Origin of the sequence: Pseudomonas sp. p1(2021b), from assembly GCF_020151015.1 — a bacterium.
Lineage (GTDB): Bacteria > Pseudomonadota > Gammaproteobacteria > Pseudomonadales > Pseudomonadaceae > Aquipseudomonas > Aquipseudomonas putida_K.
The window spans coordinates 1,373,230-1,430,017 of sequence record NZ_CP083746.1; the positions used below are offsets into that span (position 1 = coordinate 1,373,230).

Consider the following 56,788-nt stretch of genomic DNA (forward strand, 5'->3'; position numbering starts at 1 on the left):
GCAAACCTTGGGCGTATGTCACGCCTCCCTGTAGGAGCGGGCTTGCCCCGCGATCAAGGGCGAAGCCCTTTCCGTCAGCCCGCACCTGCAAGCCTGAGCGTCAGCCCAGGTGCTGCAGGTCCTGCGCGATGGCCTCGTCCAGGGCATCGAGCAGGCCCTTGCGTACCTTGAGCTTGGTGTTCTTGTGCGCCAGCATGTTCAGCTTCTTCAGTTCGCGCGCCGCTGCCAGCGCCGCTTCCTGCAGTTGCTCAGCCGGCACCACCTTGTCGAGAAAGCCCGCGTCCACCGCGGCATGGGGGTCGAACACCTCGGCATTGATCACCGAGCGGTGGAAGGCCGAACGCCGCAGGCGGTCGCGCGCCAGCTCGATCCCGGCATGGTGCATGGTCATGCCGATCTGCACTTCGTTCAGGCAGATCTTGTAGGGGCCCTCGACGCCGATGCGGTAGTCGGCCGACAGCAGCAGGAAGGCACCCTTGGCCACGGCGTTGCCTGGGCAGGCGACGATCACCGGGAAGGGGTGGCTGAGCAGGCGACGGGCCAGGGTGGAGCCGGCGGTGACCAGGCTGACCGCCTCCTTGGGGCCTGAGGTCATGACCTTGAGGTCGTAGCCGCCGGAGAGGATGCCCGGCTGGCCGGTGATGATCACCACGGCGCGCTCGTCCACGGCGCGATCCAGGGCGGCGTTGAAGGCGGCGATGACATCCGGCGAGATGGCGTTGACCTTGCCGTTGTTCAGGGTCAGGGTGGCGATGCCGTCTTCGGCGTGGTAGGTAATCAGCTCGCTCATGGCAGGGTCCTTTGGATAACGTGGCGACGACGTTACCCAGCAGGGCGGCCCAGGTAAAGCAGCAAGGCTGACTGGCCGGTCAGCGTCTGCGCCGCGCGCCTTGCCCCGTCGGGGCACAGCTGCAAGAGCATGCAAAAGCACAGGGCAGATTGGCAGCATCGCCCTGACAGGCCCTGCTTTTTGGCCGGCAGGCTTAAGCACATGAAAATTCTGAAAAAAATGCTTGCCAAAGGAAAAGGCTTCTACTAAATTAGCGCGCCTCGACAGGCTGAACTGCTTGAAGAGATCCGGTGAAGTGTCCGAGTGGTCGAAGGAGCACGCCTGGAAAGTGTGTATACGAGAAATCGTATCAAGGGTTCAAATCCCTTCTTCACCGCCACATTCCGCAAGAAGCCCCCGCGCTGAAAAGCTCGGGGGCTTTTTGTTTTTCTTGGGTTTTTGGGGCCGCTGCGCGGCCCATCGCGGGGCGAGCCAAGCGCAAGCCCCAAGCCGTGCAATCCCGTGTAGGAGCGGGCTTGCCCCGCGATTGGGCTGCGCAGCAGCCCCAAAACCCTCAGAAACTCACCGAAGCCGACAACCGCGCCGTCCGGGGCGCGCCTTGGAACAGGTAGTTGTCCCCCAGGTAGTCACCGACGTCCCGCCAGTAGCGCTTGTCGAAGACGTTATCCACCGTCAGCCGCCACACCGTGTCATACCCACCGATACGCGTGCGGTATCGGCTGCCGACATCGAACACGGTATAGCCGCCAACCTCCACATTACCCGCCGAGCTCGCGTACTTGCTGGCGCTGTAGCGCACCCCGCCAAGCAGCGCCAGGCCGGGCACCGGCAGGCTGTAGTCGGCCTGCAGGGCGGCGCGCAGGCGCGGTACGTTGATGGCCTGGTGGCCCTCGTAGGCGTCGGTATCGCTGTTCTGCACCCGCGCGCGAATGGCCGCGGCGCTGGCCTGCAGTTGCAGGCGCGAGGTCACCCAGCCGCTGGCGCCCAACTCCAGGCCGGTGTTCTTCTGCTGGCCCTGTTGTACGTAGGTGAAATCGCCGCCGTCCGGGCGTGCGTACTGGTAGGCCTGGCGGATCTGGAACAGCGCGGCGCTGAAGCTCATGCCTTGCCAGTCGTGCTTGATGCCCAGTTCCAGTTGATGCGACAGGGTCGGGGCGAGGATCTCGAAACGGTTTTCGGCGAACCAGGGGGCAGTGCCGCCGGCTGACAGACCTTTCGAATAACTGGCGTACAGCGTGGTGTCCGGCTGTGGTTTGTAGATCAGCGCGGCGTTGGGCAGCAGTTGGTACTGCTGGGTATGGCGCCCGGAAACCCCGTTTTCGCCCCAGGTCTTTTCGTCCAAGCGTACTTCACGGGCGCCGAGGACGGTCTGCCACTGTTCGTTGAAGGTGATCTTGTCGCTGATGAACAGGCCGTACTGGCGGCTGTCGAGGCGACGTTCGCTGGAGCCGACAGGCGCGGTGGCCTGTGGCACGGCAGGAACATCCTCATTGATGTTGCCGTTGCCGACGTCAATGTTGTAGTAGGGGCGCTGGTCGAGGGTGCGACGCTGCGCACTGGTACCGACAGTCAATTCATGTCCCACGCCCATAGCGTCGAAGCGGCCATTGAGCATGGCCTGTGCTTCGTCGATGCGTCGGGTGTCGTCCGGGCTGCGGAAGTCGTAGATGTCGTAGTCGCCTTCGGGGCTGAAATGCGGAACCCAGCCATCCTCGCTGCCCCATGCAAATGAGCTGTAGTCATCGATCACCACCTTGCTGCGCGACGCGCTCAAGGTCCCGCTCCAGGCCTCGTTGAAGCGGTACTCGAACTTCCCGCCCAGGTTCAGCGAATCGTTCTGCACCGGCTTGGCCCAGCGCTGGTAGGCCAGGTGGTCATCCGGGTCGACGCCATGGGGCACTTCGCTGCCGCCAAGCAACTGGTACCCGGGCACCGAATACTGCTCGCGGTGCTGGTATTCAGCGTCCAGCTGCAGCGTAGCGTCAGGGTTGATCTGCCAGTCGAAGGCCAGGGAGGCGAAGTCGCGCTTGCCGTCGGCGTGGTCGACGTAGGAGCGGATATCTTCATGGGCCAGGTTGGCGCGCAGGCCGAACTGGCGCTCGCTGCCGAACCAGCCGCCCAGGTCGGTGGCCAGGTAGCGCTCGCCTTGTTCGTTGCTCGACACGCTGATGCTGCGCACATCCTCGGGCCGCTTGGTCACGTAGTTGATCAGCCCGCCAGGCTCCGACACGCCGCTTTGCAGGCCCGACAACCCCTTGAGCAGCTCGACCTGCTGCTTGTTCTCCAGGGCCACGTTCTGTTCGCCGGCAATGGTCTGGCCGTTGATCCGGTAGCTGCTGGCGGCATTGAGTTCGAAGCCGCGCACATTGAAGTTCTCGTAGTAGCCGACCGGGGCGTAGCTTTCGCCGACCGAAGCGTCGCTTTGCAGCACCTCGCTGAGCAGGCGTACCTGGCGGTCTTCGAGCAGCTGGCGGCTGAACACGTTCACCGAGGCGGGGGTATCGAGCAGCGGTGTGGCCTGGAACCCGCCGACCTGGGCTTCCCTTGCCTGGTAACCCTCGTCTTCCTTCACCTGCGTCACGTGCAGCGGGGCCAGGATGACGCTGTCGTCGGCCAGGCCCTGGGCACTGTGCAGGGCAAGGCCCAGGCCAAGCAGGCCGAGGGGCAGGCGGGGGCGAAGCGGGGTCATGCGGGCTCCTTGAAAGCGGGCGTGCCGAGGGGGGCGGACAAAAGGGCGCCATGGTAGCAGGCAGGAAGACGCCAGGCGCCTGCATTTCACAGGCGCCTGGCGACTGAAACGATTGGGTGGGTGGAAGATTCAGCTGGCCGTTTGCTCGTTCAAGCGGCTTGTATCGCCCCTTTGCGCCGACGTTCGGCCATCATCCATACCACCAGCGCCACGGCCCCGATGACCAGGCCCGCTGTCACGATCCCCATCCAGCCCTGGCGCTGGAACAACTGGGTCCCCAGCAGCGACCCCAGCGCTCCGCCGATGAAGTAGCAGGTGATATACCCTGCGTTGAGTCGCGTGCGCGCTTCCGGGCGCAGCACGATCACCGCGTTCTGGTTGCTCACATGGATCAGCTGCACCGCCAGGTCCAGCAACAGCACGCCGGCCAGCAGCGCCATCAGCGAGCTTTGGGCGAAGCCCAGCGGCACCCAGGACAGCAGCAGTGCCACCAGCCCGACCGTGGTGCCCAACGAGCCCTGGCCTCGGTCGGCCAGGCGCCCGGCCCAGTTGGCCGACAATGCACCAGCGGCGCCGGCCAGGCCGAACAGGCCGATCACGGCATCGGAGTAGTGATAGGGCTCATTGGCCAGGAGGAACGCCAGCGGGGTCCAGAACAGGGCGAACAGGCTGAAGGCCAGCAACCCCAGCAGCGAGCGCAGGCGCAGCACCGGCTCCTCGGCGAACAGGCGGAACACCGAGCCGATCAGCGCTGGGTATTTCAGCCCGGCATGGGTGTGGTGTTGCGGCAGGCTGCGGTACAGGGCGAGGGCGGTCAATGCCATCAGGACAGCGGCCAGTACGTAGATGCTGCGCCAGCCACCGAGTTCGGCCATGAAGCCGGCGGCGGTACGCGCCAGGAGAATGCCCAGCAGCAGCCCGCTCATCAAGGTCCCGACCGCACGGCCGCGTTGGTCGGGGGCACTGAGGGTAGCTGCCATGGGCACCAGCACCTGCGCGACCACGGAAAACAGCCCGGTCAGCGCCGTGCCCAGCAGCAGCCAGGGCAGGCTGGGCGCACAGGCGCTGATCACCAGGCCAAGGGTGGCGATGGCCACCATGCAGATGATCAGCCGGCGCTGCTCGAACATATCGCCCAGCGGTGCCAGCAGGAGTAGGCCGGCACCGTAGCTCAACTGCGCGGCGATGACGATGGTCCCGGCGCTGGCGGTGTCCAGGCCGAATTGCTCGGCGATGCTGTGCAGCAGCGGTTGGGCGTAATAGTTGCTGGCCACGGCCAGGCCGGTGGCAGTGGCCATCAGCAGGATCAGGGCGCGGCTCAGGGCAGGGGAGGTCATCGTGGTTCTCATGGCAGACGAAAGTGAAGCAGTATCAAGAAATGTCCGGTGAGGCGCTATCCCATGTAGGAGCGGCCTTGTGCCGCGATCGGGCGCGAAGCGGCCGTGAACTCAGCCAATGCGATCCCTCGATCGACCGCGGTTGCTGATTTACGGCCGCTGCGCGCCCGATCGCGGCACAAGGCCGCTCCTACAAGGAGGCCAGGCAAGCGATGGCCTCAGGCCGCGAACCCGCCATCGGCCGTGAGGCTTGCCCCGGTGATGTAGCCCGCTTCAGGCCCGGCCAGGTAGGCCACGAAACTGGCGATCTCCTCGGCCTGGCCATAGCGCCCGATGGCCATGAGCGGGATGAGGCTGTCGGCGAAGTCGCCGGAAGCCGGGTTCATGTCGGTGTCCACCGGGCCGGGTTGCACGTTGTTGACGGTGATGCCCCGTGGGCCCAGGTCGCGAGCCATGCCGCGGGTCAGGCCGACCAGCGCCGACTTGCTCATGGCATAAGGCGCGCCACCGGCGAAAGGCATGCGCTCGGCGTTGGTGCTGCCGATGGTGATGATCCGCCCGCCCTGGCCCATGTGACGGGCGGCGGCCTGGCTGGCGACGAAGACGCTGCGCACGTTCACCGCCAGCAGGCGGTCGAAGTCGGCCAGGTCGAATTCGGTCACCGGGGCCACGGCGAGCACGCCGGCATTGTTGACCAGGATATCGAGGCGGCCGAAGGCCTCCACGGTGGTTTCTACCGCCTGCTGCACGGCGGCGGCATCGGCGCTGTCGGCGCGCAAGGCCAGGGCATGGCCGCCGTTGCTGTTGATTTCGCTCGCCAGGGCGTCGGCGGAGCCGGCGGAGGCGACATAAGTGAAGGCGACCTTGGCGCCTTCCTTGGCCAGGCGTCGCACGATGGCCGCGCCGATGCCACGGGAACCGCCCTGGACCAGGGCGACCTTACCGTCGAGGTTGAATGCGGTGGACATGCTGATCTCCTGCGTGAAGCAAGGCCGAATGCCTTGGATGAGCGCAGTATCGACCCTGGATTACCCGCTGATAAGATGGCAATCGCGATCAGCAGAGTAAACCTTGGGTTGATAATCATGGCCATGGAATCCTTCAGCACCCTCGAGTGCTTCATTCGCAGCGCCGAGGTCGGCAGCTTCGCCGAAGCGGCCCGACGCCTGCACCTGACCCCGGCCGCAGTGGGCAAGAACGTCGCCCAGTTGGAGGCGCGCCTGGGGGTGCGCCTGTTCCAGCGCAGCACCCGCAAGCTGACCCTCACCGAAGCGGGCCAGCGTTTCCTGGAAGAGGTGAGCGACAGTTTCCGCACCATCCAGTACGCCATGGCCAACCTCGCCAGCGCCGAAGGCCAGCCGGCCGGCGCCTTGCGGGTGAGCATGGGCACGGTGTTCGGGCGGCTGTACGTGTTGCCGTTGCTGGGTGAGTTCTTGCAGCGCTACCCGGCGATTGTTCCCGACTGGCACTTCGACAACCGCCAGGTGGACCTGATCGGCCAGGGCTTCGATGCCGCCATCGGCGGTGGTTTCGAGTTGCCGCCGGGTGTGGTGGCGCGCAAGTTGACCCCGGCGCACCGGGTGCTGGTGGCCGCGCCCGGCTATGTGCAGCGCCATGGGCCGATCGACCAGCCGGAGGCTTTGCCGCGACACGCCGGGATCCTGATCCGCTCCCCGCAGACCGGCCGCGTGCGCGCCTGGCCACTGACCAGCCGCTGGCAGGAACAACGGCCGCTGCAGTTGCAGCAGGCGATGACCATGAGTGACTCCGACGCCGCCTGTGCGGTGGCCGAACAGGGGTTGGGGATCGCCCTGGTCAGCCTGCCGTTCGCGGTGCCGTACCTGGTGGCCGGGCGGTTGCAGCGCGTGCTGCCGGACTGGTACGTGGACGATGGGCATATCAGCCTGTACTACGCCGAGCACAAGCTGTTGCCGGGCAAGACCCGGGCGTTCATCGATTTCGTGGTGCAGCGGTTTGCCGAGCAAGGGTTGGCGATGCGGTTCAATGCGCTGGAAGTGTTGGAGAGCGCTGCTGGGCCCATCGCGGGGCAGCCCTCCTAGAACAACACATAAGCCATTGATTTAGCGGGGCTGTGGGAGCGGGCTTGCCCCGCGATAGGGCCGCTTCAGGCGACGTGAGTCACCACCGATACCTGTTCGGCGCCGGCCACCGTCAGGCTCACTTCGTCATCGACCTTCTTGCCCAGCAACTGCTGCCCCAATGGTGAACGCGCTGTGATGACGGTCACCATTTGCTCACCTTCCCCGATCTTCAACCCCGCTGCCTCGGGCCCGAGGAACAGCACGCGCGGGTGCCCTTGGTCATCTTCCAGGGTCACCAGGTTGCTGACCTGGATGCCGCGAGCCGGGTCGTAATCGCGCAGCAGCAACTGCTGGTACGCCAGCAGCGCCTGGCGGATCTCGGCCGTGCGCCGGGCCTGTCCGGTGGCCAGGTACGAGGCCTCGAGGCTCAGGGTGTCATACTTGTTCTCGGCGATGTTCTCTTCGGCGGTGGCGGCCTCGTAGGCGGCCTGGGCCGCACGGCGCAGCACCTCGACATCATGCTCGAGGGTCTGGACGATGCGCGAGAGCAGGGTGGTCTTGTCCATGGTCAATAGCAGAATTCCAGTACGTTGGCCTGGCTCTTGTCGGTCGGTGCGGTGCGGTTCTGTTGCAGCCAGAACTGGCACTTGGGGTTGTTCAGGTTGCGCGGGCTGCCCTGGGCGGCTTCGACGGCCTGGCGAGCCTCCTGCTGCTGGAGGATCACCTTGTAGCGCTCGAACATCTCGGCCTGGGCGTCGGCCGCTGCAGCCGGCTGGCTGGCGCTCGGTGCCATGGCCTTGGCCACCGGCTGCACCTGCCCCGGCCACCAGCGCCAGGCCAGCCACAGGCTCAGGGCGATGGCCACGGCGCCGAGCCACAGGCCGAGCGCCACGCAGAGGATCAACTGCACGGGCTTGAGGGTAACCTTCAGTTCGCGACGACGTGGCATGGCGGCCTCCTGGCTGGGCGGTTCATGCCGGGCATTGTCGCACGGCGGCAAGGGCTTTTTCGCATCAATGCTTTCGCCACGAGGTATTTATCCGCAAAATCCGCGGTTTTGCGCAAGGCAAGGGAGTGGGTATGAAATCCACCTGGGACATCTTCTGCACGGTCGTCGACAACTACGGCGACATCGGCGTGACCTGGCGCCTGGCCCGCCAATTGGTGGCCGAGCAGGGGCTGGCGGTACGCCTGTGGGTGGACGACCTGGAGGCCTTCGTGCGCCTATGCCCTGGAGCCGATGCCGGCGCCGCGCAGCAGTGGCAGGCTGGCGTCGACGTGCGGCACTGGCCGGGCCAATGGCAACCGGTGGCGCCTGGCGATGTGGTGATCGGTGCCTTTGGTTGCCGGTTGCCGGCCGATTACATCGAAGCCCTGCGCCTGCGGGACACGCCTGCATTGTGGCTGAACCTCGAGTACCTGAGCGCCGAGGATTGGGTCGAGGGCTGCCATGGCCTGGCCTCACCCCAGGCCAATGGGCTGCGCACCCTGTTCTTCTTCCCGGGCTTCACCGACAAGACCGGTGGCCTGCTGCGCGAGGGTACGTTGCTGGCCCGGCGCGAGGCCTTCGAGGCGGACCCGGCCGCACGCACAGCGTTCCTCGGCAACCTGGGCGTGCAGGTGGAGGCGGGCGCGCGGCTGCTCTCGCTGTTCGCCTACGAAAACGCGCAACTGGGCAACTGGCTCGATGCCTTGGCCGAAGATGGCCAGCCCAGCCATTTGCTGGTGCCCGAGGGGCGCATCCTGGCCGACGTGCGCCAATGGCTGGGCGAGCCCGGCCTGGGGGTGGGCGATGTGCGGCGCAAAGGCGCGCTGACCGTGCAGATCCTGCCATTCGTCAGTCAGGACGATTACGATCGCCTGCTCTGGGCCTGCGACTTCAATGCCGTGCGCGGCGAAGATTCGTTCGTCCGCGCCCAGTGGGCCGGCAAGCCGCTGTTGTGGCATATCTACGTGCAGGACGAGAATGCCCACTGGGAAAAACTCGAGGCGTTCCTCAAGCTTTATCGCCAAGGGCTGTCAGAAAAAGCGGGAGATGCGTTGGTCGAGCTCTGGCGGGCCTGGAACATGGATCGTGACATGGGCGCGGCCTGGCGCGGGGTGCTTCGGCACTGGCCGCAGCTGCAGGCCCATGCCCGCCAATGGAGCGCCGCGCAGGCCGCTCGGCCGGACCTTGCCACGACGCTGGTACAGTTTTACCGAAATTGGCTATGATACGCGGCCTCGATTTTTATAAATCCATCCAGATTCGGATACTTCGTAATGAAAACTGGTAAAGAACTGAAACCCGGTACCGTACTGCGGATCGACAACGACCCGTGGCTGGTACAGAAAGCCGAATTCACCAAGTCCGGTCGCAACAGCGCGATCATGAAGACCAAGCTGAAGAACCTGCTGACCGGCTACAAGACCGAAACCGTCTACTTCGCCGACGACAAGCTGGACGACGTGATCCTCGATCGCAAGGAAGTCACCCTGTCCTTCATCAGCGGTGATGCCTACACCTTCATGGACACCACCGACTACACCATGTACGAACTGAACGCCGAGGACATCGACGCCGTTCTGCCGTACATCGAAGAAGGCATGCAGGACGTCTGCGCCCTGACCATGTACGAAGAGAAAGTGGTTTCGGTCGAACTGCCGACCACCATCAGCCGTCAGGTCACCTACACCGAGAACGCTGCTCGCGGCGACACCTCGGGCAAGGTCATGAAGCCGGCCAAGCTGGCCAACGGCACTGAAATCCAGGTTGCCGACTTCATCGAGATCGACGAGTGGATCGACATCGACACTCGCGACGGCAGCTTCAAGGGCCGTTCCAAGAAGTAATCTTCTTGCGATCGCAAAAAAACCCGGCTTCGGCCGGGTTTTTTTATGACGCGCTATTCGATGCTGCCAATCGCCAGCTTGCCGGCGGTTGGGACGCAACGCGTCCCCATACGGTCAAACCGTCACATGCAAGCGCACATCCACATTGTTGCGGGTGGCATTGGAGTAAGGGCAGACATGGTGCGCCTTCTCCACCAGTGCTTCGGCGTCGGCCTGGACCAACCCCGGCAGGTTGATGTGCAGGTCGATATCCAGGCCGAACCCGCCCGGGATCTGCCCGATGCCCACCTTGGCGGTGATCGAGCTGTCGGCAGGCAGCTGCTGCTTCGCCTGACCCGCCACGAACTTCAAGGCACCGATGAAGCAGGCTGAATAACCGGCTGCGAACATCTGCTCGGGGTTGGTGCCGTCGCCGCCAGCGCCGCCCAGCTCCTTGGGTGTGCTCAGCTTGACTTCGAGCTTGCCGTCGCTGGAGCGGGATTTACCATCGCGACCGCCTGTAGAGGTTGCTTCGGCGATGTACAGGGGAGTGACCTTTTGCATCTTGAGCCTCGCTTGTGTGCTGTGCGCCGTGGCGCTGAATGGGTACGGGAATTAAATTAGCGCTCAATTATTTAGTGCGCAAGATAAATTTCATGCCGTTCATCGTTCGGCGTTCCACAGCATAGCGTTCAGAGGCTTTTTTGCAGGCTGGCGCGCAGTTCCAGCAAGTCCGCCTGCAGTTGCTGCAGGCGTTCGACACTGCGCCCGCTGGCTTGCAGGATGCACGGCGGCACGCGCCTGGCCTCGTCCTGCAGGGCGTGCCCCTTGTCGGTCAATTCCACCAGCACCACCCGCTCATCCTCGCGGCTGCGGGTGCGCTTGAGCAGCCCTTCGCTTTCCAGGCGCTTGAGCAACGGCGTCAGCGAGCCGGGGTCGGTGAGCAGGCGCTGGCTGATCTCGCCCACGGTCAGGCCGTCCTGTTCCCAGAGCACGAGCATGGCCAGGTATTGTGGATAAGTCAGGCCCAGGGCCTGCAACAGAGGTTTGTAGACCTTGGTCATCAGCAACGAGGTGGAGTGCAGGGCGAAGCAGACCTGGTTGTCCAGCAGCAGCTCGTCGCAAGGGGCGTTGATGTCGGCGTTCATGCAGGTCCTTGAATGAAGTCAGGGTAGAAATCTAGCACGCTGATGGTTGGCGCGCTCACTACCTGCGCAGCCCACTGCGCAGGGCCAGGTCCCAGGGTGGTACCGGACTGAAACGGCTCTTGAGGAATTCGAGCAGCAAGCGACTGCGAGAGTTCGTTTCATGTTCCAGGCGTAGTGCATAGATGCCACTGCTTTCTGGTGGTGGCAGGCCGTTTTCGCAGAACAGCGGCAGCAGTTCGCCGCGCAGCAGGTGGTCGCTGACCAACCAGGTGGGCAGGTGGGCGACGCCCAGGCCGGCGAGGGCGCCGAACAGTAGGGTTTCGGCATTGTTGGCGGCCATGCGCATGCGTGCCGGGCGATACAGGTGGGGCTGGCCATCGACCGTGAAGCGCCAGGCGAAGGGCGGCGCCAGGCCGTCCCAGTCCAGGCCATGGTGCTCCGGCAGCTCGCTCGGGCAGGCCGGCACGCCGTGGCTGGCCAGGTAGGCGGGGCTGGCGCAGGCGATGCGCACCATGTAGGCCAGCGGCGTGGCCACCAGACGGGTGTCGGCCAGGGGGCCGGCGCGCAGTACCAGGTCGACCTCGCCCAGGTGGCTGCCATGCAAGTCGACGAAGCTGTCGATCAGGCGCAGCTGTACATCCACGCCTGGGTACGCCCCCAAGAAGTCGGCAATGGCAGGAGCCAGGTGGCGGCGACCGAAGGCGGCAGGCGCATCGATACGGATCAGCCCCTCCGGCGCGCTGCTCAACGACACCGCCTCTGCCCGTGCCAGGCGCAGTTCTTCGATGATGCGCCGGGCCCGTTCGGCGAAGGCTTTGCCAGCTGGTGTAGCACGGACTGCGTGGGTGGTGCGGGCGAACAGGCGGCTGCCCACGGCCTGTTCCAGGTTGTCGATGCGCCGGGCTACCGCCGAGGGTGTCAGCGGGTGGCGGCGCGCCGCGGCGGAGAAACTGCCGGTTTCCAGCACATCGAGAAACAGACTCAGTTGTTCGGTCAAGGTATCGGGGCTCATGGCACACATCACTGTTGATCTAGCGCGGACCGGTGTAGGAGCGGGCTTGCCCCGCGATCGGGCGCGCAGCGGCCGCGATCCGGTAAAGCACGGTCAGCCTGATGTATCGAATGGGCTGGTTTTACGGCCGCTGCGCGCCCGATCGCGGGTCAAGCCCGCTCCTACAGGGAAAGCGTATGCTTGTGCGAATTTCGCAAAGCCATTGTGCGCTGCTGTGCGTTTCCCCGCCAGCGGCGAGCGACTAGCATGCCCGTATTGTCAAACCGGCGGGATGAGGCGCGGATGATCGAGTGGGTGATGTATGTCGTGTTGGGTGCGGCCCTGGGCACGATGGGCGGTTTGTTCGGCATCGGTGGCGGGTTGATCGCCATCCCAGCGCTGGGTGTGTTGTTCGGCCTCGACCAGCAACTGGCCCAGGGCACGGCGTTGGTGATGGTGGTACCCAACGTGCTGCTGGCGCTGTGGCGCTACAACCAGCGCAACCGCATCGAATTACGTCATGCGTTGCCGCTGGCGGTGTGCAGCTTCCTGTTCGCCTGGCTCGGTTCGATCTGGGCGGTGGGCATCGATGCGCAGGCCATGCGCCTGGGCTTCGTCGGCTTCCTGGTGGCCCTGGCGGTGTGGAACGTGGCGCGAATGTTCCTGCGCGTAGCGCCGCCAAGCGCCGAACTGCGCTACCCCTGGCCTTGGCTGGGTGTGCTCGGCAGTTTCGCCGGCGCCATGGGCGGGTTGTTCGGTGTCGGCGGGGCGGTGGTGGCGACTCCTATCCTGACCAGTGTATTCGGCACCACCCAGGTGGTTGCCCAAGGGCTGTCACTGGCCCTGGCCGCGCCCAGCACGTTGGTCACCCTGGTGACCTACGGCGTGCACGGCAGTGTCGACTGGCACGTGGGTATCCCGCTGGCCATCGGTGGCCTGCTCAGCATCAGCTGGGGTGTGAGGCTGGCCCATGCTTTGCCGGAGAAGGTGTTGCGCACGCTGTTCTGTGTCTTCCTAGTGGTCTGCGCTGTGATGCTGGGCCTGGAGGTCTAGCCAAGACGCATCGCCGGCAAGCCGGCCCACAGGGCCGCGACAGGCATCACTTGAACCCTTCGACGATATAGTCCGCCATGCAATCGGTGATTGGCGATTGGTGCTGCGTGTTGCGCAACAGCATCACATTGGCCAGCGGCAGCTGCGGCAGGCCTTCGTGTTCGCCGAGCACCCGCAGGTTGCCCCCGACCAGGCTCTGCAGCTGGGCCGTGACGGCCAGGCCGGCGGTGACGATGGCGAAGATCGCCGCCAGGCTGGGGCTGGTGTAGGCGATGCGATAGTCGATGCCCTGGGCCTCCAGGGCGTTGCAGGTCCAGGCGCGGCAGAAACAGTCGGTGTTGAACAGCGCCAGGGGCATGGGGCGCTGTTCCTGCGGGCAGAAGCCCTGGGCTGCGGCCCACACCAGGCGCTCCTGGCGCAGCAACTGGCCGACCTCGTTGCCCGGTTCGCGCGTGACGATGGTCAGGTCCAGGTCCTGGCGCAGCATCAATTGCTTGGATGACTCGCAATGCACTTCCACCTGAATCAGCGGGTAGGCCTGGGCGAAGCTCGAAAGAATGGTGGGCAAGAAGCGCATGGCGTAGTCGTCGGGCGTGCCGATGCGCACCACGCCGACCATGTGCGGCATGCGCAGGGTATTGAACACCTCGCCCTGCAGCTTGAGGATGCGCCGGGCGTAGCCGAGCAGTACCTGGCCCTCGGCGGTCAGCCGCACCTGGCGGCCGTCGCGTTCGAACAGTTGGCGCTGGAGAATGTCCTCTTCCAACCGCTTCATCTGCATGCTCACCGCCGACTGGGTACGGTTCACCACTTCGCCGGCACGGGTGAAGCCGCCCTGTTCGGCGATCGCGACGAAGGTGCGCAGCACGTCCGAATCGAGGTTCTGGTACTGGGACATTGCATCAATCTCCGAGATGCATGGCATCAGAAACATTCGTTGGATTGATCTTAGGCCCGGCGCGAGACTGAAGCCATCTTCACGGAGGGCTTCAAGATGAAAGGTCAGATCATAACCCTGTACGTCAAACCTTCCTCTACCTTCACCCACCTGGGGGAGGCACTGCTGGCACGGCTGCTTCGCTGGTACGAGCTGTACCGCCAGCGCCGCGAGTTGCGCAGCTTGAGCGATGCGACCTTGCACGACCTGGGCTTGAGCAGGGCGGATATCGAGCAGGAAGCCGAGCGGCATTTCTGGGATGATCCGCTGCGCAAATGAGCAAGACCGTGCCGATGTCATCGCGGGACAAGCCCGCTCCCACAGGGTTAGCGGTGATCCTTGTGGGAGCGGGCTTGTCCCGCGATTGGGGTCGACGCCTTATTGGCGAACTTGCTTGAGCGTCTCGGCAATCAGGAATGCCAGCTCCAGTGACTGGTCGGCATTGAGCCGCGGGTCGCAATGGGTGTGATAGCGATCCGACAACCCATCCTCGGTGATCGGGCGTGCCCCGCCGATGCATTCGGTGACGTTCTGCCCGGTCATCTCGATGTGGATACCGCCGGCGTACGAACCTTCGGCCTGGTGCACCTGGAAGAACTGGCGCACCTCGTCGAGGATCTGCGCAAAATCCCGGGTCTTGTAGCCGCTGCTGGCCTTGATGGTATTGCCGTGCATCGGGTCGGAGCTCCACAGCACCTTGCGCCCTTCGCGTTCGACGGTGCGGATCAGCCCCGGTAGATGCTCGGCCACCTTGCCGGCGCCCATGCGCACGATCAGGTTGAGCCGCCCCGGGTCGTTGTCCGGGTTGAGGGTGTCGATCAGGCGGATCAACGCCTCGGGGTTCATGCTCGGGCCGACCTTGACCCCGATCGGGTTGTGCACCCCGCGCAGGAATTCCACATGGGCACCGTCCAGCTGGCGGGTGCGGTCGCCGATCCACAGCATGTGCGCCGAGCAGTCGTAGTAGTCGCCGGTCAGGCTGTCACGCCGGACGAAGGCTTCCTCGTAGTTGAGCAGCAGCGCTTCGTGGGCGGTGAAGAAGCTCGTCTCGCGTAGCTGCGGTGCGCTGTCCAGGCCGCAGGCACGCATGAACGCCAGGGTCTCGTCGATACGCCCGGCCAGTTGGTGGTACTTCTCCGACAAGGCCGAGTTGGCGATGAAGTCCAGGTTCCACTTGTGCACCTGGTGCAGGTCGGCAAAGCCGCCCTGGGCGAAGGCGCGCAGCAGGTTGAGGCTGGCGGTGGCCTGGTGGTAGGCCTGCAGCAGGCGCTCCGGGTCCGGCACGCGGCTTTGCTCGTCGAAACCGATGCCGTTGACGATGTCGCCGCGGTAGGCCGGCAAGGTCACTTGGCCGATGGTTTCGTCATCCGCCGAGCGGGGCTTGGCGAACTGCCCGGCCATGCGCCCGACCTTGACCACCGGGCAGCCGGCGGCGAAGGTCATGACAATGGCCATCTGCAGCAGCACCTTGAAGGTGTCGCGGATCTTCGCCGCCGAGAACTCGGCGAAGCTCTCGGCGCAGTCGCCGCCCTGCAGCAGGAAGGCCCGGCCCTCGGTGACCTCGGCGAACTGCCGGCGCAGCTCCCGGGCTTCGCCGGCGAACACCAGTGGTGGGTAGCTGGCCAGGGTCTGCTCGACCTTGAGCAGGTGCGCGGCGTCGGGGTAGGTCGGTTGCTGCTGGATCGGCAGGGTACGCCAGCTCTCGGGGCTCCAGGGTCGGTTCATCACGGGCTCGGTAGTCGGTTATTGGCTGCCTGCCATGGTATCAGCTGGCGGCGTGCTTGTTGCACCGGGGGCATTGGCGGACAATGGCCGTTTTGCGCGGGCAGGTGGCGGTGATGGAGACGGAGCGGGAAGAGCGGCTGTTGGCCCGGGTCGAGGATGCCTTCGGGGTCATCAGCGTCTATGAGGTGGACGACTACCGCTTCCTCGAGTTCGGCGACGCCATCGAACAGAGCTGCACCTTCACGGCCGACCCCAGCTGGCTGGAATACGACTACACCCGCGCCATGCTGGTCGGTGCACTGTGCCATGCGCAGCCCGAGAGCGCGCTGTTTCTGGGGCTTGGGGCCGGGACCCTGACCCAGGCCTGCCTGAAGTTCCTGCCCCTGGAAGATGTCGAGGCCATCGAGCTGCGCCCGGATGTGCCGCGCCTGGCCATGGAATACATGGGCCTGGACGACGACCCGAGGCTGTACGTACGGGTGGGCGATGCCCTGGAACTGCTGCCCAGCGCCGAAAAGGCCGACCTGCTGTTCGTCGACCTCTATACCGACCACGGGCCGGGCGTCGGGCACCTGGCCTGGGGGTTCCTGGAAAACTGCCAGAAGCAGCTCAACCCGGGCGGCTGGCTGGTGATCAACCAGTGGGCCGGGGATGATGGCCGGCCTCTGGGCGCGGCGTTGCTGCGTGGCTTGTACCACCGGCATTACTGGGAGCTGCCGGTGAAGGAGGGGAATGTGATCCTGCTGGTGCCGGCCGACCTGGAGCAGGCGCTGGACCTTGACGGGCTGCGGGCGCGGGCCGAGGCGTTGGCGCCGCGGTTGGGGTATTCGCTGGACTATCTGATCAAGGCGGTTCGGCCGGCCAGTTGAGGAAATGGGGCCGCTTTGCGTCCCATCGCGGGGCAAGCCCGCTCCTACAGGGGATGGCATGCACGAGCGGGCTTGTCCCGCGATGAGGATCAGGCGAAATCGATTCAGCTTGGGCCTTACCGTTGAAAAAAATCTCACGGTCCGGCACTAATTCGGGTATAGTACGCGCCGGTCTTTTAGCGGACCTCAAAATCAGGTGGTGCAAATCCTCCGAGTCCAGCTTCGGCTGCGCGTCCGCTAGGCGGACCTTCCCAAGACGTTCCTTTTTCAATCGTTTTCGCAAATCCCCGCCGCCAAAGCTGCCTGGGTGACCGTTTGGTCTTTCAAGGCATGTGCAGCTTTGGAGCATGGGTCTTTGCGGATGCACCTAGAGGCAGACCCATGACCCAGGAAACCGGCGGATTCGCCGCTCTCGATCTCAATCCGAATATCGTTGCCGCAGTACTGGCGACCGGCTATGAAGAGCCGTCGGCCATCCAGCAACAGTCGATCCCGATCATCCTCGCCGGTCACGACATGATCGGCCAGGCGCAGACTGGCACCGGCAAGACCGCTGCCTTCGCCCTGCCGATCCTCAATCGCATCGACGTGAGCAAGCGCGAACCGCAAGCCCTGATCCTGGCGCCAACCCGTGAGTTGGCGCTGCAAGTAGCCACCGCATTCGAAACCTACGCCAAGCAGATGCCTGGCGTGAACGTCGTGGCCGTGTACGGTGGTGCCCCGATGGGCCCACAGCTGCGCGCCATCCGTAACGGCGCGCAGATCGTCGTCGCCACCCCAGGCCGCCTGTGCGACCACCTGCGCCGCGACGAGAAAGTCCTGTCCACCGTCCAGTACCTGGTGCTCGACGAAGCGGACGAAATGCTCAAGCTCGGCTTCATGGACGACCTGGAAGTCATCTTCAAGGCCATCCCCGAGTCGCGCCAGACCGTGCTGTTCTCCGCCACCCTGCCGTCGTCGATCCGTTCGATCGCCGAGCGTCACCTGCGTGAGCCCAAGCACGTCAAGATCCAGAGCAAGACCCAGACCGTCACCGCGATCGAGCAGGCCCACCTGATGGTCCACGCCGACCAGAAGATCCCGGCCGTGCTGCGCCTGCTGGAAGTGGAAGAGTTCGACGCCCTGATCGCCTTCGTGCGTACCAAGCAAGCCACCCTGGACCTGGCCGCCGCCCTGGAAGCCAAGGGCTACAAGGCTGCCGCGCTGAACGGCGACATCGCCCAGAACCAGCGTGAGCGCGTCATCGACTCGCTCAAGGATGGCCGCCTGGACATCGTCGTCGCCACCGACGTCGCTGCCCGTGGCCTGGACGTGCCGCGCATCACCCACGTGTTCAACGTCGACATGCCGTACGACCCGGAGTCCTACGTGCACCGTATCGGCCGTACCGGCCGTGCCGGTCGCGATGGCCGTGCGCTGCTGCTGGTCACCCCGCGTGAGCGCCGCATGCTGCAGGTCATCGAGCGTGTCACCGGGCAGAAGGTTGCCGAAGCCCGCCTGCCGAACCCGCAGGCCGTGCTCGATGCGCGCATCAAGAAGCTGACCGCGAGCCTGGCGCCGCTGGTGGCCGAATCGGAAGCCAGCCATGGCGAGCTGTTCGACCGCCTGACCGCCGACCTGGGCTGCACCCCGCGTGCCTTGGCCTCGGCCCTGCTGCGCAAGGCCACCAACGGCCAGGCCCTGGACCTGGCCGCGGTCGAGCGCGAGCAGCCGCTGGTGCCGACCTACACCCCGCGCGAGCGTGGTGAGCGCGGTGAGCGTGGCGAACGTGGTGACCGTGAGCGTCGCGCGCCGATGCCGCTGCCGGAAGGCCGCGTGCGTTGCCGTACCGCCCTCGGTGCCCGTGACGGTATCGCCGCCAAGAACCTGTTGGGCGCGATCCTCAACGAAGGCGGCCTGGCCCGTGACGCCATCGGCCGTATCCAGGTGCGTGACAGCTTCAGCCTGGTCGAGCTGCCGGAAGAAGGCCTGGAGCGTCTGCTGTCCAAGCTCAAGGACACCCGTGTGGCGGGCAAGCAGCTGAAGCTGCGCCGCTACCGCGAGGACTGATCCTGGCGCAATGAAAAAATCCCCGGCCTTGGCTGGGGATTTTTTTTGCTCGGGAGTCATTGGGGCTGCTGTGCAGCCCTTTCGCGGCACAAGGCCGCTCCTACAGGCCTTGTGTCGCGAAAGGGGCACAGCGCGCCACCGGAGCGCGTCAGTCGAAACGATAGATATCCATTCCCAGCGCCCCCAGGGTAAACCCCTGGTGCACCACCGAGAATCGCTCGCCAGCTCCCAGGGCAAAGAACAACGGCAGCAGATGCTCGTCACTGGGGTGATTGCGCCCGGCAAACGGTGCCTGTTGCCGGTAGTCGAGCAGCGCGTCGCGGTCACCTTCGGCCAGCCTGTCCACCACCCAATCGCGAAACGCCAGCGCCCAGGGCTCGACCACCTCTGGCCCGGCATGCCAGTCCAGTTCGCCCAGGTTGTGGGTGATGCTGCCCGAACCCACCAGCAGGATACCCTCGGCGCGCAAGGCCGAAAGCGCCTCGCCGACCTTCACCTGCAAGGCCGGGCCAAGCGGGCTGGGCAGCGACACCTGGATGACCGGGATGCTGGCGCCTGGATACATCAGCGACATGGGTACCCAGGCACCGTGGTCGAAGGGGCGTCGGGCGTCCAGGTGTGCCGGTAGGCCGGCCTTCGCCAGGCGCTCGACGACCTGTTCGGCCAGGGCCGGTTCACCCGGAGCGGGATACTGCACCGCATACAGCGCGGCAGGGAAGCCATGGAAATCGTGCCAGGTCTCGGGTTGGGCGTTGCCCATTACCAGCAGCTCGCGGCTCTCCCAATGCGCCGACACCACCACGATCGCCTTCGGTCGCGCCAGGGCATTGGCCAGGGCTTTGAGGGCCGGGCCACTGGCACCGGGTTGCAAGGCGAGCATTGGGGAGCCGTGGGAAATGAACAGGCTGGGCAGCATGATGGCGTCCTGGCGGTTAAGATGGCTTCATCTTCGATCAGCCATCGATCGATATCCAATATAAGTTTTCAAGGCGTTTCATCGAAAAACCGGGAGGAAGCATGGAGCCAGCGTTCTGGCACAAGCGGTGGGCGGACAACCAGATCGGTTTCCACCAGGCGCAGGTCAATCCTTACCTGCAGGCCCACTGGCCGAGTTTGGGCCTGGCACCGGGCAGTCGGGTGCTGGTGCCCTTGTGTGGCAAGAGCCTGGACCTGGCCTGGCTGGCTGGGCAAGGGCATCGGGTGCTGGGCGTGGAGCTGTCGCGGCGGGCGGTGGAGGACTTCTTCCGCGAGCATGGCCTGGTGCCGGAGGTCGTGCAGCAGGGTGCGTTCGAGGTCTGGCGCAGTGGGGCGGTAGAGCTGTGGTGTGGGGATTTCTTCGCGTTACAGGCGAAGGACCTTGCCGATTGCGCGGGCCTGTATGACCGCGCCGCCTTGATCGCGTTGCCGCCGGCCATGCGCGAGCGCTACATGGCATTGCTGTCGTCGTTGTTGCCGGCGCCGTGCGGCGGGCTTCTGGTGACGCTCGATTATGACCAGGCATTGCTCGACGGGCCGCCGTTTTCGGTGGCGGATGACGAGGTCCGGGCCGGGTTTGTCGGATGGCGGGTGGAGCGGCTCGAGGCGCGGGAGATCATCGAGGAAAGCCCGAAATTCGAGCTGGCGGGGGTGGGGAGCCTGATGGAGCGGGTATACCTGTTGGGGCGGTGAACGGGGAGGGCTTTGCCCTCCGATCGCGGGGCACGCCCGCTCCTACAGGGCGGCGCCTCGCCCAAATGCAAAGGGCGACTGAAGTCGCCCTTTTGTTTACCCGTTGATCAACCGCGGTGGCGCAGGGCCTCGATGCGGTCTTCCAGTGGCGGGTGGCTCATCAGCAGGCCGGCCAGGCCATGCTTGAGGCCGCCATTGATACCGAACGCCTTGAGGGTGTCGGGCATGTGCACCGGCATGCCTTGTTCCACGCGCAGGCGCTGCAGGGCGCCGATCATCGCACCGGTGCCGGCCAGTTGCGCACCGGCTTCGTCGGCGCGGTATTCGCGGCGGCGCGAGAACCACATGACGATCATGCTGGCCAGGATGCCCAGGATCAGCTCGGCGACGATGGTCGCCACGTAGTAGGCGATGCCCTGGCCTTCTTCGTTCTTGAAGATCACCTTGTCGACGAAGTTGCCGATGATGCGGGCGAAGAACATCACGAAGGTGTTCACCACGCCTTGCACCAGCGCCAGGGTGACCATGTCACCGTTGGCCACGTGGCCGATCTCGTGGGCCAGCACCGCACGCACCTCGTCGGGCGAAAAGCGCTCCAGCAGGCCCTGGGAAACGGCCACCAGGGCGTCGTTGCGGTTCCAGCCGGTGGCGAAGGCGTTGGCCTCGTAGGCCGGGAAGATACCCACTTCGGGCATCTTGATGCCGGCTTCGCGGGACAGCTCCTCGACCGTTTGCAGCAGCCACTGCTCGTGGCGGGTGCGCGGCTGGGTGATGATCTGGGTGCCGGTGGTCATCTTCGCCATCCACTTGGAGATGAACAGCGAAACCAGGGAGCCTGCAAAACCGAACACGGCGCAGAAGACCAGCAGCTGGCTGAGGTTGAGGTCAACCCCGTTGGCCGCCATGAACCCATTGAAGCCGAACAGGCTCAGGGTAATGCTTGCAACCAGCACCACCGCGAGGTTGGTGGCTACAAACAACAGAATGCGCATCATGGTTGTTACGTTCTCCTGACGGACGAAAATGTTGCGTACTGCGGGCTATATAAGGGGCGGGTCCTACTGATTCAACCGGGCGACTATTTCAAACTGTGTACGGCCGAGTATGGCAGACGTTGGAGCGGGGGCTGTGGACAGAGCGTTGCAGAATGTAAGAGGTTTCTTAACAGCCCGCCGAAAGCCCAATCGCGGGACAAGCCCGCTCCCACAGGTACAGCAATGCTCTAGCGAGCAGCGCAAGCCTGGTGGGAGCCGGCTTGCCGGCGATTGGGCGCTGCGCTGTTACTGCTGGTAGGTGCGCAGGAAATTGCCAATGCGGCCAATCGCCTGCTCCAAGTCATCCACCCGTGGCAGGGTCACCACACGGAAGTGGTCCGGCCACGGCCAGTTGAACGCTGTGCCCTGGACGATCAGCAGTTTCTCGGACAGCAGCAGGTCGAGCACGAACTTCTCGTCGTTATGGATCGGGCAGACCTTCGGGTCGATCTTCGGGAAGGCATACAGCGCGCCCATGGGTTTGACGCAGCTCACGCCGGGGATGGCATTGAGCAGTTCGTAGGTGCGGTTGCGCTGCTCCAGCAGGCGGCCTGGCGGCAGCACCAGGTCGTTGATGCTCTGGTAGCCGCCCAGGGCCGTTTGGATCGCGTGCTGGGCCGGCACGTTGGCGCACAGGCGCATGTTGGCCAGCATGTCGATGCCTTCGATGTAGCTCTGGGCATGGTGCTTGGGCCCGGAGATGATCAGCCAGCCGGAGCGGAAGCCTGCCACCCGGTACGACTTGGACAGGCCGTTGAAGGTCAGGCACAGCAGGTCTGGGGCCAGCGAGGCGGTGCTGATGTGCACGGCTTCGTCATAAAGGATCTTGTCGTAGATCTCGTCGGAGAACACCACCAGGTTGTGCTGGCGTGCCAGCTCCAGCATGCCCAGCAGCAACTCCTTGGAATACACGGCGCCCGTCGGGTTGTTCGGGTTGATGATTACCAGGGCCTTGGTGTTGGGGGTGATCTTGGCCTTGATGTCCTCGAGGTCGGGGAACCAGTCGGCCTGCTCGTCGCACAGGTAGTGTACCGGCTTGCCGCCGGCCAGGCTCACTGCGGCGGTCCACAGCGGGTAGTCCGGTGCCGGGATCAGCACCTCGTCACCGTTGTTGAGCAGCGCCTGCATGGACATCACGATCAGCTCGGACACACCGTTGCCCAGGTAGATGTCCTCGATTCCGACGCCTTCGATCTGCTTCTGCTGGCAGTACTGCATGACCGCCTTGCGCGCGCTGAACAGGCCCTTGGAGTCGCTGTAGCCCTGGGCGGTGGGCAGGTTGCGGATCACATCCTGGAGGATCTCGTCCGGCGCTTCGAAGCCAAACGGGGCCGGGTTGCCGATGTTCAGCTTGAGGATGCGATGGCCTTCCTCTTCCAGGCGTTTGGCGTGCTTGAGCACCGGGCCGCGAATGTCGTAGCAGACATTGGCGAGCTTGTTCGATTTGCTGAACTGCATGATGTGATCCCGATTGAGAAGTCGCGGCGCACCGCCGTCAAAAGGTTTGAAAAGGGCGGGGCGCATGCCAGACTGGCTGGCAAGAGAAGCCCACTAATATACGTGTCACCCCCGCCATAAAGAAAGACGGCGCGAGTGAAATTCAGCCTGCCGAGGTCAACCATGCAAAAGATCGACAAAACCCTGGAAGAGTGGCGCCAGATGCTCGACCCCGCCCAGTACCAGGTATGCCGCCTGAAGGGCACCGAGCGCCCCTTCAGCGGCAAGTACAACAGTGAGCGGCGTGACGGTATCTACCATTGCATCTGCTGCGACCTGCCCCTGTTCGACGCCAAGGCCAAGTTCGATTCCGGCTGCGGCTGGCCTAGCTTCTACGAGCCGATCGAGCAGAGCGCCATGATCGAGGTCCGCGACACCTCCCACGGCATGATCCGTACCGAGGTCACCTGCGCCCGCTGCGACGCCCATCTGGGCCACGTATTCCCCGATGGCCCGCCACCGACCGGCCTGCGCTACTGCATCAACTCGGTGTGCTTGGACCTCAAGCCGCGTGACTGACCGGAGACCTGCGATGGCCGACTCGCTGAGCGATATCCGTTGCGTCACCCTCGGTGGCGAGCACAAGGTGCTGGGCGATTTCCCCGGCAAGGCGCTGCTGGTGGTCAACACCGCCAGCCAGTGCGGTTTCACGCCCCAGTACAAGGGCCTGGAGCAGCTCTGGCAGGACTACCGGGCCCAGGGGCTGGTGGTGCTGGGCTTTCCCTGCAACCAGTTCGGCAAGCAGGAGCCGGGCGAGGCGCGCGAGATCGCGCAGTTCTGCCAGCGCAACTTCGGCGTGAGCTTCCCGTTGTTCCGCAAGGTGGAGGTCAACGGCCCGGGCGCCCACCCGCTGTTCGTCGAACTGAAGAAGCGCGCGCCAGGCATCTTCGGCACGCAACGGATCAAGTGGAATTTCACCAAGTTCCTGGTCGACCCGGCCAGCGGCAAGGTCACCCGCTTTTCCCCCCGTACCAAGCCCGACGCGCTCAAGGCGCCGATCGAGGCGCTGCTTGATCGCTGAACGGCGCCCAGTGCTCGACCAACGCCAGCAACTCTTCGCGGCGAAACGGCTTGGCCAGGTAGTCGTTCATGCCGGCGGCGCGGCAGCGTTCGCGCTCCTCGGGCATGGCGTTGGCGGTCAGGGCGACGATCGGCAAGGCTGACCAGCGCCCGTCCTGGCGGATGCGCCGGGTGGCCTCGTAGCCGTCCATCACGGGCATGTTGCAGTCCATCAGCACCAGGTCCACCGCTTCGTGCTCCAGCTGCTCCAGGGCCTCGACGCCCTGGGTGGCCAGCAGCACCTCGCAGCCGAGCTTGAGCAGCATGCCCTTGGCCACCAGTTGGTTGACCGGGTTGTCCTCCACCAGCAGCACGCGTGCCCGCCGCTGCCCTGGCTGGGGCTGCTCGTGGGGTTGTGGCGCGTCGGGCTCGTCACCGTGCAGCGCGCGGCGCAGGATCTGGTACAGAGCATTGCGCGCCAGCGGGCGGGCCAGTTGCAGCAAGGGCGCCAGTTGCGTGACCTCTTCACCGGTCAGGAAATTGCCATAGGCCGTCACCAGCAGGATCGGTGCCTTCAGCCCTGGGCGCAGGGCGAACAGGTGTTCGAGGTCATCGGTGATCAGCAGGTCGGGCGCGGCATCGACGGCCTGGGCCACCTCGTCCATCCGCTGGTAGGCCAGGCCCCAACCGGGTAGCAGACCTTGCAGCAGCTCAGCCAGGCCGCTGCCGGCATTACTCAAGGCCACCACGCGCCCGGCCAGCGGCGCGGGCGGGATGGCTTCGGTGTGCACCAGCAGTGGCAGCTCGGCACTGAAACGGCTGCCGAAGCCGGCTTCGGACTGGATGTGCAGGTGGCCTTGCATGGCCTTGCACAGGTTGCGGGTCAAGGCCAGGCCCAGGCCGGTACCGCCGTACTGGCGAGTGATGCCGGCGCCGGCCTGGGTGAAGGGCTGGAAGATCCGTGCCTGGGCTTGTTCCGGAATGCCGATGCCGGTGTCGCAGACCTCCAGGCGCACGCCGCCGACGATAGCGGCCAGACGCACATCGACACGACCGAAGCGGGTGAACTTGAGGGCGTTGGACAACAGGTTGCTGACGATCTGCCGCACCCGGGTCGGGTCGCCCACGACGGAGCTCGGGAAGCCCGGGCTGACCAGGCAGGTCAGCTCGACGTTGGCTGCGGCGTTCTGCGACAGCAGGTTGGCGGTGTCCTCGACCATCGCGCCCATGTCGAACGGGATGCGTTCGAGCTCCAGCTGGCCGGCATCGAACTTCGACAGGTCGAGGATATCGTTGAGCAGTTCCACCAGGACCTTGCCCGAGTCGTGGGCGATCGACAGCTGCTGGTGTTGTTCGGCAGCCAAGGGGCTGTCCAGGGCCAGGGCGATCATGCCCAGCATGCCGTTCAGGGGGGTACGGATCTCATGGCTCATGTTGGCCAGGAAGGCGGCCCGTGTCTGGGCCATGTCCAGCGCCCGCTGGCGCGCCTGTTCCAGCTCCTGGTTGGACTGGCTCAGCCGGTCGTTGCTGGCCTTCAGTTCGTTGGTGCGGGCCGAGACGATGTCCTCCAGCTCGTTGAGGTATTGCGTGAGGCGGTTCTCGGCATTGCGCCGCTGCTGGATTTCCGCGGCCATGCTGACGAGTTGCTGGTTGGTCACCTTCACCAGCACGCCGATCTCGTCCTGCTCATGACCGGGCGGGCATTCCAGGCGGCCTGGCTGCGGGTGGCGCGGGTCGCTGCTGCTCAGGGCGGCGATGACCCTGACCAGGGGCTTGGTCAGCATCAGGTAGAACAGTGCAAGGAGGATACCGGTCAGTACCAGGCTGCGGGCGAACCCATTGACCAAGGTGACCCCGGCACGGTCGAGGAAGCGGCTGCCGAAGGCGTAGGTATCGACTTCCAGGTACAGGGTGCCCTGGTAGTCGTTGGGCATGTGCGGCAGGAACAAGCGCTCCTGGAACTGGCGTTGCTCGCCGAACAGAAAATCGCTCAAAGGGCGGTAGCGGTCCTCCAGGCGTGGACGCTGGGAGTCGGCCAGCACCGAGTCGTTGTTATCGACCAGCCGTGCGCGGGTCACTGCCGGCGATTGCAGCAAGCCGCCGGTCAACTCCTTGGCCAGTTCCGCGTCGATGTTGTAGGAAATGCGCGAGACCGGGTCATGGGTGATCTGCAGCAAGGCCTGAATTTCGCGGTTGATGGACGCGTCTTCGCTGGCATAATCGATACCGATCTGGATGAGACTGAGCAAGGTACCCAGTACGCAGCCGACCAGGACTGTCAACCGGGCTTGCTTGTAAGACAGGCGATTGGTGAACGTGATATCCATGAGTTCCGAGCCGGTTTCGCGCCCCTGCGCTGCGCAAGCATAGCCCGAGACACCCTGGGCTGCTGGCAGGTCTGTCGTTCGTTTCAGGTTGGCCGCTATTTTTTGGGGCCGCGCAGCGGCCCCGACTGACTCCCAGGAGCCCCCATGGACGCCCGCTTGACCGCTTTTCTCGACCGCGCCGAATCCGTGCTCGCGCGCCTCGAACCTCTGCTGCCCGCACCGCGCCCGGACATCAACTGGTCGACCACGCTGGCCGCGCGCTGGCAGCGCGATGGCCGCAACGGCTACCTGCTGCCGCTGCAGGTCAGCCTCGATATTCGCCTGAGCGACCTGATCGGCGTCGACCAGCAACGTGAGCAGTTGGGCCGCAACACCCACCAGTTCATCCACGGCATGCCCGCCAACCACGCTTTGCTGTGGGGTTCGCGCGGCACCGGCAAGTCGTCGCTGGTGCGTGCGCTGCTGGCCGAACATGCCGGCCAGGGCCTGCGCCTGATCGAGATCGAACGCGACCACCTGGCCGACCTGCCGCGGGTGGTCGAGCAACTGCAAAAATGCGAGCAGCGCTTCATCTTGTTCTGCGACGACTTGTCGTTCGAGGCGGGGGAGGGCGACTACCGGGTGCTCAAGAGCGTGCTCGACGGCTCGCTGGAGCAGGCACCGGACAACGTGCTGCTGTATGCCACGTCCAACCGCCGCCACCTGGTGCCGGAGAAGGAGAGCGATAACGAAAACTGGCAGCGTGTCGATGGCGAACTGCACCCCAGCGAGGCGGTGGAAGACAAGATCGCCCTCTCGGACCGCTTCGGCCTGTGGCTGTCGTTCTATCCCTTCACCCAGGACCACTTCCTCGATGTGGTCGAACACTGGATCGGCCAGCTGGCCGCTGCGGCCGGCCTGCGCTGGCAGCGTGACGAACAGCTGGACATCCTCGCCGTGCGCTGGGCCACCGGCCGCGGCAACCGTAATGGCCGTTGTGCCTATCAGTTCGCCCGCTACTGGGTCGGGCTGCAATTGCTGGAGCAAAAACCATGATCGACCTCAATGCCAGTGGCAACGGCCTCGACGGCTATGACCTGCTGGCCGCGCAAGTGCAGGCGTTGTTCGCCGACGAGCGCGACTTCATCGCCAATGCCGCGCAGTTTTCCGCCTTCCTCTATCACCAGGTGGAGGACTTGAACTGGGCAGGCTTTTATCTGAACCGCAACGAGCAATTGGTGCTGGGCCCGTTCCAGGGCCAGGTGGCTTGCGTGCGTATCCCCTTCGGCAAGGGCGTGTGCGGCGCGGCGGCGACCACCCGGCAGACCCGGCGGGTCGAGGATGTACATGCCTTCCCCGGGCATATCGCCTGTGACAGCGCTTCCAACAGCGAGCTGGTGATTCCGCTGGTGAAGGGCGGGCGGTTGATAGGTGTGCTGGACCTGGACAGCCCCAGGCTTGCGCGTTTCACCGAGGCGGACCAAGTGGGGCTGGAGCGCCTGGCGGCGATCTTCCTGGAATTGACCGATTGCTGAAGGGGGCGCAAAGGGCCTGAGCCTGGGTTGTCTGGCCGGGCCCATCGCAGGCTGTTGCCTGCTCCCACCGAGATTGCGCCGTTCTCAAGACTTGCAAAATCCCTGTAGGAACCGGCTTGCCAGCGATTGGGTCATGGAAATGGAAGGCTGTCAGTCGTAAACGGCCTTCTTCTTCCAGGTCTCGTCGTCGTCGGTCTTGAGCCCCTGGGTCAGCTCGTTCTCGTCATTCTCGGCCGGCTCCATCTGGTCCTGCACCAGGGCATTGGCCCGGGCCAGCAGTTTTTCCAGGTATACGCGCTGCTCTTCGTACTGCTTGGGATCCTGCTGCTTGCGCAGGTACTGCACGCCGCGCTCGAATGCCAGCCGTGCCTGCGCCGGCTGGCTCTGCTGCAGGGCCTGCTGGCCCAGGTTGTTGAAGAACTCGATATGCAACAGCACCAGCAGGTGGCGGATCTCCTTGACCCAGTACTTGCCTTCGTTGGTCTGCAGGAAGCCTTCCTGGGTGGCGCGCACGATCTGGTTGTGCAGCGACTCGAGCAGGTAGCGCACTTCCTTGGCCTTGGCCTCGGTCTGGATCGGGCTGGGTGGGTTGTCGATCGGCAGGGCCTCGCCTTGGGCAATGAGCCCTTCCAGGGCCGTGATGCGCGCCTTGATCTCTGTGTTGTGTTTGTCCAGCGCCAGTTGGCGCTGGTTGAGGTTGAGCTCCAGGCGCGTGAGCAGCAGCTTGAGCGGCGGGGTCATCAGCTGCCGGGGAAAGGTCTCGGTTATTTCGCCACAGCGGCGCAGGCGTTCGGCCAGCTCTATCTTCAGTCGTGCGCGTTCCAGCTTGGCGTTTTCCACGACATTGTTCAGATAACCGATCACGATCAGTAATGCGATGCCTGCGACGATGAGCAGGGTGATCAGAAGTGGTGTCACCGTTAACGCCTCGTTGGTAAAGAGTAGTTTTCTGTATTGAGTGTAGGAGAGTTCGACTTATGCCGGAAAGCCCGTCCGGCAGTCTTAGGATTTTTCCTAATGGCGCTTTGCCATGAGCTTGCCGACTGACTGTCAGAAAATCAACGTCAGTTTTCGGGCATGCCTCCGGCGGTCTCTATATAGACGGAAGTCATTGATTTAAATAAATTTCCACAAAGGGGTTGACGGCTCCCAAAGGCATCCATAGAATGCGCGCCACTTGCAGCGTAAAGCACACAGCGAAGCGCGGCAGGGAGTGAAAAGTTGTAGTGTGTGTCCCCTTCGTCTAGTGGCCTAGGACACCGCCCTTTCACGGCGGTAACAGGGGTTCGAGTCCCCTAGGGGACGCCAATGCGGGAATAGCTCAGTTGGTAGAGCACGACCTTGCCAAGGTCGGGGTCGCGAGTTCGAGTCTCGTTTCCCGCTCCAGTTTCTCCAGCGCTGCCTTTTGGCAGGGCAGGAAATAAATCCAGGCTGAATCGCAAGGTTCATGATCTGGTGCGCTGAAAAGCGTTGGGTATGTCCCCTTCGTCTAGTGGCCTAGGACACCGCCCTTTCACGGCGGTAACAGGGGTTCGAGTCCCCTAGGGGACGCCATTTGCGGGAATAGCTCAGTTGGTAGAGCACGACCTTGCCAAGGTCGGGGTCGCGAGTTCGAGTCTCGTTTCCCGCTCCAATTTCAAACGCTGCAGTGCTCATGCATTGTGGTGGCAGTGAAGGCCAATAGGCATTTCACGCAAAATAGCGGTTCGCTTCAAATATGCGGGAATAGCTCAGTTGGTAGAGCACGACCTTGCCAAGGTCGGGGTCGCGAGTTCGAGTCTCGTTTCCCGCTCCAAATCGAAAACGCCCTCTCATTCGAGAGGGCGTTTTTTTTTATGCTTTGAAAATTTAGGCTGACGCCTCTGGGGCGCACCTTCTCCTGCCTTTACCCCTCAATTCAACCAGTTACTGCGGTTTCCGCGCTGTGTCGAAATAACAAAATCGAATAGGGCTGCGCTCAGAAGCCACCTTCGATGGGAATTTATTACGGTCTGGCACATTTCAGAAGAGGGACGCATGGCTGGTTATTCAGAAGATGAACTCGTCAGTTGGATGAAAGAAAAAAGCAGGATGTTCGATTGGGGCATGATTGCGGTCATGGACCGTGCCAAGACCAATCGCCTGCTGGTACAGGAATATATCAGGCACTTCGAGGAAGATGCCTATCTGCCGCCACAATCCGGTGAGATCAACACGGATGGTAGGTGGCTGAACAGGATCGAAAACGCCATCCTGGATATACCGAGGTTGTCATTCGAAAACGCCAACCTGCAGAACTCCAAAGCGCGTCTGCGCATGGCAATGGTCGGTGGTAACCGGGTTCGCCTGGAAAAAAGAGGCAGCGCCATAGAGGTACGACGCATCGATCAGTATGGCCCTCAACAGCGGCCAGAACTGGAGATGGACCTGTACCTGCCTGACGTACCTGGCAGCGTGGACGAGGGGGGCAGTATTTTCCTGGATCTGAAAGACTGCAAGGACTTCCTGTTCACGTTTGCCGGCTCGTCTGATGAGCAGCGCGACATGGGCGAATTCTTCAAGCAGAAGTTCCATGAGTTGGAAGCGGCCAAGCGTATTTATCACCTGGGGCGCATCGAGCGTGGGCTTGCTGATCTGATGCGCCCGGACAGGTTCTTTTTGCGTACACAACCGCGCGATGAGCTGGTCAGGGATGGTGACGGCGCGGTGGTCACTTTCATTCGTTTGGAAGGGGACGATTCCGGCTCGATCCCAACATCGAACGATACGTTCAAATACATGATTCCCAACGACGCGGGTAAAGATTATTCCGCGGCGGTGGCGATCGGGAGCGAGCGGTTGGCCATTTCGCAGATGGTGCTGGCGCTGCAGGCGATCATTCCGGAAGCGGCATTCAAGACAGAATACAAACAAGAAAACGGTCGACGTGTATTCACTGGCGCCACCCTGACCAACGGGACGCTGGCTGTCCAAGAGCAGGAATTCACAATCGATGGGTTCGAGCAATTCGAAGACCTGGTCGCGTCCTACCGTCTAGATGAATGCATCTGTGATATTTCGGATCGACTGCAGGTCAAGATGGATGCCAGTGGAAAGAAAATAGAGCTGAAATGCACGCTCCAAGGCGTGGCCGAAGGCCAGTTGTTGAGCTTGGCCAGTGAGTCTGGCCAGTTCGAAGAGCTTGTAAGGGCATTCAAGATTGACTTGAGTCATCTTTTTGAGGTGCGGCGCGACCCTTATCAGTATGAAGTGACGGCCTCCTATGATTTTAGTTCGGAAGAGGGTGGGCAGTTAAAGAACACGTCGTTCGACTTCAAAGTGATTCAGGAGGCGGACTTGCGTGGCGACACAAGCCGTACGATGTCGAATGCAGGGCAGCGCACCCGTAGTCTTTGGGATCAGCTCATGGAAGCCATCGCTCGATTGATCATCAAGATTACAGAAGGCATTCGTCTGTCGCTCTCCGGTACGGTCGAACAGATCGGTGGAAAGCAGAGCTTTCGTGGCGTGCTGGAGGAGAGCTTCAAGAAAAGCTTCTCGCTGAGTAGCCCCCTCAAAGCGCTCATCAAGGAAACGGTGAAGCTCAATTTCGGCAATGCGATTATCAATGACCAGCATCATTTGCCTCTGGACGCGGTCACTTTCGGTAAGGTCAACCCTGAGCTGACCCATTTTGTCATCGATGATCTCGAGCCCGTCATGGCGGCCGGTGCGACCCGGCAGTTCAAGACCATCCCCGCCATGGACGGTCTGCAATGGCAGGTTGAACCGAAGGAGGGCGTTGGATCGATCGATCCGGTAACAGGCCTCTACACGGCGCCGGAGGTCGGGAGTTTCGACGATGTATTCGTTCGCGGGCGTGTCATCGCCAAGGGCAAGGATTTCGAGAGCTCCGCCCTGCTGACCGTAGTGCGTTCGAACCTGATGCTGAACCCCTTGGTGGTGACGACTTGGCTAGATAGCGAGGTCGAGTTGCAAGCCGGTGCGCTGGGGGCGGTGGGTAATTTGGAATGGTGTATCGAAAATGCCGACCCCCACGGATCATTCAAAACCCCTGGCGCATCCACGGCGAACATGACGTATGTCACAAATGCCCAGGGCGAGAAACCATCGAAAGCTTTTTATATCGATGAAGTGTCAGTGCGTGACACAGACACCGGGGAAAAGCGCACGATGCTCATTATCATCAAGGACGACTACGGCCCACCTTTGACAGTGAGCACCACGCTCGATGCCGACTCGCATTCGCTCACGCTCAAAGCAATAGAATTTGATGAGGATGTAACGGAAGAGACTGACTGGGTCATCCGGCAGGGGCCGGGGAAACTCGAAGACAACCGCTATATCGCTGATGAGACATCCCGTGAGCCGTTCGCGGTCATCACGGCGGCCTACATAGGCGGCAGGAGAACCTATGAAGGGTTCGTTATCGTACCGCTGCCATTGTCGCGCCAAGGCCTGTAGGACACTCCGCGACTTCCAATCGCCGCCCCTCGAAGAGGGGCGGCCTCGCTTGATCGACTGATCGAGGCTCGATGGCATGCTCTGTTCCGGTGCTGCCTGACGAGCCTGCCGAACACGCTTCAGGCCACCGTTCATGATGTGCTTGGACACGTTCCCTACCCGCCATGCGTTCGCTGACGCTGCTCATGGGGGACTACGCTTTTCGTACAGCCCCTATTAGTTCAGCCAGTTTTCCATTTCTTCATCTTGAGCAAGAGTAAATAGGCTCGATAACGCGGCGTTTGAGGCTCGTTATTGGGAGTCGATTTTTTACGTCTATCAAGGGGGGAACATGTCGGCCTATTCCGAAGAAGAATTGGTGCAGTGGCTAAAAGAAGAAAGCAAGATGTTCGATTGGGGCATGATCGCGGTCATGGATCGCGCCAAGGCCAATCGCCTGCTGATTCAGGAATATATCAGGCATTTCCAGGACGGCTCTTATCTTGCGCCGCAGTCAGGTGAAGTCACGACTGGCGGCTCATGGCGGAACACGATCGAGAATGCGCTGCTGGATGTGCCGCGGCTGTCCTTTGAAAACGCCAACCTGCAGAACGCCAAGGCGCGCCTGCACATGGCAATGGTCAGCGGTAACCGCGTACGTCTGGAGAAACAAACAAACTGGGAAGTGCGCCGTATAGATCAGTATGGCCCCCAACAACGCCCGGAATTGGACATGGACCTTGAACTGTCCAATGTGCCAGGCAATGTCGGAGAAGATGGAAGCATTTACCTCGACCTCAAGGACTGTTCGGCTTTTTCGTTCGGCTTTGCAGGGTCGTCCGATGAACAGACTGACATGGGGGCGTTCTTCAAGAACAAGTTCGAAGCGCTGGATGACGAAAAGCGTATCTATCGTCTGGGCCGCATCGAGCAAGGGGATAACGAATTATTGCGCCCAGATCGTTTCCTTCTGCGCACCCAAGCGCGTGACCCGCAGGCCAAGGACGGTGATGGCGCGGTGATCAGTTTCATCCGCATGGAAGGCGACCAGGATGGCTCGCTTCCCACGTCGAGCGACACGTTCAGGTATTTGATTCCCAAGGATGCCGATAAAGACTATTCCGCTGCAGTGGCGGTGGTGGGCGAGCGTATCGCGTTGGTGCAATTGACTCAGTCGTTGCAAAAGAGCATTGAAGGCGCGCGCTTCGAAAATAGATATGAGGACATCGGCACCAGGCGGGTGGTCGTGGGGGCGGATCTTACACAGGGTCAACTGAGCATTCCGGGTGTAGGGGAGCGCGTCATAGAGTTCGAAGATGCGCTCGAAGGCATGAGTGCGACGTATAAAACTGGCGACATCGTTTGCGACCTCAGCGATAACTTGGAAATACGCCTTCTTCCAGGCGGGAAAGGGATAGTCGTCAAGGGCGGGCTGAACGGGAGCGTACCGTTTAGATTCAAAGGTATCGATATCGGGGACTGGGATGACCAGCAGAAGCCGATCGCCACGCTTCTCATCAACGCGATGGTCGGTCACTTGTTCGCGATCGAAAAACTGCCTTATGAATACGCGTTCGAAGCGACCTATATCCTGGACGATGTGCGGGGTGAGCTGCAGAATGTGGCGTTCGATATCACTGCTCTTCGCGAGCCGACACTCCCTCCTGTGAGGAGGCCGCCTGGAGAGTGGGATGACCCTGAGTTCCCCGGGTTTGAAGACATCCAAAAGCTCATTGCCTATTTGCTTCTGGGCCTTGCGGGCATGGTTGCGAAAATGGTCGCGGAGGTCCAAGAGGTCGTCGCTGGCCCGGACCTGAGTTTAGGGGCGAATATCGAAGATGCACTGAATAAGAGTTTTGCTGTTTCCGCGTCGATAGATGACCTGATCGATAAGACGATCAAGTTGAATTTCAATAACGCGATCCTCCGCGACAAGACTCGAATTCCCCGAGATGTCGTCGCCTTCGGCAAGGTCAACCCCACGCTCACCCGTTTCGTTGTCGACGATCTGGAGCCGGTACTCGCCGCCGGGCAGAAGAAAACGTTCCGGACCGTCCCCGCCAGATCTGACGTGGTCTGGAGCGTCGAGCCAGAGGGCTGCGGGAACATCGACCCGAAAACGGGGGAATATACCGCGCCTGTTGTCGACGATATCGACGGCTCGTTCATTCGTGCGCGTGTGATCGCCAGGGCGAAAGACGCCGAGAGCTCGGCATTGGTCACCGTGGTACGGCATGGCCTGATGTTGAACCCCTTGGTGGTGACGACGTGGCTAGGTAGCGAGGTCGAGTTGCAAGCCGGTGCGCTGGGAGCGGTGGGTAACTTGGAATGGCGTATCGAAAATGCCGACCCCCACGGTTCATTCAAAACCCCGGGCGCATCGACGGCGAACATGACGTATGTCGCACACCCGCAGGGCGAGTATCCACCGAAAGCTTTTTACATCGATGAAGTGTCGGTGCATGAGCCAGACACCGGAGAAAGGCGCACGATGCTCATTATTATCAAGGACAACAACGGCCCGGCCTTGACAGTGAGCACCACGATCGATGCCGACTCACCTTCGCTCACGCTAAAAGCAATTGAATATATCGACGATGTCACGGAATACACGGATTGGGTCATCCGGCAGGGACCGGGGAAACTCGAAGACAACCGCTATATCGCTGATGAGACGTCCAGTGAACCGTTCGCGGTCATCACGGCGGCCTACATAGACGGCAGGAGAACCTATGAAGGGCTCGTTATCGTACCGCTGCCACTGTCCAAGAATAATCGGGCACTCGCTGCCCTTTGCAAGGAGGCTTGCTGAATATGATGTATACCATAAACCCCGAACTGATCGAATGGATGAGCAATCATGGCCTGCATGGCTATGATGGCTTGACGACACTCTCGGAAGGGCAACTCAATGCCACACTGGCGGAACAACATCGGCGGCGCTTGAGCCGCGAAAAAGTGCTGACGAATATCACCGGTACACTGCCCATCAAAGATACCAATACTACGTATTCTCTGGCGGGCTACCAGATGTCGGCGCCTGCCTTGGAGCTGTCCAGCCTCAACAAGTTCGGCATCACCAGCCAGTTGGATAGCGGCCTGTTGGTCGAGCACACCTCATCCTCGCCGGTATCGATCAGGGCTGTATCGCAACACGACGCGCTGGACCCAATGGAACAGACGTGTGATTTGCCGCTTCTACCTACGCTTGCACATTCACTGTTGGAGCTGGACGTGGCCAACGGCGAGCGCATGCTTCTTGGCCTGGGGGACGGTCCGGTGCTGCGTCAGCACGGCGGTAAGTTCATCCAGCAATACATGCAGGACCACGCGGAGCGCAACGAGCCCTACGTGCTGGCAAGCCTGGGGCGGGACGCGGACAACGCGCTGGCTATCAAGCAGATCGACCTGCGGACACAAGAGGATGCCGAGACGGGACACCGCGATCTGCTGCTATGGGCCGCGACCCAGCAGGGGAAGGTCGGCAAGCTTCCGTCGGATGTGCATGTTCCCGGGCTCGACCCTGCCGTGAACACGGTCCTGGCCAGCGCTCGCCTGGTGCATCGTGTCAGCTATGGCCGAGGCCTGACCGGTCTGCTGGAGGGCGGTACGTTCGAAGAGCAGCGCGATAGCGAGAACATGCTGGTCGGCCTGCGCGCCACTGCGGGCTCTTTGACCGTTCCGGCCTCTCGCTATACCAGTACCGGGTACTCCTTCGAATGTGATGCCTTCACGGTTCCGGCGAGAGATGGCCTCTCGGTTACTTTTGAAGCAGATGAAGTCAACCAGGCCTGGAAATCGCAGTGTACCGTCGCCTTGCGCTACAAACCCCTGGGTGGTAAGGAAACCGAGGAGTGCCAGGCTACGTTCGACCTCGACCTGGGCCATCGTTTCACTTTGCTCAAGGCCCCCGAGCAACAAAAGGGCGTTCTGCAGGGGCAGTTGTACTCGCCTTGGGAGCGCGATGCGCAAGTGGTTGCAACCCGCGGCTTGCCGCAGCTCTCCGATGACGAGCGTGCCCAGATCGAAGAGTTCATCGCCCATGTGGTCAAGCGTGCGATCGTCACTGGCCTGTCGAAGAATCTGGCAGCCGATGCGCCGGAGCGCTGGCTGGCGAATACGCAAGTGGGGCTGGACACGGACGTGTTCCTGCGCGCCGCCGATGTGGCGGGCAAGACAGACGTCGCCATGATCACCACGCCGACGGAATTCACCATCGAGCCCAGCACGGCGGTTGTGCTGGCGGGCGAATCCTGTGAGCTGCGCATCGTCCCGCCTCGAGAGAATGTCCGTTGGTACGTCGAACGCCTGCCTGTCAGCGCTGAAGATGCTGGAGCGATGTATCCGGAGGACGGCCCAACAAGCACCTATTGGGCTGCGTTGCCCGACGCCTTGAAGGGCAAGCCGAGCAAAGTGCTGGTGATCGCTGCCGATGTATCGAGCAATACCGTGCTGGCTTCTGCCTTGGTGACCACTGTTTCTCGGGTCGTTACCGTGAACCCCATGATCCATGCCTGTGACGGGGGGGATGAACTCCTCTTGACCGCCGGTTCGCTGGGGGGAGGTGAGCTGGACTGGAAGATCCTCGACCCCGTGGAGAGCAAGAGCGGTTCGCTGACGCCTGAAGAGGGTGGTAAGCGTTGCCGCTATGAAGCGAAAGCAGTGGAGGGCACAACCTATTTCATTGAGCGGATCCAGGTCGAGGATAGGAAAACCAAGGATCGTTGTACGGTCCATGTATTGGTTTTGCCCTCTTCCAAAAGCAACGTAGTGGTGCAGCTCAAGGCGCCACCTGGGGAGGACGGTAGTTTCGAGTTGGTCGGCGAGCGGTACGGAGCTGAGCTGGAAGAGGCGCAGTGGTGGTTGCCGATCGATGGCCAAGGCCGTTTCGTCGATGGACGCTATGTACCGCCTGAAGCCAACGAGGCGGGGTTCGTCTTGATATTCGTGAAAGGTCTCGATGGGAGCAGGACCGTCGAGGGTCATTTGATCCTGCCCTGGCCGTTGACCGATTTTCCGGAGCTTATCGAAAAGCTGACAGCGCGATGAACGCGTGCTCGTTCATTGCTGATTCCCATCCATGGAGGTTCGGAAAATGTCCGGCAACTCTCTCGAGCGTGTGCTCGAAACAATGAAAGAAATCAACGTGACCCTGGGGTGGGGCGCGTTGGTGGTTTACAGCCGCGGCTGCTTGAACGCGCTGATCGAGCGACACTACGTGGAGCGCTTGGGCCAGTGGAATTGCCTGCCGCGCTTCGATGCGACGATCGAACGGGAAGACGGGGGCCTGACCCACGCGCAGGCAATCGAATTCGGCGTGCCGACGTTGTCTTTCGCCAGCGCCACGACCGGTGACAACCGCGTACAGGTGAGCCTGCCGATCTTGTCGGGGGCCTACAGGCACGAGTCGCTGCGCGCTGACGACAAGTTGCACTATTTCCTCATCAACGAAGCCATGGGCTTTACCTTGGACGTCGATGTGGCGCTGGACGTGGCTGTCATTGCCGGACACCACGTGCTCAGGCTGGACTTGCGCAACGCGCTCGATGCGCGTTGCAACCTGGGCCTGGGGGCCGTTTACGACGAGCGCCTGGCGTTTGAACTGCTGCGCTGGCTGGGCAACCTGGAAGTGTTCCAGAGCCAATTCGCCCTGGTTGAAATCGATAGCCAGGGTGAGGATGGCTGGACGCCAACCGAAGTACGGCTCTATACCCAGGCCGCGCCAGCTGCACAGGCCTCTGGTCATGGCGACGGCGCGTTGCTGATGTTCCTCAAGGTCAAGGGCAGGGGGCGAGAGGGGCTGGCGCCGACACCCAGTTTTCCCTACCTGCTACCGGACGATGGCAGCGAACGCTGTCCCGTTACCGTAGTGCTGGACCGGAGCCTGGATCATTTGCCGGGTGATGTGTTGGGCAAGTTGTCGTATCAACCGATGCCGTACGCATTCGCCGAGCGAACCAGGCATGAGCCGTTCGATACAGCGGTATTCGGCAGCCTCGTACCGCAAGGGTTGATACTGACCGTGGCCAAGCCTCGTCACACCTTGCAGGTGGGTACTTCCCATCGCTTCGTCTTGCATGACCAGCACGGGACGCCTGTCGAGGCCTCGTACTGGTCAGTGGGCGGCCTGGGAGGCCTGGGCGGGCAACCGGGCGAGTATGGCGAAATCGACCACAAGACGGGCCTTTATCGCGCCATGTCGCTCGAACAGCTCAAGCGGGAGGACCCGGTGATCGTGGTCAACGCCAAGCTGTACCGTGACGATAAGGTCTATAGCGCCTCGTTACGCGTGCGGATTGCCATCGATCTGTTCGTGTTGCAACCGGAAGTGGCGATCGTGGCGCCAACACGATCCATCGATCTGCAATTGGCAGGCCCTGGGCCGGGTTATCGGTGGACCTTGCTCGATGAGCCCCACGGTCGACTGGTGCAGCATAATAGCAAGCAGGCGACGTTCGTACCGGACGCCGTCGTCAGCCGCAAAGGGCTGGCGGTGCAGCAGATTCGTGTCGACAACTACCCGCCTCGCAGGTTTTCGATCGTCATGTCCAATGGGCCCCAGCTGTTGTCCATCCAGTCCGAGGCGTTTCGCAAGCTCGGCTATCGCGAGTCTTTGCACCTGCAGGAACAGGATCCGAGCTTCATGCCGGAGGCCAAGCGGCGTTGGAGCCTGTTTGGCATAGGCGAACTGAGCGAGGATGGGCGTTTTACCGCGCCGCCGAACGGCACGCCGGGGTTTTCCGTGGTGACATGTGAAATCGAACACCAGGGCGTGGTGTTGGCGACCGGTTACAACGTGCTGCAGATCGGCAGGCCGTAGCCCGGCCTGGGCGGTTCTGCCAAGCCACTGACCCGCATCCACACCCAGTGGATGCGGGTTTTTTCGTCAGTGCTTGGGCGTTTGTTCCGGCAGGCTCAGCAATTGTTTTTGCTGGTTCCAGTCGAAAGGCTCCCCGTTCTGCTCGGCCTCGTAGCGCAGGTCTTCGAGTTGCTGGTAGAGGTTCAGCTCCTCGTCAGGCATGAAGTGCAGGCAATCGCCGCCGAAGAACCACAGCAGGTCACGGGGCACCAGGTGTGCGATCTGTGGGTAGCGCTGGATCACCTGGCAAATCAGGTCCTGGCCCAGGTACTGGCTTTCCAGCGGGTCCTGGGGCAACAGGGTGAGCAGTTCGTCGAAGCGCTCGAGGAACAGGGCGTGGCTCTCTTCCGGTACCTGCTCGGCCTCGCCCAGGGCCACCAGTATGGTGCGCAGATGCTGGAGCAGTTGCAGGTGGTATTCCAGGTGCGGGTTGGCCATGGAAAAGTCCTCGGTATGGCTGAAACGGGGGCGGAGTATACGCTGGTTGTTCGGTTTGTGCTTTGGGGGTAGGCCTTGAGAGGGTGGCGTCGGTGAGATCGAGCGCCGCCCGCGCGGCGCTCGATCTCACGGCACCGAGACGATTGCGGCGAACTCAGCGCACTTTGTCCGGTACCGCCTGCAAAGCCTCCTTGTCGAACGCATCCACATCGATGACCCGCCGCCGCGCAGCCTCGGCCTGGTGCAGGCGTTGGCCTTCATCGGCCTGCAACACGCCGGCTCCGACCGCCGCATCGATCGCCGATTGCCCGGGGGCGGGACGTACCCTGCCGTCCTTGATCGCCTCATGCACGGCCTTGTGCAAGGGGGCGCATGCTTCCAGCAGGTCGCAGGCACGTTGCAATGCCGCCACCGGGTCGCCTTCCGCGCTGGGGCGCATGCAGCCGGCCAGCAGCTCTTCGAGTGCCGGGTCGCCTTTGCTGCGGCCGATCAGGGCTGCCACTTCGGCGTCCAGTTCATCGCTCGGGCCGGTATGGCGGCGGCCGAAGGGGAACACCAGCACGCGCAGGGCACAGCCGATGAAGCGGTTGGGGAAGTTGTCGAGCAGCCGGTCCAGGGCATGTTCGGCCTGGCCCAGGCTTTCCTCAAGGGCCCAGCGCAGCAAAGGCTGCATATGCTCGGGCGAGCCCAGCTCGTGGTAGCGCTTGAGCGCCGCCGAGCTCAGGTACAGGTAGCTCAGTACATCACCCAAGCGGGCGCTGAGCCGTTCACGGCGCTTGAGCGCCCCGCCCAGGAGCATCATCGACAGGTCGGCCAGCAAGGCGAAGGCCGCGGCCTGGCGGTTCAGGGCGCGGAAGTACCCTTGGCTCAGCGCATCCCCCGGCACCTTCTCGAAGTGGCCCAGGCCCAGCCCGAGTACCCAGGTGCTGGCAGCGTTGCCTGCGGCGAACAGGATGTGCTTCATCAATAGGTCGTCGAACTCCCGAAGGGCCTGCGCCTGGTCCGGGCGAGCGGCGAGGGCCATTTCGTCGAGCACGAACGGATGGCAACGAATGGCACCCTGGCCGAAGATCATCAGGTTGCGCGAAAGAATGTTGGCCCCTTCCACGGTGATGAAGATCGGTGCGCCCAGCCAATTGCGCGCCAGGTAGTTGTTCGGGCCCATGATGATGCCCTTGCCGCCGTGCACGTCCATGGCGTGCTGGATGCATTCGCGGCCGCGTTCGGTGAGGTGGTACTTGAGGATGGCCGACAGCACCGAGGGTTTCTCGCCCAGGTCCACCGCCAGGGCGGTGAGCAGGCGTGCGCTGTCCATCAGCCAGGCGTTGCCACCGATGCGGGCCAGGGACTCCTGGATGCCTTCGAAGGCCGCCAGCGGCACGTTGAACTGCTCGCGCAGGTTGGCGTACTGCCCAGTCACAAGGCTCGTGTACTTGGCCGCGCCGGTGCCCACCGCCGGCAGCGAGATGGAGCGCCCCACCGACAGGCAGTTCATCAGCATCATCCAGCCCTTGCCGAGCATGGCCTGGCCGCCGATCAGGAAGTCCAGGGGGATGAACACGTCCTTGCCGCTGTTGGGCCCGTTCATGAACGCAGCGCCCAGGGGCAGGTGACGTTTGCCGATCTCAACGCCGGGGAGGTCGGTGGGGATCAGTGCCAGGCTGATGCCCAGGTCTTCTTCTTCGCCAAGCAGATGGTCCGGGTCATGGGCCTTGAACGCCAGGCCGAGCAAGGTCGCCACCGGGCCTAGGGTGATGTAGCGCTTCTCCCAGTTCAGGCGCAGGCCGATGACTTCTTCGCCTTGCCATTGGCCTTTGCACACCACGCCGGTGTCGGGCATGGCGCCCGCGTCGGAGCCTGCCAGGGGGCCTGTGAGGGCGAAGCAGGGGATCTCCTCGCCACGCGCCAGCCGCGGCAGGTAATGGTTGCGTTGCGCCTCGGTGCCGTAGTGCAACAGCAGTTCGGCCGGGCCGAGGGAGTTGGGCACCATCACCGTGGAGGCCAGGTCGCCACTGCGGGTGGCCAGTTTCATGGCCACCTGGGAATGGGCATAGGCCGAGAAGCCTTTGCCGCCGTATTCCTTCGGAATGATCAGGGCGAAGAAACCCTGCTCTTTGATGTAGGCCCAGGCCTGTGGCGGCAGGTCCAGGTCCTGGCCGATCTGCCAGTCACTGACCATCGCGCAGAGGGTCTCGGTGGGGCCATCGATGAAGGCTTGCTCTTCGTCGGAAAGCGCGGGTGCCGGGTAGCCAAGCAAGGTGTTCCAGTCTGGGCGGCCGCTGAACAACTGGCCGTCCCACCACACGGTGCCTGCGTCGATCGCCTCGCGCTCTGTGCGTGACATCGGCGGCAGGGTGCGCTGGAACCAGCGGAACACCGGTTCGGTGAACAGCTTGCGGCGCCAGTCGTGCAGTACCAGGAAGGCGGCTTTGCTGGCCAGCACCAGCCACAGCACGGCCAGCAGCCAGCCTGGGCAGTCGCTCCAGATGCCCATCGCCAGCACGTACAACGCCACGGCCCCGATGATCCGTAGCGGCGCCAGGCGCCTGTGCGTGAGGTACGCCGCGCCGACCACCAGTAGTACCAACCACAACAGCAACATAGATAGTCCTCCATGGAACCTAGGGTTTGAACGAATCCATTCAGCTTAGCCATGAACGGCGGCTTGCCTTGGAAAAGCCCAGGGTCAGGTTTTCCCTGGCAGGGTTGCCAGCTGTCGTGGGCTGCGAGAGGCATGTAGAACAACGGGCTCATTGCGCCGGCTAACGCCCGGCAATCCATACACACCCAGAAAAGGATGCCTTGTGCATGAGTAAAGATTTCGCAGTTCCAGAGATACCCGCGTTGGCCGGGGGAGAGTCGCTTGAGTTGAAGAGCTTGAACGGTAACGACCTGGAAGTGTTGTTCACCTACGACGAGATCGACGAAAGCGACCAGTGCATCATCAACTTTCGCGGGCGCTCTGCCGACGCGCGCAACCTCGTCTACAAACGAGGTGGAAACGTCGGAGAGCTGGACGATCGAGGTTATGCAACGATGTGGATTCCAAACGCCCAATTGGCGGCGTGTTCAGGCGGTTGGGGGTTCGTATCGGTCGATAAGGACGATGGATTCGGCAAGCTGACGGAGTCTGGCCTGGCGTTTTTCTATGTGGACAAGGCGGCGGATACGGTCAGAACGCTGCCACCGGCTCAAGTTATCGGCGGTAATGGCTTGTGTATCGACCTCGATCGCGAGCCGGGTGACGGTATCGTCGTGGCCGGGCCTTATCCGGCCATGGCCGTTGGCGATCGGGTCACGCTCACCTGGCACGGCCAGGATAAGCATGGCGAACCGCTTGGCCCGATCAGCCTGCAGCAGCACGTGAATACCGCCCAGGACATCGGGAAACCGCTTTTCTGGTGTCTGGATGGCAACGAGTTGCACCTGGCCAGCGCGGGGCAAGGGGAGATGAGCTATACGATCGACTACGCCGATTCCACCACTGGCAGCCAGTCCCCAACCCAATCAGTGCGTATTGTCCAGGGTGAGCCTGAAGGGCCGAAGCTGGCGAGGCCGCGCATCGAAGGCCTCACGGGAGACCATGTAGACCCGGATGCGTATCCCGACGGTATCGTTGTCCAGGTCGACGACTATGGCCTGCAGCTGGACGATGAGATCGTGCTGCACGTCTATGGCCGGGTGCCCGTAACCCGCGTGGTGCATGTGGATGTCAGCATCCTGCAGAGCGGCAAGATCAGGTTCGGCCTGGGACATGATTGGCTGCAAGCCAACACCGGCGGGAGGGTTACGCTCGCCTATCAATTCAGCCGGTTGGGGGCTTTGGGGGGTGGCGAACCGTTGCCATTGGTCATCGGTACGGCGCCGGTCTTGCCGACACCCACCGTGGACGGGGTTGAGTCCGAGGGAGACGCAAAGGGCTCGCTGACTCCGGAAACGGCCGTGAACGTGCGTGTTCCTGCGGACGTAGAACCCCGGAAGTTCGAGATGATCGCGGTCAACCGAATGGGAGAGCGGTTCCGCGCCAACGAGACCCTAGGGGGCGGCGGCAAGGTTTTCCAGTTTCCAATGGGCGTGATAGCTGCCAACCTGGGCCAACGTCTCGAGCTTTTCTATTCGTTCGAGCAGGATGATGGAAGCGTCGAATACTCCAAGGCCTACGACCTGGGTATCAGGAACGTTGTGAACCCGAACCACTTCAAGAAGATCGAATGCAAGGCTGCCAAGGAGGGGAAGCTGTCCTTGGGCGCGGTGCCGGAAGAAGGCGTCTTGCTGGAATTGCCGGTGTGGCTGTTCAACAGCGTGGGGCAGCCGGTTCGTATCCAGGCGGTGGGGCACGATGCGGGTGGGGCGATGTTGCCGGTCGAGATCCTGCGAGACGACCAGCCTTTGACGTTCGAGGAGCGCCGGGCTGGCAAAGTGCAGGCCTCTATGGCCAAGCGCTTCGTGCAAAGCCTGAAACTCAATGAAACCTTCCGTATCCGTGCGGCGGTCAGCTTTGATGAAGGACGTTCCTTCAAGACCTTACCGGCGCTGGTACTGACATTGGTGCCTTGAGTTTCCTTTACCGTCAGACTTGGGCCCGGCGTTGGCCGGGCCTTTTCAAGGCGTTATCGATAGCTGATGGTGAACTTCAATGCGCCCTTTGCCGAGCCCGCCTTGATTTTGTCGGGGGGCAGCGTCTGGTAATAGTGGGCCTTGAAGGCGAGGCGAGTGGTGCCTTTGGCCAAGTCGGCCATGTCTTCTTCGATCCCCAGCGGCATCGAGGTTCCGTCGCCTTTGAGAATCTGTATGCCAACGCCTTCGGCGTCGGAATCGGTGGTGAGGCTGAATACCCCATCTGGCGTACCAGGTAGTGGGTTCGACCCGTCGATACCCTCCAGTTTGATGGTGACGCGCGTCGTGTTCGTAGGGTCGCTTTCGCAGTTGGTCAATTCGATCGCGAAATCCGTCGAGGCGGTGGTATGCCCAATGCTCGTGAACTCCGATTTCGGCCAGGTTTTCAGCTGCACATCGGCTGGGTTGGAGGTCTTGGGAATCGTGCAGGGGTTACTGATCACGCGGCTGGTCAACCGGTAGTCCATGAACTGGCCGCCGATGCTTGTGCTGGCTTTGAACAACGGGGTGTTGATGTAGTGCACACCCGGTGCGATGTCGCCAATCTTGACCAGTTGAATCCTGTGGAGCAGTCTCGTGAGCTCCATCTTGGCCGTTCCGGTGTTTCCAAGGGTACCCGTGAACGGGACATAGCTGTTGTCGGTCGGTTTGAAATAGTTGTTTGCTGTCCCGGTAAACGGGTTACCGAGCTGCACGGCGACGCCAATGCCATCTACATTGGTTTTCATTACCCGCACGCCTCCAGGACCGGGGACGGTTGACAGCCCGGTCAGCGTCTCGACGGTCAAGTGTATGAGGTTCTTGTCGTCGTCATTCTCACAGGTGTATTTCGTACCTGTCGCGGGTAGCAGGTTGGCGTTCTGAACGACACCAATTGTTTCGCCGGGACTCAGGTTGGCGTCGACATTGAGGATATCGGGAAGCGTGTATTCATAGCTGAGTTGACCACCTTCCAATTGGCAGTCGCGATCGGCCATGGCAAGTGGGGCGTGCCCGAGCGTCATCAGCAGTGCTGGCAATAACAGGGCGACGGGTCGATTCATTGGATACTCCAGGGCGTGTCAGCAGGTTCAGGCACGGGGGCGAACGTGGGTATCTTCATCCACAGGTCAGGGTCTGCATGCGAAACCCTTGGTTCAGTGGCATGTCGGCCACATCCAGTTCGAGCTGGCACTGGGCGTGCGGGTGCTCGCTCCAGCGCACCTGGACCTGCTGGGTGGTTCGGGTGGTCGGTAGCATGAGCACACCGCCCTGGCCGACGATGCCAAGCGATGCGCCTTGGTCGTCGGATACCTGGGCGCCGAATGGCACGGGCTGGCCTTGGGGGGTGCGCAGGGTCAGTACCAGGCGGTTGACCTTGCGTGCATCGAAGCGGTGCTTGACCACCGCCCCCCGTCGCGGGACCACCTGTGCGATACCGTTGTCGATTTCCACATCCGGGCTCAACTGGTCGGTGTGCAAGACCAGTTGGTTGTTCTTGTAGGGGCTCAGGCTGGGCACCAAGGCGTAGCCGCGTGCGTTGGTACGCGCGTTCGAAGCGTTCTGTACACCCACGCCAGGGGTGTTCGGCACTTCGATCAAGCCAATGGTATCGCCAAGGTTCGGGCCGAACTCGATGCCATCGGCGTGGGCCAGCAGCGATCCGCTGGCATTGAACGACAGGCTGCGATAGTCGGGGGCGACACTGACACCGGCGCCCAGCGAGGCGCTGGTCGTCTGGTAGCCCAGGTTCAGGCCGAGGGCTTGTCGTCGTTGCTCGTCACGGCTGACGCTGGTGTTGTAGCTGAGGCGGTAGTCGTGGTCGCTGCCGCTTACGCTCGCGCGCTGGCGATTGCCGTTGGCGCTGTGCTGGGTGTCGAAATACAGGGTACTGCTGTGGCCGAAGTCCAGGGGCAGGGAAATGCTCAGCCCCACCTGTCGAGCGCTGCCTCGCCTGGAGGTGCGCAGCGACTGCGAGGCATGCAGGCCATAGTTGACCTTGTTGTGGGAGGTATTGAAGGAGAGGCGGAACTGGCGTTCCACGTCCGTGCGCTGCCAGTAGTCCTGCTGGGAAAACGTCAGGTTGAACGAGCTGCGTGTGCCCAGGCGCTGGATAATCGTGGTATCCAGGCGGCTACGACGGCTGCCGGTGAAACGGGGGTCATGGCTGCGCTGGCTGACCCATTCATCGAAGTCGCGGTAGCCTTCGGTCGAGTAGCGATAGCCGGCGAAGCGCAGGTCGGTGCCGGTGCCGAATGTCTTGCTGTATTTCATCGCATAGCTTTGGCCTTGCACATCGGCGGCGCTGTCGAACTGGCTGCTGGCGTGGGTCACGTCGAATGCCAATGCGCCCAGGCTGCCCAGGTCGCGGGCGATGCCGACGGCGTGGGCCAGGTAGCCTTCGCTGACCATCAAGCCACCGTAGAGCGTGGTGTGCCAGGGCGTACCGTAGGCCAGGGTGCCTTGCCAGAGTGTGGGGGTGTCCAGGTCGCCGGCCGGGTTGTAGCGGCCCAACGCTGCCGTGTAGCGCCATGCGCCTGAGCGCAGCAGGTTGTCGATGTTGGCGTAGGGCTGGGTGAAGCGCCGGACTTGGCCATCTTCCTCGGTCAGTACCACTTCCAGTTCACCTGTGCCGCCGACGCTGAGGTCGTCGATGGCGTAGGGGCCGGGGCTTACGTAGGTGGAGTAGATGGGGTAACCGTTCTGCAAAACCTCGAGCTTGGCCCGGGTCTGCGCCACGCCGCTGATGGCGGGGGCGTAGTTGCGCATCGTGCTGGGCAGCATGTCGAGGTCGGTCGCGATGCGGGCACCCAGTATCGGTACGCCACGAAAGACCTCACTACCGGTGAATGTCTCGCCCAGGGTGAAGGTGCCCAAGGTACCGGGCAGGTCGCGCTGGGCATAGGTATAGGCGCGGTCCCAGCTGCGTGCGCCGTCGCTGTCCTGGCGCCAGGCTTGGCTGCTGCGCAGGCGCCAATCGCCGAAGTTGAGGCCACTGTTCAAATACAGGTCATAGTTGCTGGAGCGGCCTTGGGTACGGTTGTCCAACTGCTGGGTCGAAACTTGGTAGTTGACGAAGGCGGCGGTAATGCCGCTGTCCCAGCGTTCGGGGGCGATGTAGCCGATGAGCTCCCGGCGCAGGGCGATTTGTGGGATCGACACGGTCACTCGCAGTGCCGCGCTGTCGAAATCGACCCGGGCACCAGGGACCGCGGTGGCCAGGTCGAGGCACGGCTGTTCTAGCAAGGCTGGGTCGGGCAAGGCGTCCAGGCGCAGGCCCTGTTTTTCCAACAAGGCTGGTGAAAGACAGGGTCGTAGCCGATTGTGTTGTGGGTCCATGGCGAAGTCGAGCTCCAATTGCCCGACCCGCGTATGGTTGACCTGCAGTTCCACCAGATAGCGGCCTGGGCCGAGTTCATGCTCATTGGCCAAGGCTTGGAGCGCGGCAGCCGCAGCATCGCCATTCAAGCCGGGCTGGTGGAAAAATCCTGACTGGAACTCGACAGGTAGCGGCTCGAGCAGGTTGGCCAGTGCTGCGCCGCTTGGCACGCCGATGAGCAGCAGGCAAAAACAGCGCAGCCGCGAGTGCGCACGGCTTTGATGCGAGAGGGTCATGATACGGTCACTCTTTGCTGGATGCCGTCGGGCTCAGGGCGCCTTGTGCACGGGCAAGGTCAACGGAGCGCTGTTGCTGCCGTAATCGTTGATGATCGACAACACGACCTTCAGGTCTTTGGCCAGTACGCCAGCAGGTAGGGGAAAACTGTGCTCGCTCATGGGCGACAGCATGTCGACGCCGGGCACGGGGGACTGTTGTTTGGCACTGTGCAGATCCAGCCGGCTGAAGGTGTAGTGAAACGGCGTGGGGTTATGTATGTGCAAGTGCCGTTGGCCGTTCACCGGTTTGATGGAAAAACGCAGTGTCTTCAGGAGTTCTGTCGGGTTAGCGGTCAACTGGCTGGGGCGATAGAACAGCTTGATGCGAGTGCGTAACGCGATATTAAGCACATTACGTTCGCCCGGTCGGGCTTCAGGAATTTCCTGCACGTTGAAAAAGAACAGTGATTCTCGATCAGTGGGTAAGTCATTGGGCAGAGCAGCCACGTTTACGGTTTGCTCTTTTTTTGGATTGAGACGAGACAAGGCCGGTGTCGTGACGAACGGCACGGCGGTCGTTGTGTCGTCGGACTTTGTATTGACCCAGGATTGTGCCGCATAGGTACGCGTGCTTGGATTGGCAATGATCACGGACGTGCTGCGTACATCACTGTGGTAAACGATGCGTGTGGTATCGATGGTGAGTGCTGCGTAAACATTTTGAAAGCAGGTCGCTCCCGCGAATAGGCATACGGCAAGGACTCGTATTGTTGAGTGCATAGGTCAATGTTCTAGACGTTCAAACACCAGGCGCAGGCATGCGTCTGGTGTTCAGGGTTATTTGATTTCTGCGGTGATGCCGACTTCGGAAACGATGGGGCCCGGTTTTACCGTGGCGTGGGTAGCAACGAGCCGTGCCGAGAAGTCAAATGCCTTTTCAGTGTCCGAAATTCTATAATCTGCGGTTGGTATACCCGAAGTAACGGAGGTGCCATTTCGGTCGGTGATTCCTACTGCTATGTTTTCCGCTGCATCGATGGCTTTTTGTATGCCAAACAGATTCCCTGTTGCCCCCTCGACACCATTTTGGGCAGTGAATGTAAATTTGACCGTTTTGCCCCCGCCGGTGAGATCACAGGCACCGGAGTCGTCAATTTTCAGCTGGAAGTTAACAGGCGTTGTCGCATCGCCGATGGCCTTGAAATCTGTGGGACGGATGTTCGAGCCCAGAAATACAGTGCCTGGGGTGGTACTTCCTACTGGCGTTACATCAATCGGGCAGGTGCCGCCGTCTTTAATGCTGCCGATGAAGCGTACTTCGCCGATTCCATCATCGGCGAACGCACTGATGCTGGCCAATCCAAAGGCCAGGGCCATGAATGTTTTTTTCATCTGGTTTACCTAACTATATTGAGTTGTGTTGGTTTCCGCGCGAGCGGTGTTTCGGAATATCCGCAGTCGGCTTCAGATTTCGAAACGGTGGCAAGCTTAAGAGAGGAAGTGGGAAGGGTCTGTAGGTATGGAGGCGTGAGTTATTCGGACGAGGGATTTATTTCTGTAGGCGCATTTACCTGTTGATCTAGTGTCCTGTCTTGGAAATACGTTCTCTTTTGGCGAGTGGCTTGGGTGTTCGGCCGATGCGGCCGAGCAGCATCGACAGTTCGCTGAAGGCGTGCTGGAACGAGGTACCTGGCTGGATGCGGTAGAGCTTCATGCAGCTGGTGTGGCCTGCGGTGCTCCAGGTGGTAGGTTTGTCCTGGGCTTCTGCCTGGCTGGGCTGATGGGAGGGTGTGAAGGGATGCGGGCGGGAGGATCAGGGACGAGTTTTTGAGGCATGGCCGGGCAAGCCCGGATCGCGGGGCAAGTTCAAGTCCGCTCCTACAGGGCTCCCGCCAGGCTTGCACCCTGTGGGGCTTGTCCCGCGATGGCGTTCTGGCAGGCCACGATCTTGGAGTAAACTCCCCCACCTGCACATTCATAAGGACATCGCCATGCTGAAGATCTGGGGCCGCAAGAATTCGAGCAATGTGCGCAAGGCACTGTGGATCGCCCATGAACTGGGCCTGGATTTCGAGTCGATCGACGCCGGCGGTGCCTTCGGCGTGGTCGACGAGCCCCACTACCGCGCCCGCAACCCCAACGGCCTGGTGCCCATGCTCGAGGACGGCGACCTGGTGCTGTGGGAGTCCAACGCCATCGTGCGCTACCTCTGCGCACAATACGGGCGCGACCGGGGCTGGTACCTGGACGACCCCCGCCAACGCGCCCTGGCGGACAAATGGATGGACTGGACCACCTCGTCCTTCGCCACGCCGTTTCGCCCGCTGTTCTGGGGCTTGCTGCGCACCCCCGAGGCGCAGCGCGACTGGGTGGCGATCAATGCCGCGCAAAAGCAATGCGCACAATTGCTGTCGATCGCCGACCAGGCCCTGGCGCAGCAGCCCTATCTCTCGGGCCAGGCAATCGGCATGGGCGACATCCCGCTGGGCAGCTTCATCTACGCCTGGTTCGAGATGCCCATCGAGCGCCCGGACATGCATCACCTGCGCGCCTGGTACGAGCGCCTGCGCGAGCGGCCGGCCTACCAGGCGGCGGTGATGACGGCATTGACCTGAACACCTCGGCTGTTTCGATAGTCATTATCGATACACATGACTGTACTTGTGCGGCCAGGCCTTGCACCATGGGCCGCACTCACTGCGCCAGTGACTTGACCTGGCGTGTCCTGAACCCTTTTTCGGTACCTGACCCGCTATGAGTTCCGCCCTGTCCATACGACAGCTGACCAAGACCTACGGCAACGGCTTCCAGGCCCTCAAGGGCATCGACCTGGACGTTTCCGAAGGTGACTTCTTCGCCTTGCTCGGCCCCAATGGCGCCGGCAAGTCCACCACCATCGGCATCCTCTCGACCCTGGTGAACAAGACCAGCGGCACGGTGAACGTGTTCGGCCACGACCTGGACCGCGAGCCGGCGGCGCTCAAGCGCTGCCTGGGCGTGGTGCCCCAGGAGTTCAACTTCAACCAGTTCGAGAAGACCTTCGATATCGTCGTCACCCAGGCCGGCTACTACGGTATCCCGGCCAAGCAGGCCAAGGAGCGCGCCGAGCAGTACCTGACCCAGCTGGGCCTGTGGGACAAGCGCGACGTGCAGTCGCGTTCGTTGTCCGGCGGCATGAAGCGCCGGCTGATGATCGCCCGGGCGTTGATCCACGAGCCGCGCCTGCTGATCCTCGACGAGCCCACCGCCGGGGTGGACATCGAGCTGCGCCGTTCGATGTGGAGCTTCCTCACCGAGCTCAACCAGAAAGGCATCACCATCATCCTGACCACCCACTACCTCGAGGAAGCCGAGCAGCTGTGCCGCAATATCGGCATCATCGACCACGGCACCATCGTCGAGAACACCAGCATGCGCAAGCTGCTGGGCAAGCTGCACGTAGAGACCTTCGTGCTCGACCTCAAGCAGGACCTGCCCCAGGCACCGGTGCTGCAGGGCTACCCGTGCCGCCTGATCACCCCGCATACCCTTGAGGTGCAGGTGGACAAGGACATGGGCATCACCGCGCTGTTCGGCCAGCTGGCCCTGCAGAACATCGAAGTGCAGAGCCTGCGCAACAAGACCAACCGACTCGAGGAGCTGTTCGTGTCCCTGGTGGAAAAAAACCTGTCGAAGGTGGCGGTATGAGTGTGGAACTGCGTACCAACTGGGTGGCCCTGAACACCATCGTCTACCGCGAAGTGCGGCGCTTCCTGCGTATCTGGCCGCAGACCCTGCTGCCGCCGGCGATCACCATGGTCCTGTACTTCGTGATCTTCGGTAACCTGATCGGCCGGCAGATCGGCGACATGGGCGGCTTCACTTACATGGAGTACATCGTGCCGGGGCTGATCATGATGTCGGTGATCACCAATTCCTATGGCAACGTGGTCTCGAGCTTCTTCGGCAGCAAGTTCCAGCGCTCGATCGAGGAGCTGATGGTCTCGCCGGTGTCGCCGCACACGATCCTCGTGGGCTATGTGCTCGGTGGTGTGTTGCGTGGCCTGGCGGTTGGGGTGATCGTGACCCTCCTGTCATTGTTCTTCACCCACTTGCAGGTGCACCACCTGGGCGTGACCGTGGTGGTGGTGCTGTTGACTGCGACGATCTTCTCGCTGCTGGGCTTCGTCAACGCCGTGTTCGCACGCAACTTCGACGATATATCCATCATCCCGACCTTCGTGCTGACACCGCTGACCTACCTGGGCGGGGTGTTCTACTCGATCAACCTGCTGCCGCCGTTCTGGCAGACCGTGTCGCTGGCAAATCCGGTGCTGCACATGGTCAACTCGTTCCGCTACGGCATCCTAGGGGTGTCGGATATCCGTATTGGCACGGCGATCACCTTCATGCTGGTGGCCACCGCGGTGCTCTACGTGCTGTGCGTGCGCCTGCTGGTCAGCGGCCGCGGCATGCGCGCCTGAGCCACGCTCCGCCTTGCGCCGGCGCCACTGCCGGCCCACCCACCAGCGCCAGTACAGCATGGTGGCGAAATAGGCCACTGCGCCCAGTACCAGGCCGCAGACCACGGAGCCGAGCAGGAAGGGTTGCCAGATCGTCGACAGTTGGTCGGTGACCCATTGCACGGTGATTTCGTCGGGCAGGCTGCGTGGCGGCACCTGCATCAGCCAGGCACCGGTCATGTAGGTGACGAAGAACACCGGTGGCATGGTCAGCGGGTTGGTCAGCCAGACCAGGCTGACCGCGATCGGCAGGTTGCCCCGCAGGGGAATGGCCAGGCTTGCAGCGAGTAGCATCTGCATGGGCATGGGAATGAGCGCCGCGAACAGGCCCACGCCCATGGCCCGCGCCACCGAATGGCGGTTCAGGTGCCAGAGGTTCGGGTCATGCAGCAATTTGCCGAAAAAGCGTAAGGACTTGTGTTCCCGAATGCTGGTCGGATCCGGCATGTAGCGTTTGAAGAGACGGCGAGGCATGTAGGCTCCCGGCGGGTTGATGGGGGCAGTATGCCTTTTTTCGCTGACCGCCTTGTTCAGAGTTTGTGACAATTGTTGAGCAAGGCGTGTCGCCATTTCGGCTATTCCTCAGAAGGTCGTTTCGCTTCTGGGGCTCTATTTCATGCGCACAGGGATGTTGGCGCTCGCACTCGGGTTGTTGAGCCTGGGTGTTCTGCCAGCCTTGCCATCGGTCGGTTGGTGGGCGGTTTTGCTGGTGCTGGGCCTGGTATGCCTGTGCAGCCGGGCATGGCCATTGGGGTGGTTTCTGCTCGGCGTCTGCTGGGCGTGCTGGTCGGCACAGATGGCATTGGATGACCGCCTGGCTCCCGTACTCGATGGTCGCACCTTGTGGCTCGAAGGGCGGGTAGTGGGGTTGCCGATCCAGGCGCCGCAAAGGGTGCGCTTCGAAGTGGAGGATGCGGTCTCGCGTCGTGCCGGGCTGCCACGACGCCTGCAACTGAACTGGTTCGATGGCCCCGACATCCGCGCGGGCGAGCGCTGGCGGCTGGCTGTCACGCTCAAGCAACCCCATGGCCTGCTCAACCCCCACGGCCCGGACCGCGAGGCGGCCTTGCTGGCGCGGCGCATCGGGGCGGTCGGTACGGTCAAGGCCGGCCATCTGTTGGAGGCGGCGCCAGGCAACTGGCGAGACGGGTTGCGTCAACGGTTGCTGGCGATCGACGCCCAGGGGCGCGAAGCCGTCCTGGTCGCGCTGGTGCTGGGGGATGGTTCGGGTCTTTCCCAACGCGACTGGCAGGCCTTGCAGGCCACCGGCACGGTGCATCTGATGGTGATTTCCGGCCAGCATATCGGTTTGGTGGCCGGGTTGGTCTATGGCCTGGTGGCGCTGCTGGCGCGTCTGGGAGCCTGGCCGGCACGCCTGCCCTGGTTGCCCTGGGCGTGTGCGCTGGCCTTGGTCGCCGCCTTGGGCTACGGCTGGCTCGCAGGCTTCGGGGTGCCGGTGCAGCGGGCCTGCCTGATGCTCGCGGTGGTACTGCTGTGGCGCCTGCGTTTTCGTCACTTGGGCGTGTCCACACCGTTGCTCATGGCCATGTGCGGTGTCCTGCTGGTCGAGCCGCTGGCCAGTTTGCTGCCGGGCTTCTGGCTCTCGTTCGCCGCGGTCGGGGTGCTGACTTTCTGCTTCGCCGGGCGGCTGGGAGCTTGGCGACCCTGGCAAGCCTGGAGCCGGGCTCAATGGGTGATTGCGGTCGGCCTGCTGCCGCCATTGCTGGCGTTGGGGCTGCCGATCAGCCTGACGGCTCCGCTGATGAACCTGGTGGCGGTGCCCTGGATCAGCTTCGTGGTGCTGCCGTTGGCCTTGCTCGGCAGTGCGTTGTTGGCCGTTGGCGCATTCGCGCAAGGGCTGTTGTGGCTCGCTGGGGGCTCGCTGGATGTGTTGTTCGAGGTGCTGGGCTGGGTGGCGAGCCGGCGCCCGGCCTGGCTGCCGCCGGCCTTGCCGCTGGGGGCGTGGCTGCTGGTTTGCCTGGGCGCGATGTTGGTGCTCCTGCCTCGGGGGATCCCGCTGCGGGGCTTGGGTGGCGTGATGTTGCTGGCGCTGTGGACGCCCCGGGAGCACGTGCCCCACGGGCAGGTGGAGGTGCTGCAGTTGGATGTCGGGCAGGGCCTGGCCGTATTGCTGCGTACCCGCCACCACAACCTACTCTACGACGCCGGGCCCGCCAAGGGCAGCAGCGACCTGGGCGAGCAGGTCGTGTTGCCAACCCTGCGCAAGCTGGGCGTGAGGCAACTGGACCTGATGCTGATCAGCCACGGCCATGCCGACCATGCCGGCGGCGCCGCGGCCATCGGTCGAGGCCTGCCGATCGCCCAGGTGCTCGCCGGCGAGCCCGGGCAGCTGGCGGTCGAACTGGAGGCGCTGCCGTGCGCCAGTGGTGAGCGTTGGCGCTGGGATGGGGTGGACTTCGCGCTCTGGCAATGGCCACAGGGGCCGGACAGCAACGAGCGATCCTGCGTGCTGCGGGTCGAGGCGCAGGGCGAGCGCCTGTTGCTGGCAGGCGACATGGAGGCCGGCGCCGAGCGGGCCTGGCTGGCCGCGACCGAGTCGCCGCGTATCGACTGGCTGCAGTCGCCTCACCATGGCAGCCGCAGTTCGTCCACCGAGCCGTTCATCCGGGCCCTGGCGCCGCGTGGCGTGTTGATTTCGCGCGGGCGGTACAACGGTTTCGGGCACCCGCATCCGCAGGTATTGGAGCGCTATCGGCGGCATGGGTTGAGTGTGCATGACACGGCGTTGGAAGGGGCGTTGCGTTTGCGGCTGGGGAGCCATGGGGTCGTGGAGGGCATGCGGGAGCAGCGGCGGTTCTGGCGGCAGGTGCAGTGAGCTATTTCGGCAGCATTGGTTGTGCTACGGCGAACACCGCACACGAGGTATTCCCTGACCTCCGGCAGATGAGCCCCTTGCGCGGCTATGGTAGAGTGCAGGCCTTTTTCCAAGGGGATGTTTACTGTGTGGGAATTGGTCAAGTCCGGTGGTTGGATGATGCTGCCGATCATTCTGAGTTCCATCGCCGCCATGGCTATCGTCGCCGAGCGCCTGTGGACCCTTCGCGCCAGTCGCGTGACCCCGCCGCACCTGCTGGGCCAGGTGTGGGTGTGGATCAAGGACAAGCAACTGACCAGTGACAAGCTCAAGGCCCTGCGTGCCGATTCGCCGCTGGGCGAGATCCTCGCCGCGGGCCTGGCCAACTCCCGCCACGGCCGCGAGATCATGAAGGAGTGCATCGAGGAGGCCGCGTCGCGGGTCATTCACGAGCTGGAGCGCTACATCAGCACCTTGGGCACCATCGCGGCCATGGCCCCGCTGCTGGGCCTGCTGGGCACGGTACTGGGCATGATCGATATCTTCAGCGCCTTCATGGGCTCGCAGATGACCGCCAACCCGGCCGTGCTCGCCGGGGGTATCTCCAAGGCCCTGGTCACCACCGCGGCGGGCCTGATGGTCGGTATCCCGGCGGTGTTCTTCCACCGCTTCCTGCAACGGCGCATCGATGAACTGGTGGTCGGCATGGAGCAGGAGGCGATCAAGCTGGTCGAGGTGCTGCAGGGCGACCGCGAAGTCGAAGTGGCCGGAGGCAAGGCGTGAAGTTCCGACGCAACCGACAGCGGGAGAACGTCGACATCAACCTGGCATCGCTGATCGACGTGGTGTTCGTGTTGCTGCTGTTCTTCGTGGTCACCACCACCTTCACCCGCGAGACCCAGCTGCGCGTCGAGCTGCCCGAAGCGGTCAGCGCCTCCCAGCCGCCGGCGGAGGAGGGCAAGCGCGTGGAAGTCACCATCAGCGCCGATGGCGTGTACTCGGTGAACAACCACTTGCTGCCCAAGAGCGACCTGGCGACCCTGACCGAGGCCCTGGAGCGCGAGTCCGGCGGCGACATCACTTTGCCGCTGTCGATCAGCGCCGATGGCAAGACGCCCCACCAGGCTGTGGTCACTGCAATGGATGCGGCCGGCAAGCTCGGCTTCAGCAAGCTGCGCATGACCACCGTCGAGGCTGCGCAGGGCAACCCTTGATGGCCTTCGCCGACCGCCTGCTCGCTGCCTGGTACGCCGGGCATCCGGCCCTTGCGCTGCTGCGACCGCTGGAAGCCTTGTACCGGCGTGTGGTCTTGCGCAAGCGGGCACGTTTTCTCAGTGGCGAAAGCGCCAGTTACCGCGCCCCGGTGCCGGTGATCGTGGTGGGTAACATCACGGTGGGAGGCACGGGCAAGACACCGATGATCCTGTGGCTGATCGAACATTGCCGTCGCCAGGGGCTGAAGGTCGGCGTGGTCAGCCGTGGCTACGGCGCCACGCCGCCCAGCGTGCCCTGGCGGGTCCATGCCGACCAGGACGCAGGGCAGGCCGGTGACGAACCCCTGTTGATCGTCCAGCGCACCGGTGTGCCGCTGATGATCGACCCGGACCGCGCCCGCGCCGTGCAGGCCCTGCTGGCCAGCGAGCCGCTGGACCTGATCCTGTGCGATGACGGCATGCAGCACTACCGCCTGGCCCGTGACCTCGAACTCGTGCTCATCGATGCCGCCCGTGGCCTGGGCAATGGCCGCTGCCTGCCAGCCGGCCCCTTGCGTGAGCCGGTCGAACGCCTGGCCGAGGCCGACGCGGTGCTGTACAACGGCGCCGAACACGACCGCTATGGTGGCTTCGCCTTTGGCCTGCGGCCGGCAGCGCTGGTCAACCTGCGCAGCGGCGAGCGCCGCCCCCTCGAACATTTTCCCGCCGGCCAGGCCGTGCACGCCGTGGCCGGCATCGGTAACCCGCAGCGTTTCTTCAATACCTTGCAGGGGCTAAACTGGCAGCCTGTACCGCACCCCTTCGCCGACCACGCGCAGTTCAGCGCCCAGAGCCTGGCATTCAGCCCAGCGCTGCCGCTGGTGAT

General features: G+C 62.9%; 45 protein-coding genes, 6 tRNA genes and 2 pseudogenes (1 of these 53 cut by a window edge). 30 read left to right on the forward strand and 23 right to left on the reverse strand.

Annotated features, from left to right (window positions below; all coding sequences use genetic code 11):
* Positions 1–100: 100 nt before the first annotated feature.
* Complete coding sequence (locus tag K8374_RS06420) at positions 101–790, reverse strand: crotonase/enoyl-CoA hydratase family protein (protein ID WP_224458355.1); 690 nt, start codon at positions 788–790, stop codon at positions 101–103.
* 289 nt (positions 791–1,079) lie between these two features.
* Between K8374_RS06420 and K8374_RS06425 the strand changes: the two genes are divergently transcribed.
* Positions 1,080–1,169: transfer RNA gene (locus tag K8374_RS06425), tRNA-Ser, on the forward strand.
* 174 nt (positions 1,170–1,343) lie between these two features.
* Here K8374_RS06425 and K8374_RS06430 read toward each other — a convergent pair.
* The 3 genes from K8374_RS06430 to K8374_RS06440 form a co-directional block, all read right to left on the reverse strand.
* Positions 1,344–3,479, reverse strand: a complete 2,136-nt coding sequence (locus K8374_RS06430; RefSeq protein WP_224458356.1) for a TonB-dependent siderophore receptor — start codon at positions 3,477–3,479, stop codon at positions 1,344–1,346.
* A 149-nt stretch (positions 3,480–3,628) separates the two neighbouring features.
* On the reverse strand, positions 3,629–4,816 hold the full coding sequence (locus K8374_RS06435) for an MFS transporter (protein WP_224458357.1): 1,188 nt from the start codon (positions 4,814–4,816) through the stop codon (positions 3,629–3,631).
* 218 nt (positions 4,817–5,034) lie between these two features.
* Positions 5,035–5,784, reverse strand: a complete 750-nt coding sequence (locus tag K8374_RS06440; RefSeq protein WP_224458358.1) for a 3-oxoacyl-ACP reductase family protein — start codon at positions 5,782–5,784, stop codon at positions 5,035–5,037.
* A 117-nt stretch (positions 5,785–5,901) separates the two neighbouring features.
* Here K8374_RS06440 and K8374_RS06445 point away from each other — a divergent pair, with 117 nt between their 5' ends.
* Positions 5,902–6,876: a LysR family transcriptional regulator gene (locus K8374_RS06445; RefSeq protein WP_224458359.1), complete on the forward strand. Its 975-nt coding sequence runs from the start codon at positions 5,902–5,904 to the stop codon at positions 6,874–6,876.
* Between the two features lie 65 nt (positions 6,877–6,941).
* Here the strand turns inward: K8374_RS06445 and K8374_RS06450 are convergent, their stop codons facing one another.
* Positions 6,942–7,424: a GreA/GreB family elongation factor gene (locus K8374_RS06450; RefSeq protein ID WP_224458360.1), complete on the reverse strand. Its 483-nt coding sequence runs from the start codon at positions 7,422–7,424 to the stop codon at positions 6,942–6,944.
* Positions 7,425–7,426: 2 nt separating this feature from the next.
* Complete coding sequence (locus K8374_RS06455) at positions 7,427–7,807, reverse strand: hypothetical protein (RefSeq protein WP_224458361.1); 381 nt, start codon at positions 7,805–7,807, stop codon at positions 7,427–7,429.
* Between the two features lie 131 nt (positions 7,808–7,938).
* Between K8374_RS06455 and earP the strand changes: the two genes are divergently transcribed.
* Both earP and efp read left to right on the forward strand, forming a co-directional pair.
* A complete protein-coding gene (earP, locus tag K8374_RS06460; RefSeq protein WP_224458362.1) occupies positions 7,939–9,072 on the forward strand; it encodes an elongation factor P maturation arginine rhamnosyltransferase EarP in 1,134 nt (377 codons plus the stop codon).
* A 48-nt stretch (positions 9,073–9,120) separates the two neighbouring features.
* Complete coding sequence (gene efp / locus K8374_RS06465) at positions 9,121–9,690, forward strand: elongation factor P (RefSeq protein ID WP_043209827.1); 570 nt, start codon at positions 9,121–9,123, stop codon at positions 9,688–9,690.
* Positions 9,691–9,804: 114 nt separating this feature from the next.
* Here efp and K8374_RS06470 read toward each other — a convergent pair whose 3' ends face one another.
* From K8374_RS06470 to K8374_RS06480, 3 genes are all read right to left on the reverse strand, one after another.
* Entirely contained in the window at positions 9,805–10,233 is a 429-nt protein-coding gene (locus K8374_RS06470) for an organic hydroperoxide resistance protein (protein ID WP_224458363.1), read from the reverse strand.
* A gap of 128 nt (positions 10,234–10,361) precedes the next feature.
* On the reverse strand, positions 10,362–10,817 hold the full coding sequence (locus K8374_RS06475; protein WP_224458364.1) for a MarR family winged helix-turn-helix transcriptional regulator: 456 nt from the start codon (positions 10,815–10,817) through the stop codon (positions 10,362–10,364).
* Between the two features lie 58 nt (positions 10,818–10,875).
* Positions 10,876–11,829, reverse strand: a complete 954-nt coding sequence (locus K8374_RS06480; protein ID WP_224458365.1) for a LysR family transcriptional regulator — start codon at positions 11,827–11,829, stop codon at positions 10,876–10,878.
* Positions 11,830–12,111: 282 nt separating this feature from the next.
* On the opposite strand from K8374_RS06480, the gene K8374_RS06485 reads away from it, so the two are divergent.
* Entirely contained in the window at positions 12,112–12,861 is a 750-nt protein-coding gene (locus K8374_RS06485; RefSeq protein WP_224459283.1) for a sulfite exporter TauE/SafE family protein, read from the forward strand.
* Positions 12,862–12,907: 46 nt separating this feature from the next.
* Here K8374_RS06485 and K8374_RS06490 read toward each other — a convergent pair whose 3' ends face one another.
* Complete coding sequence (locus K8374_RS06490) at positions 12,908–13,759, reverse strand: LysR substrate-binding domain-containing protein (RefSeq protein ID WP_084855143.1); 852 nt, start codon at positions 13,757–13,759, stop codon at positions 12,908–12,910.
* 96 nt (positions 13,760–13,855) lie between these two features.
* On the opposite strand from K8374_RS06490, the gene K8374_RS06495 reads away from it, so the two are divergent.
* The gene (locus K8374_RS06495) at positions 13,856–14,077 is read left to right on the forward strand and encodes a DUF1127 domain-containing protein (protein WP_224458366.1); all 222 of its coding nucleotides are present in this window, start codon (positions 13,856–13,858) and stop codon (positions 14,075–14,077) included.
* Positions 14,078–14,176: 99 nt separating this feature from the next.
* Here K8374_RS06495 and K8374_RS06500 read toward each other — a convergent pair whose 3' ends face one another.
* On the reverse strand, positions 14,177–15,523 hold the full coding sequence (locus K8374_RS06500) for a class II 3-deoxy-7-phosphoheptulonate synthase (protein WP_224458367.1): 1,347 nt from the start codon (positions 15,521–15,523) through the stop codon (positions 14,177–14,179).
* A 113-nt stretch (positions 15,524–15,636) separates the two neighbouring features.
* On the opposite strand from K8374_RS06500, the gene K8374_RS06505 reads away from it, so the two are divergent.
* Positions 15,637–16,392, forward strand: a complete 756-nt coding sequence (locus tag K8374_RS06505) for a spermidine synthase (RefSeq protein WP_224459284.1) — start codon at positions 15,637–15,639, stop codon at positions 16,390–16,392.
* 347 nt (positions 16,393–16,739) lie between these two features.
* Positions 16,740–18,441: pseudogene (locus tag K8374_RS06510) on the forward strand (DEAD/DEAH box helicase).
* 148 nt (positions 18,442–18,589) lie between these two features.
* On the opposite strand, the gene K8374_RS06515 reads toward K8374_RS06510, so the two are convergent.
* On the reverse strand, positions 18,590–19,357 hold the full coding sequence (locus tag K8374_RS06515; RefSeq protein ID WP_224458368.1) for a DODA-type extradiol aromatic ring-opening family dioxygenase: 768 nt from the start codon (positions 19,355–19,357) through the stop codon (positions 18,590–18,592).
* A gap of 101 nt (positions 19,358–19,458) precedes the next feature.
* On the opposite strand from K8374_RS06515, the gene K8374_RS06520 reads away from it, so the two are divergent.
* Positions 19,459–20,109 carry a thiopurine S-methyltransferase gene (locus tag K8374_RS06520; RefSeq protein ID WP_224458369.1) on the forward strand — a complete coding sequence of 217 codons (651 nt, stop codon included), beginning with the start codon at positions 19,459–19,461 and terminating at the stop codon, positions 20,107–20,109.
* Positions 20,110–20,216: 107 nt separating this feature from the next.
* Here K8374_RS06520 and htpX read toward each other — a convergent pair whose 3' ends face one another.
* Together htpX and K8374_RS06530 are read right to left on the reverse strand one after the other, a co-directional pair.
* The gene (htpX, locus tag K8374_RS06525; RefSeq protein WP_224458370.1) at positions 20,217–21,104 is read right to left on the reverse strand and encodes a protease HtpX; all 888 of its coding nucleotides are present in this window, start codon (positions 21,102–21,104) and stop codon (positions 20,217–20,219) included.
* Positions 21,105–21,389: 285 nt separating this feature from the next.
* Positions 21,390–22,601 carry a pyridoxal phosphate-dependent aminotransferase gene (locus K8374_RS06530; RefSeq protein ID WP_084854990.1) on the reverse strand — a complete coding sequence of 404 codons (1,212 nt, stop codon included), beginning with the start codon at positions 22,599–22,601 and terminating at the stop codon, positions 21,390–21,392.
* Positions 22,602–22,763: 162 nt separating this feature from the next.
* On the opposite strand from K8374_RS06530, the gene msrB reads away from it, so the two are divergent.
* Positions 22,764–23,159 (forward strand): peptide-methionine (R)-S-oxide reductase MsrB, encoded by a 396-nt coding sequence (gene msrB / locus K8374_RS06535; protein ID WP_224458371.1) that lies wholly within the window; start codon positions 22,764–22,766, stop codon positions 23,157–23,159.
* Positions 23,160–23,172: 13 nt separating this feature from the next.
* Positions 23,173–23,661, forward strand: a complete 489-nt coding sequence (locus K8374_RS06540) for a glutathione peroxidase (RefSeq protein ID WP_224458372.1) — start codon at positions 23,173–23,175, stop codon at positions 23,659–23,661.
* Here K8374_RS06540 and K8374_RS06545 read toward each other — a convergent pair.
* Positions 23,627–26,007: pseudogene (locus tag K8374_RS06545) on the reverse strand (response regulator). The gene K8374_RS06540 and the pseudogene K8374_RS06545 overlap by 35 nt on opposite strands.
* Before the next feature lie 103 nt (positions 26,008–26,110).
* On the opposite strand from K8374_RS06545, the gene K8374_RS06550 reads away from it, so the two are divergent.
* Together K8374_RS06550 and K8374_RS06555 are read left to right on the forward strand one after the other, a co-directional pair.
* Entirely contained in the window at positions 26,111–27,001 is an 891-nt protein-coding gene (locus K8374_RS06550) for an ATP-binding protein (RefSeq protein ID WP_224458374.1), read from the forward strand.
* The gene (locus tag K8374_RS06555; protein ID WP_224458375.1) at positions 26,998–27,480 is read left to right on the forward strand and encodes a GAF domain-containing protein; all 483 of its coding nucleotides are present in this window, start codon (positions 26,998–27,000) and stop codon (positions 27,478–27,480) included. The genes K8374_RS06550 and K8374_RS06555 overlap by 4 nt, the downstream gene beginning before the upstream one ends.
* Positions 27,481–27,630: 150 nt before the next feature.
* On the opposite strand, the gene K8374_RS06560 is transcribed toward K8374_RS06555, so the two are convergent.
* Positions 27,631–28,398 (reverse strand): hypothetical protein, encoded by a 768-nt coding sequence (locus tag K8374_RS06560; protein ID WP_224458376.1) that lies wholly within the window; start codon positions 28,396–28,398, stop codon positions 27,631–27,633.
* Between the two features lie 314 nt (positions 28,399–28,712).
* Here K8374_RS06560 and K8374_RS06565 point away from each other — a divergent pair.
* From K8374_RS06565 to K8374_RS06605, 9 genes are all read left to right on the forward strand, one after another.
* Positions 28,713–28,788: transfer RNA gene (locus tag K8374_RS06565), tRNA-Glu, on the forward strand.
* A gap of 2 nt (positions 28,789–28,790) precedes the next feature.
* Positions 28,791–28,866, forward strand: a tRNA-Gly gene (locus K8374_RS06570).
* A 92-nt stretch (positions 28,867–28,958) separates the two neighbouring features.
* Positions 28,959–29,034, forward strand: a tRNA-Glu gene (locus K8374_RS06575).
* 3 nt (positions 29,035–29,037) lie between these two features.
* Positions 29,038–29,113: transfer RNA gene (locus tag K8374_RS06580), tRNA-Gly, on the forward strand.
* 86 nt (positions 29,114–29,199) lie between these two features.
* Positions 29,200–29,275: transfer RNA gene (locus tag K8374_RS06585), tRNA-Gly, on the forward strand.
* A gap of 221 nt (positions 29,276–29,496) precedes the next feature.
* Entirely contained in the window at positions 29,497–31,923 is a 2,427-nt protein-coding gene (locus K8374_RS06590) for a hypothetical protein (RefSeq protein WP_224458377.1), read from the forward strand.
* Between the two features lie 331 nt (positions 31,924–32,254).
* Positions 32,255–34,714, forward strand: a complete 2,460-nt coding sequence (locus K8374_RS06595; RefSeq protein WP_224458378.1) for a hypothetical protein — start codon at positions 32,255–32,257, stop codon at positions 34,712–34,714.
* A 2-nt stretch (positions 34,715–34,716) separates the two neighbouring features.
* Positions 34,717–36,951: a hypothetical protein gene (locus tag K8374_RS06600; protein ID WP_224458379.1), complete on the forward strand. Its 2,235-nt coding sequence runs from the start codon at positions 34,717–34,719 to the stop codon at positions 36,949–36,951.
* Positions 36,952–36,997: 46 nt separating this feature from the next.
* Positions 36,998–38,722: a hypothetical protein gene (locus K8374_RS06605; RefSeq protein WP_224458380.1), complete on the forward strand. Its 1,725-nt coding sequence runs from the start codon at positions 36,998–37,000 to the stop codon at positions 38,720–38,722.
* Between the two features lie 66 nt (positions 38,723–38,788).
* Here the strand turns inward: K8374_RS06605 and K8374_RS06610 are convergent, their stop codons facing one another.
* Both K8374_RS06610 and K8374_RS06615 read right to left on the reverse strand, forming a co-directional pair.
* Entirely contained in the window at positions 38,789–39,199 is a 411-nt protein-coding gene (locus K8374_RS06610; RefSeq protein WP_224458381.1) for a PA2817 family protein, read from the reverse strand.
* Between the two features lie 154 nt (positions 39,200–39,353).
* Positions 39,354–41,801: an acyl-CoA dehydrogenase gene (locus K8374_RS06615; protein ID WP_224458382.1), complete on the reverse strand. Its 2,448-nt coding sequence runs from the start codon at positions 41,799–41,801 to the stop codon at positions 39,354–39,356.
* A 206-nt stretch (positions 41,802–42,007) separates the two neighbouring features.
* Between K8374_RS06615 and K8374_RS06620 the strand changes: the two genes are divergently transcribed.
* Complete coding sequence (locus K8374_RS06620; RefSeq protein WP_224458383.1) at positions 42,008–43,756, forward strand: hypothetical protein; 1,749 nt, start codon at positions 42,008–42,010, stop codon at positions 43,754–43,756.
* A 53-nt stretch (positions 43,757–43,809) separates the two neighbouring features.
* Here K8374_RS06620 and K8374_RS06625 read toward each other — a convergent pair whose 3' ends face one another.
* The 4 genes from K8374_RS06625 to K8374_RS06640 form a co-directional block, all read right to left on the reverse strand.
* Positions 43,810–44,859: a fimbrial protein gene (locus tag K8374_RS06625; protein ID WP_224458384.1), complete on the reverse strand. Its 1,050-nt coding sequence runs from the start codon at positions 44,857–44,859 to the stop codon at positions 43,810–43,812.
* Positions 44,860–44,914: 55 nt separating this feature from the next.
* Entirely contained in the window at positions 44,915–47,410 is a 2,496-nt protein-coding gene (locus K8374_RS06630) for a fimbria/pilus outer membrane usher protein (RefSeq protein WP_224458385.1), read from the reverse strand.
* 33 nt (positions 47,411–47,443) lie between these two features.
* Positions 47,444–48,043: a molecular chaperone gene (locus K8374_RS06635; RefSeq protein ID WP_263498523.1), complete on the reverse strand. Its 600-nt coding sequence runs from the start codon at positions 48,041–48,043 to the stop codon at positions 47,444–47,446.
* Positions 48,044–48,229: 186 nt separating this feature from the next.
* On the reverse strand, positions 48,230–48,784 hold the full coding sequence (locus K8374_RS06640) for a fimbrial protein (RefSeq protein ID WP_224458387.1): 555 nt from the start codon (positions 48,782–48,784) through the stop codon (positions 48,230–48,232).
* 599 nt (positions 48,785–49,383) lie between these two features.
* Between K8374_RS06640 and K8374_RS06645 the strand changes: the two genes are divergently transcribed.
* From K8374_RS06645 to K8374_RS06655, 3 genes are all read left to right on the forward strand, one after another.
* Positions 49,384–50,007: a glutathione S-transferase gene (locus K8374_RS06645; protein WP_224458388.1), complete on the forward strand. Its 624-nt coding sequence runs from the start codon at positions 49,384–49,386 to the stop codon at positions 50,005–50,007.
* A gap of 139 nt (positions 50,008–50,146) precedes the next feature.
* Entirely contained in the window at positions 50,147–51,079 is a 933-nt protein-coding gene (locus tag K8374_RS06650) for an ABC transporter ATP-binding protein (RefSeq protein ID WP_084855009.1), read from the forward strand.
* The gene (locus tag K8374_RS06655) at positions 51,076–51,855 is read left to right on the forward strand and encodes an ABC transporter permease (protein ID WP_224458389.1); all 780 of its coding nucleotides are present in this window, start codon (positions 51,076–51,078) and stop codon (positions 51,853–51,855) included. Before K8374_RS06650 ends, K8374_RS06655 begins: the two co-directional genes overlap by 4 nt.
* Here the strand turns inward: K8374_RS06655 and K8374_RS06660 are convergent.
* Positions 51,739–52,368 (reverse strand): DUF2062 domain-containing protein, encoded by a 630-nt coding sequence (locus K8374_RS06660; RefSeq protein WP_224458390.1) that lies wholly within the window; start codon positions 52,366–52,368, stop codon positions 51,739–51,741. The two genes, K8374_RS06655 and K8374_RS06660, sit on opposite strands and share 117 nt — an antisense overlap.
* 142 nt (positions 52,369–52,510) lie before the next feature.
* On the opposite strand from K8374_RS06660, the gene K8374_RS06665 reads away from it, so the two are divergent.
* From K8374_RS06665 to lpxK, 4 genes are all read left to right on the forward strand, one after another.
* Positions 52,511–54,730, forward strand: coding sequence for a DNA internalization-related competence protein ComEC/Rec2 (locus K8374_RS06665; RefSeq protein WP_224458391.1), 2,220 nt, complete (start codon positions 52,511–52,513; stop codon positions 54,728–54,730).
* A gap of 126 nt (positions 54,731–54,856) precedes the next feature.
* A complete protein-coding gene (locus K8374_RS06670) occupies positions 54,857–55,492 on the forward strand; it encodes a MotA/TolQ/ExbB proton channel family protein (protein ID WP_196144992.1) in 636 nt (211 codons plus the stop codon).
* Positions 55,489–55,923, forward strand: coding sequence for an ExbD/TolR family protein (locus K8374_RS06675; RefSeq protein WP_224458392.1), 435 nt, complete (start codon positions 55,489–55,491; stop codon positions 55,921–55,923). The genes K8374_RS06670 and K8374_RS06675 overlap by 4 nt, the downstream gene beginning before the upstream one ends.
* Positions 55,923–56,788 carry the 5' portion of a tetraacyldisaccharide 4'-kinase gene (gene lpxK, locus K8374_RS06680; protein ID WP_224458393.1) on the forward strand. Its footprint extends 154 nt past the window's final position, so 866 of the gene's 1,020 nt are visible here — the first part of the coding sequence; the start codon lies at positions 55,923–55,925; its stop codon lies beyond the right edge, outside the window. The genes K8374_RS06675 and lpxK overlap by 1 nt, the downstream gene beginning before the upstream one ends.

Excerpts from the sequence above, each read along its gene's own strand:
- K8374_RS06420 (WP_224458355.1), bottom strand. The coding sequence starts at position 790 with ATGAGCGAGCTGATTACCTACCACGCCGAAGACGGCATCGCCACCCTG.
- K8374_RS06430 (WP_224458356.1), bottom strand. The coding sequence starts at position 3,479 with ATGACCCCGCTTCGCCCCCGCCTGCCCCTCGGCCTGCTTGGCCTGGGC.
- K8374_RS06435 (WP_224458357.1), bottom strand. The coding sequence starts at position 4,816 with ATGACCTCCCCTGCCCTGAGCCGCGCCCTGATCCTGCTGATGGCCACT.
- K8374_RS06440 (WP_224458358.1), bottom strand. The coding sequence starts at position 5,784 with ATGTCCACCGCATTCAACCTCGACGGTAAGGTCGCCCTGGTCCAGGGC.
- K8374_RS06445 (WP_224458359.1), top strand. The coding sequence starts at position 5,902 with ATGGCCATGGAATCCTTCAGCACCCTCGAGTGCTTCATTCGCAGCGCC.
- K8374_RS06450 (WP_224458360.1), bottom strand. The coding sequence starts at position 7,424 with ATGGACAAGACCACCCTGCTCTCGCGCATCGTCCAGACCCTCGAGCAT.
- K8374_RS06455 (WP_224458361.1), bottom strand. The coding sequence starts at position 7,807 with ATGCCACGTCGTCGCGAACTGAAGGTTACCCTCAAGCCCGTGCAGTTG.
- earP (WP_224458362.1), top strand. The coding sequence starts at position 7,939 with ATGAAATCCACCTGGGACATCTTCTGCACGGTCGTCGACAACTACGGC.
- efp (WP_043209827.1), top strand. The coding sequence starts at position 9,121 with ATGAAAACTGGTAAAGAACTGAAACCCGGTACCGTACTGCGGATCGAC.
- K8374_RS06470 (WP_224458363.1), bottom strand. The coding sequence starts at position 10,233 with ATGCAAAAGGTCACTCCCCTGTACATCGCCGAAGCAACCTCTACAGGC.
- K8374_RS06475 (WP_224458364.1), bottom strand. The coding sequence starts at position 10,817 with ATGAACGCCGACATCAACGCCCCTTGCGACGAGCTGCTGCTGGACAAC.
- K8374_RS06480 (WP_224458365.1), bottom strand. The coding sequence starts at position 11,829 with ATGAGCCCCGATACCTTGACCGAACAACTGAGTCTGTTTCTCGATGTG.
- K8374_RS06485 (WP_224459283.1), top strand. The coding sequence starts at position 12,112 with ATGATCGAGTGGGTGATGTATGTCGTGTTGGGTGCGGCCCTGGGCACG.
- K8374_RS06490 (WP_084855143.1), bottom strand. The coding sequence starts at position 13,759 with ATGTCCCAGTACCAGAACCTCGATTCGGACGTGCTGCGCACCTTCGTC.
- K8374_RS06495 (WP_224458366.1), top strand. The coding sequence starts at position 13,856 with ATGAAAGGTCAGATCATAACCCTGTACGTCAAACCTTCCTCTACCTTC.
- K8374_RS06500 (WP_224458367.1), bottom strand. The coding sequence starts at position 15,523 with ATGAACCGACCCTGGAGCCCCGAGAGCTGGCGTACCCTGCCGATCCAG.
- K8374_RS06505 (WP_224459284.1), top strand. The coding sequence starts at position 15,637 with ATGGAGACGGAGCGGGAAGAGCGGCTGTTGGCCCGGGTCGAGGATGCC.
- K8374_RS06515 (WP_224458368.1), bottom strand. The coding sequence starts at position 19,357 with ATGCTGCCCAGCCTGTTCATTTCCCACGGCTCCCCAATGCTCGCCTTG.
- K8374_RS06520 (WP_224458369.1), top strand. The coding sequence starts at position 19,459 with ATGGAGCCAGCGTTCTGGCACAAGCGGTGGGCGGACAACCAGATCGGT.
- htpX (WP_224458370.1), bottom strand. The coding sequence starts at position 21,104 with ATGATGCGCATTCTGTTGTTTGTAGCCACCAACCTCGCGGTGGTGCTG.
- K8374_RS06530 (WP_084854990.1), bottom strand. The coding sequence starts at position 22,601 with ATGCAGTTCAGCAAATCGAACAAGCTCGCCAATGTCTGCTACGACATT.
- msrB (WP_224458371.1), top strand. The coding sequence starts at position 22,764 with ATGCAAAAGATCGACAAAACCCTGGAAGAGTGGCGCCAGATGCTCGAC.
- K8374_RS06540 (WP_224458372.1), top strand. The coding sequence starts at position 23,173 with ATGGCCGACTCGCTGAGCGATATCCGTTGCGTCACCCTCGGTGGCGAG.
- K8374_RS06550 (WP_224458374.1), top strand. The coding sequence starts at position 26,111 with ATGGACGCCCGCTTGACCGCTTTTCTCGACCGCGCCGAATCCGTGCTC.
- K8374_RS06555 (WP_224458375.1), top strand. The coding sequence starts at position 26,998 with ATGATCGACCTCAATGCCAGTGGCAACGGCCTCGACGGCTATGACCTG.
- K8374_RS06590 (WP_224458377.1), top strand. The coding sequence starts at position 29,497 with ATGGCTGGTTATTCAGAAGATGAACTCGTCAGTTGGATGAAAGAAAAA.
- K8374_RS06595 (WP_224458378.1), top strand. The coding sequence starts at position 32,255 with ATGTCGGCCTATTCCGAAGAAGAATTGGTGCAGTGGCTAAAAGAAGAA.
- K8374_RS06600 (WP_224458379.1), top strand. The coding sequence starts at position 34,717 with ATGATGTATACCATAAACCCCGAACTGATCGAATGGATGAGCAATCAT.
- K8374_RS06605 (WP_224458380.1), top strand. The coding sequence starts at position 36,998 with ATGTCCGGCAACTCTCTCGAGCGTGTGCTCGAAACAATGAAAGAAATC.
- K8374_RS06610 (WP_224458381.1), bottom strand. The coding sequence starts at position 39,199 with ATGGCCAACCCGCACCTGGAATACCACCTGCAACTGCTCCAGCATCTG.
- K8374_RS06615 (WP_224458382.1), bottom strand. The coding sequence starts at position 41,801 with ATGTTGCTGTTGTGGTTGGTACTACTGGTGGTCGGCGCGGCGTACCTC.
- K8374_RS06620 (WP_224458383.1), top strand. The coding sequence starts at position 42,008 with ATGAGTAAAGATTTCGCAGTTCCAGAGATACCCGCGTTGGCCGGGGGA.
- K8374_RS06625 (WP_224458384.1), bottom strand. The coding sequence starts at position 44,859 with ATGAATCGACCCGTCGCCCTGTTATTGCCAGCACTGCTGATGACGCTC.
- K8374_RS06630 (WP_224458385.1), bottom strand. The coding sequence starts at position 47,410 with ATGACCCTCTCGCATCAAAGCCGTGCGCACTCGCGGCTGCGCTGTTTT.
- K8374_RS06640 (WP_224458387.1), bottom strand. The coding sequence starts at position 48,784 with ATGAAAAAAACATTCATGGCCCTGGCCTTTGGATTGGCCAGCATCAGT.
- K8374_RS06645 (WP_224458388.1), top strand. The coding sequence starts at position 49,384 with ATGCTGAAGATCTGGGGCCGCAAGAATTCGAGCAATGTGCGCAAGGCA.
- K8374_RS06650 (WP_084855009.1), top strand. The coding sequence starts at position 50,147 with ATGAGTTCCGCCCTGTCCATACGACAGCTGACCAAGACCTACGGCAAC.
- K8374_RS06655 (WP_224458389.1), top strand. The coding sequence starts at position 51,076 with ATGAGTGTGGAACTGCGTACCAACTGGGTGGCCCTGAACACCATCGTC.
- K8374_RS06660 (WP_224458390.1), bottom strand. The coding sequence starts at position 52,368 with ATGCCTCGCCGTCTCTTCAAACGCTACATGCCGGATCCGACCAGCATT.
- K8374_RS06665 (WP_224458391.1), top strand. The coding sequence starts at position 52,511 with ATGCGCACAGGGATGTTGGCGCTCGCACTCGGGTTGTTGAGCCTGGGT.